Genomic DNA, 54,047 nt, shown 5'->3' with positions numbered 1-54,047 from the left:
GATCCGGGAATACAGCTTAGCGCCGTCGCAAGCGACCTCGTTGGCTTTCAATGGGAGACAAATGGGATCATGGCTGATTTCATATTGCCCGATCGACCAGAGCAACTCCTACGTGTTTCCTTTGATCTTCCCTGCATCGTCAGGATGCTCGACGAAATGGCATTGAGCACTGAGCAGGACGATGCGTCGGACGAGGGTCGGGTGGCGAACCATTTCGCTTATGAAATAACCGGGAGCCGATTTGCCCGCCTGCAATCTGAAACATGGAAAGAAGCAAGTGGACCAGTGGCGCATTATCAGTTCGTGACTGGTTGGGCCTGTCTGGACGTCTTGACGAGGGCTACGCCGCAGTTTTCCATTATCGAGCGAAATAGCTAAACGTCCGCAATCGGTCGTTTCCAGACACGCCCGGGGAGCGTGATACGACAGCAAGGGCCATGTCAGGGCGATTGTTCCTTCGTACGCTGCGTCCACAGAATGCTGGGGATTTCCCTTTTTCCGTCCTGGACGGTGAAGCGCGTAAGGTCGAAAATCCCGGTCCGCCGGTCGATCTGCGCCTCGCCGACCTGCTCCCCTTCCATCCAGCGCGTCTGTCTGACGTCGAAACCGCAACGCCATGACCGGGGCGGCTGCTCCGACTTGTCCACTTCCTCGCAAACGACATTGCTGACGGCATAACGGGTGTTGAAGCGTATCTGCCGCCCTTCGTGATCGCTGCACCCGTCGACAGTGACGGTACAATATTCCTTCCTGAGCAAAAGATACTCGATGACGCTCGCGTCGGGTGGGCCGGCCGACGCGGTGCTCAGCATCATCAGCGCCGCGATCATGACGGCCGGGTGCCTGCAAGGTCTCCGGCGCCCGCGGCCTGCTCCGCGTCCCGGCTCATCAGCGTGCGATATGGGGCGAGTATCGTCATTACGCGCGTCTCCCATTTTGACAGCGTCGATGGCATCCCGCGCCATCCGGGCGTCCGAGTCAATACCTCCCCGACACACATCACATTCGTTCAAGAAGTGCGGGGCGCTTCGCGCCTAGACCCGGCGTATGACAAGTCTCTCCTCCGCTTCGCCGCGCCCGCTTGCGGCGCTTTCCGATTTTCGCTTCCGCTTGTGGCCGATCGTTCTGGCGGCGGTGCTGATGCAGGTCATCCTCGAACTCGGCCGTATCCCGGCGCGTGAAATCTATCGCGCGGGGGCGCCGCTGTGGGATGGCTATGTGTCGGTCTTCCTGCTCCTCGCGATCGCCTTTCAGGCGTTGCTCGGGCTCGCCGCGATCCTCGTCATGCGCCGGTTGCTCCCCGCGGCCGATCCGCATCTGCGCTGGCCGCCAGGCGCGAGTTATGCGGGTGTCGCGGCGCTGATCGGTATCGGCATGGGGCTGGTGATGCTGGTCGCCGATTACTGGCCCGCGCTCGCGGCGCAGACGCCGCCCGACATGAGCTATTCGAAAGCGCCGCTCGATTCGGCGGGCTACCTGCTCGGGATGATCACGACGGGGCTGGCGGAGGAGACGATCTTTCGCGGATTGCTCGTCGGAATGCTCGTCGTGCTGGTGCCCGGACGGCTGCGGATCGGATCGCTCGACCTGCCGGTCGCCGCCTATCTGGTCGCGCTGATGTTCGGGTTGGCGCACTGGAAGTCGTTCACCGTCGATCCCTTTTACCAGGCGCTGGCGCAGCAGGTTTATGCCTTTGCGTGGGGGCTCGCCTATGTCTGGCTGATGGAGCGGTCGCGGAGCCTGCTCGCGCCGATCGTTGCGCATGGGCTCGGCAATTTCACCGAGGTCGGGATCGTGATTGCGCTCAACGCGCTGTGGGCCTGACACGAAGCATGACACGAAGCCTGACGTGACAAGGGCGGCCGTGGGGCCGCCCTTGGAATTTGTCCGGCCGGAAGATCAGGCCGCGATGGGACGGCAGCTCGCCTTGACCGCGAAATAACCGAAGAGGATCGCGGCGAGGAGGAGCGCGCCCTGTGCTGCGGCGAACGGGGGTTCGGTGCCGTTCGGGGCCAGCGCGTTGAGCGCGGGGACCTTGAGGAAGGACTGCACGACCAGCACGAAGAGGTTGAGGTAGAGCGCCGCGGTCGCGCTCACGGCGTAGACGGTGGCGGCGCGGCCGGCGAGCTTGCGGCCATAATAAGCGACGAATGCGAAGATGAGGATCAGCGTCGAGAGGATGCCCGTGCCGAGCGCCGGGGTGAAGGCGACGATCGGGAAGAGGAAGCCGGTGAGGCTGGTCAGCAAGGTGAACCACAGGAAGACCGCGTTGGTGCGGGGCAGGATGCGGCCGCGGGCGAAGGCGGGAAGGGCGATAAGACCCGCGCCGATGCCGACGAAACTGATCAGGACATGCAGCGCGGTGAATTGCGGGATGGTCAAACCGAGGATCATGACACGTCTCCTTGAAGCGAGGAGGCGCGGTCGGGGGCCCGCGCCTCTTCCTTATCAGCTGTTGATGAAATCGAGAAGGTCGGCGTTGAACCGGTCCTGATGCGTAACCGTCAGGCCGTGGTCGGCGCCTTCATAGACCTTGAGCACGGCGTGCTTGACGATCTTGACGGTCGAGAGGGCCGCGGCGCCGATCGGCACGATCTGGTCGTCGTCGCCATGGAGGACGAGCGTCGGCTTGTCGAACTTCTTCAAATCTTCGTTGAAGTCGCTTTCCGAAAAGGCGCGGATGCTGTCGAGCAGGCCCTTGAGACCGCCGTTCATGCCCTGCCGTACGAAATCGTCGCGGATCGCTTCCGAGACCACCGCACCGTCGCGGTTATAGCCGTAGAAGGGCAGCGTCAGGTCCTTGAAGAACTGCGGCCGGTTGTCGAACGTGCCCTTGCGGATGCCGTCGAAGACGTCGATCGGCAGGCCGTCCGGATTGGCTTCGGTCTTGAGCATCAGCGGGGGGACCGCGCCGATCAGCGCGACCTTGGCGACACGGCTCGTGCCGTGGCGGCCGATATAGCGGGTGACTTCGCCGCCGCCGGTCGAATGGCCGACGAGGATGACGTCCTTGAGGCCCAGCTGTTCGATCAGTTCGGCGAGGTCGTCGGCGTACTGGTCCATATTGTTATTGTCCCAGACCTGATCCGAGCGGCCATGGCTGCGACGGTCGTGGGCGATGGTGCGGAAGCCCTGATTGGCGAAGAAGACCATCTGGGCGTCCCACGCGTCGGCGCTGAGCGGCCAGCCGTGCGAGAAGATGATCGGCTGTCCGTCCTTCGGACCCCAGTCCTTGAAGAAGATGTTCGTACCGTCCTTGGTGGTGATGGTGGTCATGATGGTGTTCCTTTCGATTGGGAAGGGCGGGGTGTCCGTCCCGGTGATTGGGAGATAGGCCGGACCGCGCTTGCATGGGATTGGCGGATACGACATTATGCGGGTCGATTCCGACAAGCGTGCGATTGGGGAGCCGATATGCCCAAGCTGAACGTGCCCGACGCGGCGACCGTGCCGCTGACCGAGGTCGGGATGATGACCTATCCCGACTGCCAGATGGGCATGGTGCACGGCATCACCGACCTGTTCGATGTCGCCGGGCGCTTCGCGATCGACCATGGCCGCCGCCCGATCCGCGCCAGCCACTGGCGCTTGCAGGAGGGCGGGGGTTTTGCGCGCTGGTTCGACAGCCATCCGGGCGAGCCCGCGGGCAATTCGCCCGCGGTGCTGATCGCGCCGGGCAGCCTGCACAAGCTGCTCGAACCCGGCGAGGTCGAGCCCTATGCCCGCTGGCTGCTCGACCGCCATGCGCACGGCGCGGTGCTGGCGTCGAATTGCGGCGGCGCCTTTGCGCTCGCGGCAACGGGGTTGCTCGCGGGGCGGCCGGCGACGACGCACTGGTTTTTCGCCGAAGAGTTCAAAAACCGCTTTCCCGATGTACGGATGGAGGCCGACCGGATGGTGATCGACGACGGCGATATCGTCACGGCGGGCGGGCTGATGGCGTGGACCGACCTTGGCCTGCGCATTGTCGAGCGATTGCTGGGGCCGACGGTGATGATGGAGACCGCGCGCTTCCTGCTGATCGACCCGTCGGGTCGCGAGCAGAAAAATTATGCGAGCTTCGCGCCGAAGTTGAACCATGGCGACGAGGCGATCCTGCGCGTCCAGCATTGGTTGCAGGCGCGCGGTGCGGGTCCGGTCGCCGTCGCCGAGATGGCGGGGGAGGCGGGGATGGAAGAGCGCACCTTCCAGCGCCGATTCAAGGCGGCGACGGGGATGACCCCGGTCGAATATGTCCAGCATCTGCGCGTCGGCAAGGCACGCGAATTGCTGGAGTTCACGAAGCGCACGGTCGACCAGATCGCGTGGGCGGTGGGGTATGAGGACGCGGCGGCGTTCCGCAAATTGTTCCACCGCCTGATCGGCCTGTCGCCGAACGAATATCGGCAGCGTTTCTCGACCCCGCAGTCGCTCGCCGAGGTCGCCTGAATTTTTTTCGTACCCCGTGTCGATTTGGCGTTGGCTCGTTCGTCGTCTGGATACGAGCCGCTGTTGGCCCGATGAAAAAGGAGATGGACGATGCGTGTGATGGTTTTCGTGAAAGCGACCGAGGACAGCGAACAGGGCATGACGCCGTCGCCCGAACTCGATCAGATGTTCGTGGACATGGGCAAGTTCAACGAGGAGCTGGTCAACGCCGGCGTGCTGGTTGCCGGCGATGGTCTCAAGCCTTCGTCATTCGGCAAGCGTGTCGCGTTCGACGGCCCCAGCCGCACCGTGATCGACGGTCCTTTTGCCGAGACGCGCGAGCTGGTCGCGGGCTATTGGCTTTGGGAAGTCAAGGACATGGACGAGGCGGTGGAATGGGTGAGGCGCTGCCCCAACCCGATGTTCGGCCCGAGCGAGATCGAAATCCGCCCGCTTTATGAGATGGAGGACTTCGCCGATCTCATCCCGGCCGAAGCCGCCGCGATCCACGACGGCGTCGGCGACAAGCTCGCGAACCGCTGATCCCCTTGCCCGCCGCGCCATGCGCCACTACCCCTTGCGCATGGCGGCGGATGCAATCCATCGGGCGATCGAGGCGGTTTTCCGGATCGAACGAGCGCGGCTCATCGCGGGGCTTGCGCGGCTCACCCGCGACGTCGACCGGGCCGAGGAACTGGCGCAGGAAGTGCTGCTGATTGCGCTGACCGAATGGCCGAAAAGCGGGGTGCCGGACAATCCGGGAGCCTGGCTGATGGCCGCGGCGAAGCGGAGGGTGATCGACGGCGTCCGGCACCATGCGATGCGGGAGCGGAAACATGCCGAAATCGCCCGCGAACTCGACGAGGAGCGCGATATGAGCGCGGAAGCCGTCGAAGCGGCGCTCGACGATCCGCTGGGCGACGAACTGCTCGGCCTGATCTTTGCCGCCTGCCATCCCGTGATATCGCCCGAGGGCCGCGCCGCGCTGACGCTGCGGCTGGTCGGGGGACTGACGGTCGAAGAGATTGCGCGCGCCTTCCTGTCGAACGACGCCACGATCGCGGCGCGGATCACGCGGGCCAAGAAGGCGATTGCCAAGGCGGGGGTTCAATTCGAGGTGCCGCGCGGCGGCGAATTGACCGCGCGGCTAGGGTCCGTACTCGAGGTCGTCTACCTGATCTTCAACGAAGGCTATGCCGCGACCGCGGGGCCGTCGCTCGTCCGCCCGCCGCTCTGCGGCGAGGCGCAGCGGCTGGCGCGTATCCTAGCAGGACTGATGCCCGAACAGCCCGAGGTGCTGGGATTGCTTGCGCTGGTCGAGATCCAGGCGTCGCGGCTGGCGGCGCGTGCGGGGCCTGATGGACGCTTCGTGCCGCTGACCGAACAGAATCGCGCGCGCTGGGACCAGTTGCTGATCCGGCGCGGGCTCGACGCGCTGGACCGCGTCGAAGCGCTTGGCGGCAGCGACGGGCCCTATGCGTTGCAGGCCGCGCTGGCGGCGTGCCACGCCCGGGCGCGCTCGGCCGAGGCGACCGATTGGCAGCGCATTGCGGCGCTTTACGATCGGCTGGGACAGGTGATGCCGTCGCCGGTGGTCGAGTTGAACCGCGCTGTCGCACATAGCATGGCGTTCGGTCCCGAAGCCGGGCTGCGGCTGGTCGACGAAATGGCCGATGCGGCGATGCTCCGCAACTATGCGCCGCTGCCCGCCGCGCGCGGCGATTTCCTGTTTCGCGCCGGGCGGCGGGAGGAGGCACGGGCGGCGTTCGAGACGGCGGCGGCGTTGACGGGTAACGAGCGCGAGCGCGACTTCCTGCTGGCGCGCGCCGCAGCGTGCAGCGAATGACGGCCGTCCGTTTCGAGACGATCGGCGCGGAGGCGCAGCCGCTCGCTATCCTCGACGATTTCGCGCCCGACCCCGATGGTTTGCGAAGCTTTGCCATGGGGGCGGACTTCACCGTGGCGCTCAATCATTTTCCCGGCGTCCGCGCGGCGTTGCCCGAGGCCTATTTGCACGCACAGCTTCCCGTCATCGCTGCGGCGGCGGCCGAAGCCTTTGGGCGTGCGGGTCCGGTCACCATTGTCGATGCGAGCTTTTCGATCGTCTCGACGCCCGCCGAGGCCTTGAGCGTTGCGCAGCGCCTGCCGCACATCGACGCCTTTACCGAGGACCGCATCGCACTGGTCCATTATTTGTCGCCGGCGGGAGGCGACGGCACGGCATTCTTTCGCCACCGCGCGACCGGGTTCGAGACCGTCGACGAGGCGCGGCGCGACCTGTTCTTCCGGCACCTCGACATCGAGATGCGGCACGGCGGGGTGCCGCCCCCAGGATATGTCCGGGGCGACACGCGCCTGTTCGAATGTATCCGCACCGAGCCGGCGCGTTATAATCGGGCGCTGCTCTACCGGAGCTGGAACCTCCACAGCGGCGCGATCTCGCCCGCCAATCCCCTGTTGCCGGATCCCGGTGCAGGGCGGCTGACGGTGACCGGCTTCCTGTCGATCGGCTGACGTGCCGACCAGAAATGCCCCGTCGCGATTTTGGCACGGCTTCGCGCGCTTTTTGGTGGCTGTTCCAGAACGGGACAACGGTCCGTCGCACTTCGGTGTAAGGCGGGCGACGAACGCCCTATGGGCGCCCCCGTAATTTGCGACCCTTCCCTTTGAAATATGGACAACAACGCCGTGGCTTTCCCGACCCGCATCCTGTTCCCCGCCGTGCTCGCTGCGGCTTCGCTGACGCTGCCGGTGCTGGCGCAGAACAAGGCGATCACCGGAATCGACGCGCTGCGCGAATGGAATCTCGTCGTGCTCGGCAATCTCGACTCGTCCTCCGAGGTTGAGGGGCGGACCTTTGTCGGCGGCAACCTGACCGGCAATTCGTCGAACTATGGCATCCGCGCCACCACGTCGCCGAACGGGCAGCCGGGGCTGACCGTCGTCGGCAATGTCAATGGCGGCCACAAGAACCTCAACAACGGGTCGGGGGCGGTCGTCGGCGGCAATGTGAGGAGCGGTTTCAACCTCAACGGCCCGAACCAGACGGTGAAGGTCGGCGGGATGATCAACAATACCAACGTCAACCAGAATATAGTTCTGTCCAATCTCGATCGGAGCGATCCCGGATTTGGGCTTCGGCTTCAGCAACAGAAGGCGGAGCTCAAGAGCAGCATGGGCAGCCTGTCTTTCGACATGGGCACGCTGACCGCGAACAGCCAGCTGAGCGTGCAGGGCAATCGCGGCACCTTCAACGCCCAGCCCAATGCGCAGGGGCTCGCGGTGTTCAACATCACCGCCGCCGACCTCGACAAGATCGGCGAGATCCAGTTCAACCTGAACGGCGCCGACACCGCGATCGTCAACGTCAGCGGGCGGACGGTGAACCTCAACGACAATTTCCTCGGCGGCACGAACAACCTCGGCGAACGGGTGATCTGGAACTTCCCCGAAGCCGAGGATCTGAAGCTGACCACGGCGTGGGGCGGTTCGGTGCTCGCGCCGCTCGCCGATGCCGAAACGCGCAATTACATCCAGGGATCGGCGGTGTTCGGCAATCTCAAGCAGAATGGCGAGATGCACATCGGCACCTTCAAGGGCGGTTATGTGACCCCGCCGACGGGCGGCACGTCGACCGGCGGTGACAGCTCGACGGGCGGATCGTCGGGCGGCGGGTCGAGCGGCGGCGCCGTGCCGGTGCCCGAGCCGGGGATGTTCGGGCTGTTCGGTCTGGGGGTTGCGGGGTTGATCCTGTGGCGCCGCCGCCGGGCGAAGCGGGGCGGCGAATAACCAACGCCCGCGGTTGCCGGGCCGGGCGCACCCGGAAACATCGATGGCTCTTCCCCGGCCGGACGCAAGATGTCGGGCGATGACGCGTGAGACATCGCGCCATCGCCCCGACGAGATAGTTACATCGTCGTCGTTTGTGCGGGCGGCAGGCCGGTCGATTTGGCCTGCGCCGTCAGCTCTTCCTTGCGCGCGAGCATCTGTTCGCCAAGTGCGTCGAGGTCGACATCGGCGGCGCGCGCTTGCTGGAACATATTGTCGTGTTGCTTCTCTTCCTCTTTCACATGATGCTCGATTTCCTCCTTGAGCACGGTGACCTTGGAATCGAAAAACTCTTCGTCGGGGCTGGAGGCAACGATCTCGTTGATCAGAAGCTTTGCGCCGTCATGTTCGACATAGGCTTCCTTCAATAGGTCGTCGTCGATCTTGCCCTTGAGTGCCGGGTAGAAGACCTCTTCCTCGATCTGGGCATGGATTTTGAGCTCGGTGCAGATTTGATCGGCGATGCGGCCCTTTTCCTTGCTGCCGCTGGCCTTTTCGAAGCTGGCGAACAGAGCCTCGACCGCGCGGTGGTCCTTGGTCAGAATGTGGGTGGCGTCGGTGTCTTCGCGGTTCATTGCAGTCTCCGTTCATTGCCCCCGGCGTGAAGGAGAAACGGAGCGCGGCCGCGAAGGTTGCGCACGAGCCGGCGGTTAATATCCGCCCTGTGCGCCCGGCGGGCGGTAAAAGCGGTGACGGATGACGGCGCCGTCGATGATGTGACCGCGCAGGCGCAGGCGCATTTCCTCGGCGCCGGTGGCGGTGGTGCAGACGAGGCGGGTGCCGCCCGATGGCAGCGGCTCGATCGCACTGATGCTGACGCCTTGTGACAGGCAGATCTGCTTCACCTCGCCTTCGGGGAGCGCCAGATTCATCGCGCGGCTCATTCGAAGCCCGGATCGCGTGCCCACGCACGGATCGCATCGGCGACCTGTTCATAGCCCTCTGCGCTGGCCGTCGCCAAGGCGAGCGGGCGGCCGCCGAGTTCGGGATTTTCGGTGTTGAGAAAAGCGATGGCAGGATCACGGCCACCCATTGTCAGGAAGGCGAGCTGGCTGATGTCGCCCTGTCGCTGGGCGTCGTCGCGCGAAATGGGAGTGCGTTTCTGGCGGAAGAAGCCGTTCGACCGGAATTTGGCAGGCGGCGCGGTTTCGTCGGCCTTTGGCTGATTGTCGAGGGTCGGGGTGGCGGGGCTGGTTTCGGGAATCATGGGCGCGGCTCCTCCTTGTAAGCGGGAGCGCACACGTCTCTCAGCCGCGGCGGCCTACGAAGAACCTGTGCCGCGATAAGGTCTATATGGGGGCGCGGCGGGACATTGTAAGGCGCCGCCAGCGAATGACTCCGCGGCGGCGCTTTGGCTCAGGCGATCGCTTCGGCGAGCGGACGGACGGCTAGCGGCCGCCTGTCCGGCCCCACCGCGACGAAGATGAAGACCGCCTGCGTGACCTTGTTATCCTCGTCGGCGTGGCGGTCGCGTGCCCAGGCTTCGACCTCGACGTGCATCGAGGTGCGGCCGACTTTTACCAGTCGCCCGAACACCGATACCTCGTCGCCGACGAAGACCGGACGGTGGAAGGTCATGCCTTCCACCGAGATCGTCACCGCGCGGCCGCGCGCGTGGCGCGAGGCCACCGATGAGGCCGCAAGGTCCATCTGCGCCATCAGCCAGCCACCGAAAATATCGCCATAGACATTGGCGTTGGCGGGCATGGCGGTGACACGGACGGCGGGCTGGCCATCGGGCATGATGGCTTCAGTTTGCATCATAAGCCTCCTTGATCCGCGCTTTCGTACGCATCGCCTGCGCGGCGGCGACCATCGCGGTCAGTGCCGGGCGCACCTCGTCCCATTTGCGCGTCTTGAGCCCGCAGTCGGGGTTCACCCAGATTTGCTGCGGCGGCAGATGCTTGCCCGCCAGTGTCAGCAGGTCGGTCATCTCGCGCTCCGCGGGGATGCGCGGGCTGTGGATGTCATAGACGCCGGGGCCGACCTCGTTCGGATAGGCGTAGGTCGCGAAGGCGTCGAGCAACTCCATCTGCGACCGCGCGGTCTCGATCGAGATGACGTCGGCGTCCATCGCGCCGATTGCACGGATGATGTCGTTGAACTCCGAATAGCACATATGCGTGTGGATCTGGGTGTCGTCGCGGACGCCGCTCGCGGTGATGCGGAAGCTTTCGACCGCCCAGTCGAGGTAATGCTGCCATTCGCTGCGGCGAAGGGGGAGGCCTTCGCGCAGCGCGGCTTCGTCGATCTGGATGATCGCAGCGCCGGCGGCTTCCAAGTCCTGCACCTCGTCACGGATCGCGAGCGCGATCTGGCGGCAGCTCGTTTCGCGCGGCTGGTCGTCGCGGACGAAGGACCAGTTGAGGATGGTGACGGGGCCGGTGAGCATCCCTTTCATCGGGCGCCCGGTCTGGTCCTGCGCAAAGCGCCACCAGCCGACGGTCATCGGCGCGGGGCGCGACACGTCGCCGTAAAGGATCGGCGGGCGGACGCAGCGCGAGCCGTAGCTTTGCACCCAGCCGGCGCGGGTGAAGGCGAAGCCCGCGAGCTGCTCGCCGAAATATTGCACCATGTCGTTGCGCTCGAACTCGCCGTGGACGAGGACGTCGAGGCCGATTTCTTCCTGCCATTTGACCGCGGCGCGCGTTTCGACACGGAGATACTGGTCGTAGGCGGCGTCGTCGATCTCGCCCTTGATGTGGGCGGCGCGCGCCTTGCGGACTTCGGGGGTCTGCGGGAAGCTGCCGATCGTCGTCGTGGGATAGGCGGGGAGGGCGAGACGCTTTTGCTGCGCGTCGCGGCGCGCGGCGAAGGGCGAGGCGCGGTTGGTCGCGCTTTCGTCGAGGGCTGCAAGGCGGGATGCGACCTCTGGATTGTGGATCTTCGGCGAGGTCTGGCGTGCGACCGCGGCGATGCGCGAGGCCGAGAAGGCGGCGAAGCTGGCGTCCTCGCCTTCGTTCAGCGCCTTGGCGAGTGCCGCGAGTTCCTCGATCTTCTGCGCCGCGAAGGCGAGCCATTGGGCGATTTCGGGGTCGAGGCCGGTTTCGAGCGCGAGGTCGACGGGGACGTGGAGGAGCGAGCAGGACGGCGCGAGGATGAGGTCGCGCTTGCCCGCCAGCTCCTTGAGGCGCCAGTAGAGGTCGGGGAGGTTGGCGCGCCAGATGTTGCGCCCGTCGATCACGCCGAGCGAGAGCAGGACGTGCGGCTGGAGCTTTGCCAGCACGGGGTCGAGCTGGCCCGGCGCGCGGACGAGATCGAGATGGAGGCCGTGGACGGGGAGGTCGGCGACGAGATCGAGATTGTCACCGAGGCCGCCGAAGTAGGTGGTGAGCATCAGCTTCGGCCCGCGGGTGGCGAGGCGGGCGTAGGCGCGCTCGAAGGCGGTGCGCTGTTCGGTCGTGAGGTCGAGGACGAGGCAGGGCTCGTCAATCTGGACCCATTCGGCGCCGGCCTTGGCCAAGCGGGCGAGGATTTCGGCGTAGGTGTCGAGAAGCTGCGGCAGGAGCGCGAGCGGTTCGACCGCCTTGCCCTTTGCGAGCATGAGGTAGCTGACGGGGCCGAGGAGGACGGGGCGGGTCGTGTAGCCGAGCGCTTTCGCTTCCTCAAATTCGTCAAAGATTTTCGTCGAGGCGATCTGGAACGTCTGGCCTGCGGTGAGTTCGGGGACCATGAAATGATAATTGGTGTCGAACCATTTGGTCATTTCCTGCGCGGTGGTGTCGTGGCTGTGGCCGCAAGCCGATGGCCCCTGGGCGCCGCGCGCCATGGCGAAATAGAGGTCGGGGTCGACGCTCTCGCCGCTCCAGTCGTAGCGCGGCGGGACCGCGCCGATCAGCGTGCTGGTGTCGAGCACATGGTCGTAGAGCGAGAAGTCGTTCGATGGCAGGATGTCGGCGCCGAGCGCTTTCTGGGATGCCCAGTTGGCGACGCGGAGGCCCGCTGCGGTGGTTTGCAATTCGGCGATGCTGGACTTGCCCGCCCAATAGCTTTCGAGCGCGAATTTGAGCTCGCGGCGAAGGCCGATGCGGGGGAAGCCGAGGGTGGCGACACTGACAGTCATTTCTTCAAGCACCTTGCAAGGGGCAAGGCGCCGGACAGACGCGTACGCACGGGACTCCGCGCCCGCAAAGCAAGGGTGGGGCGCAGCCATGCATGCGGCCTGACCGGACACCCCGCCGGAGGACGTATCTGACGAGGCAGGTCTCCTGGCTCACGGATCGACGCGGCGGTCTGGCCTTCCCGGTTCCTTGCGAACCAGTGACACGTATCGACCGCCGCTCACCGCTTACAGTTGCGGGGGCAGCGCCGGTTTTTCACCGGCTTCCCGTCTTAGCTCCACTCCGTGCAAACGAAACGGAGAACCTCGACAGCTTGGAGCATAGTGCGGGCGCGGAGCCTGTCAATATAGATATAAAGAATTCTTTATATGCTATTCAGCCACAGCCGACCACGCAAGGCGGCGCGCGATGATAAGCAGCGATCGTCAAGTCGTTTGTCGATTCGATAACGCCGCTCGTCGAACGCGCGGCCGCGGAGTGGCAGGTGTATGGCAATGAAATATTATATCTTTTTTGGATTGTGCGCCGTCTATCGCGGCGCCATCCATGTCCTGCGCGGGCCAGAGTGCGGCAAGGAGACGTATCGCAAACCCCTTTCGCCCCGGCGACGGTCCTGGCTGAACACGCCATCGAAACCGTCCCCTTCGTTTCCCCCACCGAAGGCTCCCCCCAATGAAGCTCCCCCAGCCAAATCCCAGCGGCTCCAGCGACGGCGAATGCGACTGTCTGCCGCGCCCCGATGCTCCGGCCGATTCCGCTCCCTCGCTCACCACCTATGTGCTGCGATACCGCGATGCGTGGTTCGGGATGGAAAAGCGCGTGGCGTTCGAGGCTGAGGACGTCGCCGCGGCGCTCGCCTTGATGGAGCGCGAGCCGATCGGCGACTGGGCCGAGCTGACGCAAGATGGCGAAATCATCTGTCGCCGTGGTCACGAGCCGGGCGGCGCGACCGATTATTGGGTCGTCGATTAACCGCACGCGGCCGCTTTCCGGACGCTCCTGGATGTCCTGCAAGGGTTGACTAGAGGGCCTTGCCCATGCGGATCAGCGGCACCGCGACGCCGTCCGGCCCCGGCGCTTCGATCCGCTCGATCGGTTCATAGCCGCACGCGCGGTAGAGCGGCTCGCCCGACAAGGTCGCCATCATCTCGGCGCGGCGGAAGCCCGCGCCGCGCGCCGCATCCTCGCACAGCGCCATCACCAGCCGCCCGACCCCGCGGCGCGCGAATTCGGGGTGCGTGTACATCGCGCGGATGCGCGCGGCGTCGGTCGCGGGGTCGAGCGGGGCGGGATCGCGGAGATCCTTGCTATGGTCGCCGCCATAGAGCGTCGCGCGGTGCGACCAGCCGCCGCAGCCCGCGATGCGGCCGTCCTCCTCGACGATGAAATAGGTGCCGTCGGCGATCAGCTGCGTATCGAGCCCCATCACCGCGTTGCTCGCCGCGATCTGCGCGGGCGAGAGAAAGCCCTTCTGCAGCTCGGCGATCGCGCGCGCCATCACGGCGCGCAGGGCTTCGAGGTCGGCGGGGGCGGCGAGGCGGTGGGTGAACATGCGGCTGCTATAGGGGGTGGCGCAGGGCCGTCCAGCCCCGGCGAACCGCGCGACCGCATCACGGCCTGCCGGCCCCCCGGGCGGCACCGCGGTGGCGCCATTGCCGGATGCCGCCCCAGACCAGCATCAGGATGGCGGCGATGAAAAAGAGGGCGATGGCGACCATCTGCCAGTCGCGCCAGACCTGCGGCAGCGCGGATGGCGGTGCCTTGACGAACAGGACGAGCGGTGCGCCGACGGCGAAGATGAGCAGCGTCTGCCACCAGGGGATCGCGAACCCGCGGGCCAGTTTTTCGGCGCGCGAGAGCGCGCGGACGGGCGGATTGCGGTCGAGCCGCGGCCAGACGCCGGCGACGAACCGCGCGCGCGCCAGCCGCTGGACGACCGCGACGACGAACCAGCCGCAGAGCGCTGCGATCGCGAGGATGCCGAACAGCGGATTGAAGGTAGTCGCCGCGATGAGGAAGAGCGGGAAGCCGATGACGGCGACCCAGGCCGACCGCGAAAAACGGCGTGCGTGGCGATGCGACATCAGATCCAATTCGGTCAGCAGCGCCGCCGCCTCGTCCTCGCTGACCAGCCGTCCCTCGCCGCCGGGGGTGCGCGAATAGACGAGCCCCGCCGGGTCGCGGCGAAAACGCGCGAGAAAGGACGCTCTTTCCTGCTCGATCGTGTCGTTGCGGGCCGCCATGAGCGGGCATTAGCCGAGCGGCTTTAACAACTTGCCAAGACCGGTCAGCCGCTCGCGCTTTTGCGCGCCGCCTTGCCCTCGCGCGCCGGGTCGTTCGCCGGATCGGGCAGCGCGAAGAAGGCGCGGCGCGCGGCCTCGCCGGCGAGGCGCAGCGGCGCGAAGGCCTCGGTGCGGGCGTCCTCCCATGCGACTTCCTCGTCGACGTCGAGCGCGCGTTCATAGTCGGGGTCGCCGAACTGGCCGTCTTCGGTGCCCGCGAAGCCGTCGGGCGGCGGGAAGTTGGTGCGCAGCTCGCTGCTTTCGTCGTCGTACCAGACGGTCATCGAGGCCGCCGCCTGCTCGGGGGTCGGTTCGGCCTCGTCGGCGCCTTCGGCCTCGGCGTCCGAAGCGGCGGAAAACTGCGCAACTTCATTCGCGATCGCGGTGTCGTGCCAGAGGCTGGCGAGCGGGTTGGCGCGGTTGTCGTGGCCCGCGAGCCAGAGCGCGAGCGCGGCGGGCATTCCCTCGGCCGGGCCGGTTGCGGCGCCGGTATCCTGTTCGCTTTCGGGCGTTTCTGCGGTGGCTCCTTCGGCGGCAGCGGTGCGGGCGGCCCCGGCCCCGCCGCGTGCGGCTTCCGCAACGTCGAACAGCGAGAGGAAGCCCGGCCAGTCGCCGGCGACGATCTGTGCGAGCATCTCTTCGCCCGGCCATTCTCCTCTTTTGGGCGCGCGCGTTTCGACCATCTTGTCGAGCCGCGCGAGCATCGCGAGGCCGAGACGGGAATCGAGGCGGCGGCGCTTGACGAAGCTGCGATCCTCCTCGCGCATGATCGTGCTCGTCTCCTCATGCCCCCAGATCGCGCGGTCGAGCAGCTCGTCGACGAGCCGCCCGCGCGCGATGAGCAGCGCCGCGGCGCAGCCGAGCCTGAACGCCGCGCCCTCGGGCCGCTGCTTCAGCTGATAGACGGCGGCGGGCGACATGCCGACCTTCGCCGCCGAAATCTTCACCGACCCGTTGGTGGCGAAGGCTTCGAGAAACTCGCGCTGGAGTTTGGGCGTCCAGTGATAGCTGCCGGGGGCGGGGATGTACGCGGGATCGTGCGGGGAGTCGTCCATCGATTCGTCCTTTCGGTTGGTTAAAACCGACAAAATAAACCATATGGGTAAAATGTAGGAAAGGGTTTTGAGCTTCAACAGGTGGATTGACAAACCAGCGGCAGTGACGCAACCTGACGGCGCTTCTGGATAGAAGCTGAAATGAAGCCTGAGATGGTTTCGGTTATCGGTCGCTGCAAAGCGACAAAATGGTTGGTTCGCCGACATGATGGCACCTATTTCGTGCTCGATAGTCGAAATCAGTCTCTTCAATTGAAGGACTGAAAATGACTGATAAATCCAAACTAATCATCCGATTTTCTCTCGTCGCTGAACAGCCTAGTTCGCGAGATGAAGAGCGCCTTAGTTCGAATTCCAGCGAAAATTCGATCGCCGGGATTAAGCGCTATACGGGCTTCGTCCGAGGGCGCGATCTCTACGCGCTGTTTGATCATGTCTCCCTCGAAGCGAACCCTCGTGCAGCTAAGACGGGTAGCGTGACCAACGGAATCTTAGAGTCATTGGATGAAACTCCCGAACTCTTTCCGTTCAAATCCAAAGGCATCTTGATCGGTACGGCGGGTTACGAAGCTCTCCAGCGGAACCGTTTTGAATTGGTTTTCGAAAACCCAGAGTCGGAAGGCATCCTTGATGGCGGCCACAATATGTTGGCTATCGGCATTCACATGCTTTCGGCTGTCGCGGACGAACGCGAAATCAATCGCATCTCGCTTTGGGAAGACATGAAGGGGCTGTGGGAGGATCGTCGTTCGGAGTTGGAAGAGGTCAAGGAGCAGTTTGATTTTCTTGTTCCGGTCGAGTTGCTTGTACCTTCGGATCCGGAAGACGTGCGGGCGGTTCAGCAGTTCGAGATGTCGGTTTTGGACATCTGCGCGGCGCGAAACAATAACGCCCAGCTGACGCAGGAAACAAAGTCGAACAAACTAGGATTCTACACTGAGATCCGCGAGCGGTTGGATCCGGCGATTGCTTCCCGTGTTGAATGGAAGAGTAACGAATGGGAAAGCAACGAGGCTCGCCCGGTCAAAGTTCGTGACCTTTTGGCCTTGGCTTGGATTCCTCTTAACCGAGCGAACGAAGCGAAGCTTTTGCCACTGGAAATCAATGTAACGCCGCAGAATATCTACCGCAACAAAGGCGAGTGCTCCAAGCAGTTCGACAAGCTTATGTTTGATCCTGGCGTGTCGGAAGCGCGCGATGGTCCGACGCATGAACTGATCAATGATACGGTGGCAAGCTGCTTCGATATTCTTGCCGATCTTCCGAAGCTTTATGATAAGATTTATGCCGATTTTCCGGAGGCGTATAACTCTAACACTTATCGCTTCGGCGCGAACCCGATCGTCAAAATGTACAGCCCGGCTCGGCGAGAAGCAGCAAAAGACAAAAGTTCCTTTGTCCTATCACAGCCGACCACGCATTATCTCAATATTCCGGTCAACTACCGGTACCCTGACGGATTGATCATGCCGCTGGTTTATGGGTTGAAGGGCCTCATGGAAATCGACGGCGACCGCGTTGTTTGGGGCACCGACCCGGTTGAGTTCCTTGATCGTTACCTCGGGGATATTGCTGGAGCTTATCGTCTCGTGCTGGATATGGCGCGTTTCGATCCGCAAAAACTTGCAAAGAATCAGGCCAGCCACGAGTTTGCGGTTGGTGAATTTGAGAAGGCTCTGATCGTCCACCGATCCAAAACGGTGTCGATCATCTGACAACGCGAAACCGCCGATGACCGACAATCATCGGCGGTTTCTATCATTCAGATCGTGCCTGGAAATCGCGAACGAACAGCGTCAATTCCGCATTCGGATCCTCTGCTGAGGGAAAGCTAGCGCCTAGCTGAATGAAGCCGTATTCAGGTAGGATTTTCAGGATCCTGTCAGTCTTGGTTGTCGCATACATGCCATTTGGGGCTGCTGAAATCGCCGCTTGGATAAGGCTTCTTGCTAACCCTTGATCCCGATAATCCGGATGGACAACTACCCAGCCCATTTCGAGCGGAAACTGTACTTCGCGCGCGCGTTCTCCGGATTTGACGAAATAGCCTCGGCGATGGTCGGGATTTGGGTCTTTAATAGCCGCAGTCCCGATCAATCGGTCTCCGTCATATATCGTCACCAGCGCGACCGCACGGTCAACTAGGTTGCCAAGGGTGTGCTTGCTAACCTGAGCGCCTTGATGAACCATAGCTATGAACTCGTCGCGTTGGGCCGACGACAATTCATTGGGTTTAAATATAACCGGGGTCATGCCCCGTTAGCCGCCGACAAAATCGCCCGCACACTCGCCGTCGCAACGTCCGTATCCAGCCCGCAACCGAACAGGCTTTTCCCGTCCGCCGTGCGGCACTCGACATAGGCTGCGGCCTGCACATTGCTGCCCTGGCCGATCGCGTGCTCGCTATAGTCGACGATGTCCATCACCGGGCCGCCGCTTTCGCTGAGCGCGGCGATGACGCTCGACATCAGGCCGTTGCCGCGGCCGCTGACGCTGCGCGCCGTGCCGTCGATGGTAAGCTTGCCGGCGAAGATGCGGTCGGCGCCCGAATGGGTTTCGGACCAGTCGACGAGCTGGAAGCGCTTGGCTTCGGTGGCCAGATACTGACCCTCGAACGCGTGCCAGATATCCTCGGCGCCGAGTTCGCGGCTCGTCTGATCGGCGAGCGCCTGCACGATATGGCTGAAGCTCGCCTGCATCTTCTTGGGCAGTTTCAGGCCCTTGTCCTGTTCGAGCACCCATGCGACGCCGCCCTTGCCCGACTGGCTGTTGACGCGGATCACCGCTTCGTAGCTGCGGCCGAGGTCGGCGGGGTCGATGGGGAGGTAGGGGACTTCCCATTTTTCGTCATTCTGGCGCTCGCGCGCGGCGAAGCCTTTCTTGATCGCGTCCTGATGGCTGCCCGAGAAGGCGGTGTAGACGAGCTCGCCGCCATAGGGGTGGCGCGGGTGGACGGGCAGGTTGTTGCAATATTCGACCGTCTGGATGACCTCGTCGATGTTCGAGAAGTCGAGCTGCGGGTCGACGCCCTGCGTGTACATGTTGAGCGCGATGGTGACGAGGCAGGTGTTGCCGGTGCGCTCGCCATTGCCGAACAGGCAGCCCTCGACGCGGTCGGCGCCCGCGAGCAGGCCGAGCTCGGCCGCCGCGACGCCGGTGCCGCGGTCGTTGTGGGTGTGCAGGCTGATGATCGCGCGGTCGCGGTTCGGCAAATTCTTGCAGAAATATTCGATCTGGTCGGCGTAGATGTTCGCCGTCGAGGCCTCGACCGTCGCGGGGAGGTTGAGGATGATCGGCTTGTCGACCGTGGGTTGCAGGATGTCCATCACAGCTTCGCAGCAGGCGATGCTGAAATCGAGCTCGGCGGTCGAGAAGGTTTCGGGGCTGTATTCGAAGCGCCAGTCGGTGCCGGGCAGGCGCGCGGCATTGTCGCGGAGCTGCTTCGCGCCCTCGATCGCGATGCCCTTGATCTCGTCCATCTCCATGCCGAAGACGATCTTGCGCCACGCGGGGCTGACCGCGTTATAGACGTGGACGATCGCGGTTTTTGCGCCCGCGAGGCTGTCGAAGCTGGTGCGGATGAGGTCGGCGCGGCTTTGCGTCAGCACCTGCGGCGTGACGCCCTCCGGGATGCGGCCCGAACGGACGAGGTTCTGGATATAGTCGAAGTCGGTCGCGCCGCTGGCGGGGAAGCCGACCTCGATCTCCTTGAACCCGCATTTGACGAGCAGGTCGAAGAAGCGCGTCTTCTTTTCGGCATCCATGGGGTCGATCAGCGACTGGTTGCCGTCGCGCAAATCGGTCGAGAGCCAGATCGGCGCCTGTGTGGTGACGCGGGCGGGCCATTCGCGGTTCGTCAAGGGAACCTGCGGGAAGGCGGAATATTTCGCGGACGGATCGCGGAGCATGGTCATGATGGGTAAACTTCTTCCGGTGGTTGCGCTTGCTTGTCGATCGGACCCTTGAGCGGGTGGCCGCGACTAGCGCGCAGCCAGTGTCACGCCCAAGGGCGTGTAAGTCGCAGAAGAAGAAGGGCGTTGCCGCGCATGGGCGCTCTAGTGATGCAAAATGTCGTCGGATGCAAGAGGGGAATGCGAAAATTGCGTGGCTATCACTCCTTCGTCATCCCCGCGAAGGCGGGGATCCCGCTTTCCGCCGCAGAAGCGGGACCCCCGCCTTCGCGGGGGTGACGAGTGAAGAAAGGCGGGGTCAGCCCGTCACCCACTCGACCTTTGGATCGTTGAAATCGACGACGTCGGCGAGTTCGAGGACGTTGGGGTAGCCATAGCCGACGAGGTTGATGAAGGTCTGGATATTGAGCGCGAGCGGTGCCGATTTGAGCGGCACGGGGCTGCGGTGGTTCGAGAAATTATTGTTGCAATAGATGAGGATGGGGCGGCCGGGGTTCGCGCCGACGACCGCGGCGAGGCTCTCCGCGGTGAAGTCGGTGAGCGGCAGGTTGACCGCGCCCTTGATGTGGCCGCGTTGGAAGGCGTCCTTCGAGCGGGCGTCGAGGAGGAGAGTGCCGGGCTTCGCGGCCTCGGCCTTGAAGGCGTCGAAGGCGATGAGGCGCGTCGCGCGCGCGGGGGCGACGCTGGCGGTGAGCGCCTGGAAGGCGGGGTAGTCGATCTGCGGGTTGGCCTGTGCCAGCGCGGGGGTGGCGGTGAGCGCGAGTGCGAGAAGCAGGATATGGCGCATGAGGATCCTCCCTTGAATCGAGGGGAGGCTACGCCGCGGTTGCTGGCCCTGCGATGAACCGAAAATGTCGCCGGGCCGCAAGGGGTCTCGCGGCCCGGCGCAGTGCAGGGGATGTGCGCGGGACGAAGGTCAGGCGGCTTCGCTCGCGTCGTCGTCCTCGTCCCACGGTTCGTAAACCTCGTCCTCGATCAGATTGTCGACCGCGTGGACGCGCACGCCGATGACCCAATCCTCGAGCGGCCCTTCCCATGCGGCCTCGACTTCGGACAGGACTTCGGCGGCATCGCCCGAAGGACGGTCGCCGACGAGGTCGAAATCCTGCACGCCGTCGTCGGGCGGGGTGATATAGACATGCGGGTCGAGCCGGACATTCGCCCAGCCCGCGGTGGCGGCAAGCCCCTCGGCCTCGACGACCAGCAGCGGATTTTCCTCGTCGCCGTCGATCGACGCGTTCACTTCGACAATTTCGCGTACCAGTTCGCTCATCACACGGCTCCTGTACGAAAAAGGGCGGGACCAGCGCTGGTCCCGCCCCATTCATACGGTGCGCGTGTGACAGATTGGGTGCGTCTGTCTGGAAATGCGCCTGACGGCGCATTTCGCGGCACCGGCCCGCTCCCCCACCCGGCCTCCCATAGCCTACTATCGTTGGGGAGGCCCTTCGACGCCACGCGTCGTCTTCGGGCGGTGGGGGAGCGGGCCGGTGCCGCTCTTCGAGCAGACTCGCTTACTGCTTTTCGAACGCGGCGTGGATTTCGAGTTCGACGGCGTCGCTGACATAGGGGATGCCCATGTTGACGCCGAAGTCGCTGCGCTTGATCGTCGTTTCGGCCTGGAAGCCGATGGTTTCCTTCTTGTTCATGCCGACGCCCGCGCCGTGGAAATCGACGTCGAGGGTCACGGGCTTGGTCACGCCGTTGAGCGTGAGGTTGCCGGTGACCTTCGCCTCGTCGCCGTCGTCGTCGAGGACGACGCTGGTCGAGACGAATTTGGCGTCGGCGGGGTTGGCGCCGAAGAAGTCGGGCTTGCCGCCATCCTTGCCCGCGCGGAGCAGGTGGCTGGTGAGGCCGGCGCTGGCGGTGGTGACCTTCGACACGGGGATCGTGACGTCGACCTTGGCCGCGGCGAGATTCTTGGGATCGATGACGAGCGTGCCGGTCACGTCGCCGAAGATGCCGGTATATTTGCTGAAGCCGAGGTGATCGACTTCCCACACGACCATCGTGTGGCCGGCGTCGGCGGCGTAGGTGCCGGCGGTGACGCGCGATTTGTCGGGGGCGCCGGGGGCGGAGCCGCCCTGCGCGAGGACGATCGGGGTCGCCACGACGGCGACGAGGGCAAGGGCTGCATAGGGGAGGATGCGACGCATGGGACAGTCTCCTGTTGGGGAAGGCGCGAAGCTAGGCGAAGGCGAGGGACGGCGTCAACAAGCGCCGGAGAAACGCAGCGTTTCGGTTTGCCTTGCGCCGGCAACGACGCTGCAACATGCTTGTGCGGGGTCCGCTTTCATGCTGCAATGCTATAGTGAACGAAGGCTGGGGGGCCCTTGCGTGATGCTGCGTGATGGATAGCCTGTTTGCCCGCGAAATGGGCGAGGTCGAAAATGCCTTTCTGGCGGCACCGTTCGAGGCGGACGGGTGGAACGCGGCGCTGCGCCTGCTGGCGCGCCGGACGCGGTCGACGCGCGCGCAATTGCTGGGGATCGGCGCCGAAGCGACGCTGTTCAACTTCATGCCCGACATCGACCCCGCCTATCAGCGCGAATTCCTGGAGATCGAGGGCTGGCGGCCCGAGGTGAACTGGCGCGTCGCGGTGAGCGCACGGCCGCTCGAGATATTGAGCGAGGCGCATTACGACATCGCGCGCCAGCACAGCGGCACCGACGATTATGAGGAGCATATCCGCTGCTGGGACGGGGTTCACGGCTGCCAGACCGCGCTGGTCGAGGGCGAAGGGTTCCTCGTCGGACTGGCGGCGTTGCGATCCGAGGACGACGGCCGGACCGAACAGCGCGACCGCAAGCTGTTCGCCGCGGGCGCGACCTATGCGCTGGCGGCGGTGCGGATGCAGCAGGCGATCGCGCAGCGCGGCGCGGCGATGACCGTCGGCGCGTTCGATGCGATCGGCGTCGCGGCGTTCCTGATCGACCGGCATGGCGCGGTCGCGGCGCTGTCGGCAGCCGCCGAGGCGATCGTCGGGGCGGGCGGGGCGCTTTGCCTGCGCCGCGGGCGGCTGGGCGCGGCGCGGCGCGATGCCGACGCGCTGTTGCAGGCGGGCCTTGCACGCGCGCTCGATGACGTGTTGGCAGAGGGTGCGTCGGCAGAGGGGGCGATGCAGCAATATTGGATCGGATCGCCCGAGGAGCCGGAGGGCGGGCTGCTCTGCGAATTGTTCCGCCTGCCGCAGCGTGAATGGGATTTCGGTTTCGAGCCGCGGGTGCTGGTCGTCGCGCGGCGCGCCGCGGATATTCCGGCGATGCGCACCGCGCCGCTGCGCGCCGCACTGGGGCTGACCGCGGCGGAGGCCGAGATCGCGTTGCGGCTGGCGAACGGCGAGGCGCGCGAAACCATTGCCAACGGGCGCGGCACCAGCGCGCAGACGCTGGGCACGCAGATCAAGTCGATCCTGCGCAAGAGCGAGGTCGGGCGCGAGGCCGAACTGGCGGCGCTGGTGAACCGTCTGTTGCGCTAGGCGATATCGGGGAGCGGAAGATACCGGCGGCGGGTCGCGAGCCGCCGATATCCCCCCTCAGGCCGGGCGCCGTCGTTGCCATGCAACGTCGTGCCCACCATCATCCACCGGCAGGCCGAGGCAAGCCGTTGATCGGCGGCGGGTATCATCGATTTGTGAGGGGTGTCATACCCCCCGGGGGGTATATGCCGGCGACGCCTCGCGTCAGGGAGCGCGGCGCGCCTCGAACCACTGGCGCAGCGCCGCGGCGGCGCAGCCGGTGAAACCATAGGAGCCGACGGGCGAGCAGCTGTTCGGGCGGCTCGCCGCCGCGGCGCCATTGGTGTAGCCGTCGACGGCCGAGGCCCAGCTGCCGCCGCCAGCCACCTCGTCCTCCTTCAACTCCTCGCGGAGTTCCTTGGGGACGCGGTAGCGTTCGGATTCGGGCTGCTGCGCGCAGACGACGATTTCGTCGCCCTTCGGTTCGGGGCAGGGCTCGTCGCCATAGGTGTAGAGGACCGAGGTGCGCTCCGGCGGATGGCCCGACTGCGCAAGCGAGCCGTCATCCTGCGCATGGCCCGGCGCGGCGAAGGCGAGCGCCGCGAACAGGGGGAGGAGGAGGACGGCTTTTGTCTGCATGATCGATTTATTCCCGGACCCCATATCCCCTGCGCCGCAGATTGGGCGGCGTAGATGAACCTAAGCCGAACTGCGGGCCCGATCGACGGTGCTTTCGGTGCGCGCGGCATGGGGTCGATGCTGACCAGATGGGGACTCGAACGCCGAAAACCAGACCCTGCCGATAGTTTGATCGGCGTGTCGGTTGCGCGTTGCTCCGGAAGAAAAGGGAGCGCATGAAAGGTGAGACGGACCGATCATGGAATCGGCCCCGGATGCTGCTGTTTTCAGGAGGGGGCCAAAACAGGATGCTTTCCCGTCTCGCGATCGTCGCCGGTGTTTTTGTCGCCTTTGCTGCGCAGCCGGCCCTCGCGTGGCAGCCCTGTCCGAAGGGGGTCGAGATCAAGGCGGGTGCGATCCGGACGGTCGCCGAGGTCGTGCGCATCAAGCGGCTTTATCCGGAGCAGCAGGTCAATTTCGACGGGCTCGTCTTGCCGCACGCCGATTTTTCGGGGCAGGATATTTCGAACCTGTGCTTCAGCAATGCGAAGCTGGTGCATTCGAAATGGACGCGCGCGCGCGGGACGAACAGCCGCTTCGTCCGTGCCGAGCTGAACGCGTCGGACTGGCGGGGGTTCGAGGGGCGTGGGCTGGAGTTCGGCTCGTCGACGCTCGACCGGGCGAATCTGAGCCATGCGACCTTCCGGCGGACGCGGTTTCAGTGGACGACGATGGAGCAGGTCGACGCATCGCATGCGAATCTGTCGGGCAGTTCGTTCGAGGGCGGCGCGCTTCAGTCGATCAGGGGCGCGAGCTTCCGGTCGGCGAATATGACGGGCTTTGAATTCCGGTGCGGGTTGGGGCAGGACGACAATTGCGGGCAGGACAGTTCGGACGTGTCGCTCGCCGGCGCGGATCTCACGGGCGCGGCGTTGCTGATGGCGTCGAAGTCCGACTGGGACCTGACCGGCGCGACGATCGCGAACACGCGGCTGCACATGATCCAGCTCGACTGGCTTCGCCGCAGCCGGATCGCTGGGCCGGTACTGGTCGAGGCGACAAGCTGGACGCCCGCGCGATACGACTGGGTCGGCGCCAAGCCGGAAACGGGCCGGGTCGCGCTGTCGCGGCGCGAGCTGGGGCAGGTGTGGGCCGCGCTCGACCGGCCCGAAACGCCCGCGTTCGATTGCGGCCGTGCGCGTTCGGTCACCGAACATTACCTCTGCCGCGAGCGGTCGGGCGATGAGGCCGACGCGCCTTCGGCCTTCGCCGACGTGGATCGCGAACTGAACGAAGCCTATGTCCTCGCCTGGCGAAACGACCGGTCGGTCGTGGCGACGCAGCGGCAATGGCTGCGCGAGCGCGATACGTGCATGGCGATGATCGAGAAATGGGATCGGATCGGCTGCTTCCGCACGGCTTATCACAAGCGGACCGAGGCGCTGTGGCGGATGGCGGAAGAGCAACCCGACTTCGCGTCGGGCGCCACCCAAATCTATGCGGATCAGGGGACGGCGGGCTTCCTTTCGGCGGTCGACGATCCGGCGCTGCGCCGCAAGCTGGCGCGCGCGGCGTTCTGGAACAGCTGGCAGCTGGTGATGATCGAATCCGAGGGACGGGGGCGGCTGTACGCGCGGGGCGAAGCCATGGGCCCCAATTATCATCTCGGCTCGCTGAACTCTCCCGAAGACGGGATGGTTTACGACCCGATTTCAGGATTTTATGGCGCGCGCGAGAAGTGCCTCGCGGGGTATCGCGTGTGCCCCCTCGTCCGCTTTCGCGGGCGCTATCTGGAGGTTGGACCCGAGCGCGGCGTCGATCCGGCGACCGGCGACCACGGCATCAACGAATATGTGATGACCGGTGCGCGCGCGCAATTCGACCGGCTGGTTCGCGTACCGCTGGATCGCGGCGATGTCGTGCGGCTGGCGATCAGGCCGGATCCCGAGCCGCGCCGAGGGATGCGCTGATCGCGTCCCAGACCTGCGCCAGCTCGGCCGCGGTGATGCAATAGGGCGGCATGACGTAGAGCGTGTTGCCGAGCGGACGGAGGAGGACGCCGCGGTCCCGGTAAAAGGCGATCAGGCGCGGGGCGAGGTTCGAGAGATAGCCTGAGTCCGCCACGACGATATCGAGCGCGGCGATCGTGCCGAGGCAGCGCGGGTTTTGGGCGCGCGGATCGTGCGAGAGGAGCGAGAGATGTGCGGCCTGCGCGTCGGCGAGCGCGTCGATGCGTTGCTGGACGGGCTCGTCGCGCCAGATTTCGAGATTGGCGTTCGCGGCGGCGCAGGCGATCGGGTTCGCCGTGTAGCTCGACGAATGATAGAAGGTCTTCGCGCGGTCGGCCGAATAATGCGCTTCGTAGATCGGCTCGATGCAGAGCGTGACCGCGAGCGGCAGGCTGCCGCCGGTGAGCCCTTTCGAGAGGCAGACGATGTCGGGGATGACGCCCGCCTGATCGCACGCGAAGCGCGTGCCGGTGCGGCCCCAGCCGGTCATCACCTCGTCGGCGATGAAGAGGACGCCGTGGCGCGCGCAGATCGCGCGCATTTCGGCGAGCACCCAGGCGGGATAGATGAGCATGCCGCCCGCGCCGAGGATGAGTGGTTCGACGATGAAGGCCGCAGGCTTTTGAACGCAGGCAGCTTCGAGCGCGTCGAGCGTGGCCTGTTCGCGGCCTTCGTAAGGGAAGGGGATGGTGTCGACGTCGAACAGCAGCGGCTGCCAGGCGCGGTTGTAGACGCCGCGCTCGCCGACCGACATCGTGCCGATCGTGTCGCCATGATAGCTGTGTTCGAGCACGAGGATGCGGTTGCGCGCCTCGCCGATATTATACCAGTAGCCGAGCGCCATCTTGAGCGCGACCTCGACGCTGGTCGAGCCCGAGTCCGAGAAGAAGACGCGGGTGAGCGGGGCCGGGGTGATGCGGACCAGCTCGGCGGCGAGGCTCTCGGCGGGTTCGTGCGTCCAGCCGGCGAAGATGAGCTGGTCGAGCTTTTCGGTCTGGGCGCGTACCGCTGCCATGATGCGCGGGTGTGTGTGGCCGTGCGTCGTGACCCACCAAGAGGAGATGCCGTCGATCCAGCTCTGGCCGTCGGCGGCGTAGAGTTTGGCGTCTTTGGCGTGCGAAATCAGCGGGATGGGGTCGCCGAGGCCGTGCTGGGTGAAGGGGTGCCAGACGGGGGAGATCATGCAAAATCCGCGAGGTCGAAGTTCGCGTTGAACGCCGCTGCGAGCGTTTCGCCGTTCAGCGGGTCGATGATCGGCAGGCGGCCGAGGCGGCGGACGCCGCTGATTTCGGATATGATCGCCTCGCTGTCCTCGACCGCGTCGCCGAGGAAGGCGAGGCCGTGGATCGGGACGCCGCGCGACTTCAGCGCCTCGATCGTGAGCAGGCTGTGGTTGATCGTGCCGAGCGCGGTGCGCGCGCAGACGATCACCGGGACCTGCCATTTCGCGAAGAGGTCGGCGTAGAGCGTCTGCCGCGTCACCGGAACGAGGGCGCCGCCGGCGCCCTCGACGACCAGGTTGCCGGGCGGCGGGGTCAGCGTTTCGACGCCAATGTTAACGCCGTCAATTTCGGCGGCGATATGCGGCGAGGCTGGGGTGACGAGACGGTACGCTTCGGGGCGGATCGGCACGCCCGCGAGCCGCGCGACGATCTCGCTGTCGGTTTCCTCTTCGAGGCCGGACTGGATCGGTTTCCAGTAGGGCGCGCCGGTGGCCAGCGCCAAGCCCGCAGAAAAGATGGTTTTTCCGATGCCGGTGTCGGTGCCGGTGACGACGAAGCGCGTCATGCGGCGGCCATCGCCGCAGCAAGCGCGTCGGCCATGTCGTCGATGTTGTCTTCGTCAACATTGAGCGTGATCGCGATGCGGAGGCGCGCGGTTCCCTGCGCCACGGTCGGCGGGCGGATACCGCGAATATCGAACCCCGCGTCGCGGAGGCTGCCCGCGATACGCATCGTGCGGTCGTTGTCGCCGATGATCACGGGCAGGATCTGGGTGCCGCTGGCGGGGATCCCGAGCGGGACGAGCCGCTCGGCGGCGTGGCGGACGAGGCTGTGGAGGCGCTCCTGCCGCTCGGGCTCGTTCGCGACGATCTCGATCGCCTGACGGACGAGGTACGCCGTCAAGGGCGACGGTGCGGTGGAGAAGATGAAGGGGCGGCCGCGATTGACGAGGAAGTCGCAGGCGATCGCGGGGGCGCAGACCAAAGCGCCCTCGGCGCCGAGCGCCTTGCCGCAGGTGTGGAGGGTGACGAGGTTGTCGCGGCGCGGAAGGCCGTGCGCGAGGCCGGCGCCGCCCGGGCCGAAAACGCCGGTCGCGTGCGCTTCGTCGACCACGAGCACGGCGTCGTGGCGGTCGGCGATCGCGGCGAGATCGGCGAGCGGCGCGCGGTCGCCGTCCATCGAATAGAGGCTCTCGACCGCAATCCACGGCGTGCCCGCGCCGCCGCCCGCACGCCAGCGCCCGATGATGTCGGCGAAGGCCTGCGCGTCATTGTGCCTTGCCGCGATCGCCCCGGCGCGGCCGAGCTTCATGCCGTCGTGCGCGCTCGCGTGGATCAGTTCGTCGTGGACGACGAGGTCGCCGCGCTGGGGGAGCGCCGCGAACAGCGCGGCGTTGGCGGCGAAACCGGTCGGGAAGAAGAGCGCGGCCTCGCTGCCATAATGGCGCGCGGCATGCGCTTCGAGCGCCTCATGTTCGGCGTGATTGCCGCGGAGCAGGCGCGAGCCGCCCGAGCCCGCGGGCAGGCCGCGTTCGATCCCCGCGGCGAGCGCGGTGCGGAGGGCTTCGGAATCGGCGAGGCCGAGATAGTCGTTCGACGCGAAATCGCGCCCCGCGCGCGGCGCGAGGGTGCGGCGGCGGCTGTCGCGCGCGAGTGCGGCGAGGTCGGCGCGGTGCGCGGTGAAGGGAGAGAGGCCCGGCATCGGGGCCCCCCTTAGGCCATCGGATCGAAATGACAAACCCGTGCGTACCGGCTCAGCGGCGGCGGAGCGCAAGCATTTCTTCGTCGGTCAATCGATGAGGTTTGGCGATGGGTTCGAGGGTCTTTGCGTCGAACAGGGGGCAGCGCCGGCGATCGCCCGACAGCAGGTCCTTGATCATGCGCGGGAAGAAGCGGCGCATCAGCCGGCCCATGCTCATTGCGGGCAGCGCGCTCGTGTCGCCGATACCGTCCTGCGTGAAAAGATGGCCGCGCGGCGGGCCGACCAGCGCGTCGCGCTTCGCCGGATCGCAGGCGGCGAGCTGGGTCGTGATGTAAGGAAGCTTGCCGTTCGCATAGGTGTTGAAGAGCGGCATGCCGCAGCAGGACGCGTACCAGCGCAGCGTCGGCTTGTCGGTCAGATGGACGCAGGCGAGCCGCTCGCGGCCGGTGTCGATGCGCAGACGCGCGCAGCGCGACTGGTAGAGCGCGCTTCCGCCATGCGCGTCGAGCACGTGTTCCGCGTGCCCCAGATGACGCGTCAGATCCTGACAGTTGGTGCAATGGCAGACGACATGGTCGCCCTGACCGGGACCGACGTCGAGCAGGGTGCCGGAGATGGCGCCGCAGGCGCAGGCGAAGGAGAGGTCGGAGGACATGCTCCGATCCTAACCCTTCGCCCGCGACCGAGAAAGCGATCAGTTCTTCGATTTATCGACGAGCTGGTTCTTTGCGATCCACGGCATCATGGCACGCAGTTCGGCGCCGGTCTTTTCGAGCTGGTGCGCGGCGGCCGCCTTGCGGCTCGCCTTCAGTTCGGGCTGGCCGGCCTGGTTGTCGAGCACGAAGTCCTTGACGAAGCGGCCCGACTGGATGTCGGCGAGGACGCGCTTCATTTCCTTCTTCGTTTCGTCGGTGATGATGCGCGGGCCGGTCTTGATGTCGCCATATTCGGCGGTGTTCGAGATCGAGTAGCGCATGTTCGCGATGCCGCCTTCATAGAGGAGGTCGACGATCAGCTTGGTTTCGTGGAGGCACTCGAAATAGGCCATTTCGGGGGCGTAGCCCGCCTCGACCAGCGTTTCGAAACCCGCCTGGATCAGGTGGGTGATGCCGCCGCAGAGCACGGCCTGTTCGCCGAAGAGGTCGGTTTCGCACTCTTCCTTGAAGGTCGTCTCGATGATGCCGCTGCGCCCGCCGCCGACAGCCGAGGCGTAGCTGAGGGCGAGCGCCTTGGCGAAGCCGTTACCCGACGCGCCCGCGCCCTGCGCTTCCTGCGCGACCGCGATCAGGCAGGGGACGCCGCCGCCCTTCTGATATTCGCTGCGCACCGTGTGGCCGGGGCCCTTGGGCGCGACCATGAAGACGTCGATGTCGGGGCGCGCGTCGATGAGGCCGAAGTGGATGTTGAGGCCGTGGGCAAAGGCGAGCGCGGCGCCGGGCTTCATGTTCGGGCCGATGTCGTCGGCGTAGATTTTCGCCTGATGCTCGTCGGGGGCGGCGATCATGATCACGTCGGCCCATTCGGCGGCTTCCTTGTTCGACATGACCTTGAAGCCTGCGGCTTCGGCCTTCTTCGCGGTCGCCGAACCGGGGCGGAGCGCGATCGCGACCTCCTTGACGCCGCTGTCGCGCATATTCTGCGCGTGCGCGTGGCCCTGGCTGCCATAGCCGACGACGGCGACCTTCTTGCCCTTGATCAGATCCTGGTCGGCGTCGCGATCGTAATAAACCTGCATTGGAAAACCCTTCTAGTCCTGTGGCCCCGCGAGGGGGGGATTTGATGTGGAGAGTGAGGCCGAAGCCCGATGTTAACGGTGTTTACAGCGCCTCCGACCCGCGGGCGATGGCGACGACGCCGGTGCGGCCGACCTCGACCAGCCCGCATTCGCGCATCAGCGCGATGAAGCGGTCGACCTTGTCGCTCGTCCCGGTGATTTCGAAGATGAAGCTGGTGAGCGTCGTATCGACGACCTTGGCGCGGAAGACGTCGGCCATGCGCAGCGCCTCGATCCGCTTGTCGCCGGTGCCTGCGACTTTTACGAGCGCGATCTCGCGCTCGACATGCGCTTCGCCCGCGTCGTTGAGGTCGATGACCTTGTGGACGGGGACGAGCCGGTCGAGCTGCGCGATAATCTGGTCGATGATCGGCGGCGGGCCCGAGGTGACGATCGTGATGCGCGAGAGTGCGTGGTCGGCGGTGATGTCGGCCACGGTCAGGCTTTCGATATTATAGCCGCGCGCGGTGAACAGCCCGGTGATCTTGGCGAGCACCCCGGCCTCGTTATCGACGGTGATGGCGAGCACATGGCGCTCGCCGGCTTCGGTTTTGATTTTCATAGGATTTACACCAGTGCCTTGGCTTCGTCGTCCATCGTGCCGGTCACGTCGCTCGGCTGGAGGAGCATTTCGGTGTGCGCGGCGCCCGAGGGGATCATCGGGAAGCAGTTCGCGAGCTGCGCGACGCGGCAGTCGACGATGACCGGACCCGGAGTCTCGATCATCTTTTTGATGCCGTCCTCGAGCTGGCCCAGATTGTCGATGCGCAGCCCCGTCCAGCCATAGGCATCGGCGAGCTTCACGAAATCGGGCAGGCTGTCCGAATAGCTGTTCGAGTAACGGCTCTCGTACGTCAGTTCCTGCCACTGGCGGACCATCCCCATCCATTCATTGTTGAGGATGAAGATCTTCACCGGCAGGCGGTACTGGCTGACCGTGCCCATTTCCTGGATGTTCATCTGCAGGCTGGCTTCGCCCGCGATACAGATGACGAGGCGGTCGGGGTGCGCGATCTGCGCGCCGACCGCGGCGGGGAAGCCGTAGCCCATCGTGCCGAGCCCGCCGCTGGTGAGCCAGCGGTTGGGGGCAGAGAAGCCGAAATGCTGCGCCGCCCACATCTGGTGCTGGCCAACCTCGGTCGTGATGATCGGGTCGCGCCCACGCGTCGCGTCGAACAGCGCCTTGACCGCGCGTTGCGGCATGATGTCGGCGCCCGCTTCCTTCTTTTCGGGGAAGTCGAGGCAGCGCGTCGCGCGCCAGCCGTCGACGCGGCGCCACCATTCGCCGAGGTCGCGCGCCTTGTGGCCCGCGTCCTGCCAGCCCGCGATGATCGCATCGAGCGCGCGGCCGGCATCGCCGACGATCGCGAGGTCGACGGGGACGATCTTGTTGATCGAGCTGCGGTCGATATCGATATGGATCTTTTTCGAGTCCGGCGAGAAAGCGTCGAGACGCCCGGTCACGCGGTCGTCGAAGCGCGCGCCGACCGCGATGATCAGGTCGGCGCGGTTCATCGCCATATTCGCTTCATAGGTGCCGTGCATGCCGAGCATGCCGAGCCATTTGTCGTCGTCCGACGGGAAGGCGCCGAGGCCCATCAAGGTCGAGGTGATCGGCGCGCCGGTGAGCGCGACGAGCTGGCGCAGCGCCGCGCTCGCATCGGGGCCGGCGTTGATCACGCCGCCGCCGGTGTAGAATACCGGGCGCTCGGCCGCGGCGATCATCGCGACGGCCTGTGCGATCGCGTCGGCGTCGGGTTCGACCTGCGGGCGATAGCTTTTGTGCAGGATCTTTTCGGGCACGACATATTCGCCGGTCGCGACCTGCACATTTTTCGGGATGTCGATCACGACGGGGCCGGGGCGACCGTGCGTCGCGATGTGGAAAGCCTCGTGCAGGATCGGGCCGAGGCGATCGGGGTCCATCACCAGATAATTATGCTTGGTGCAGTGGCGCGTGATGCCGACCGTGTCGCATTCCTGGAACGCGTCGGTGCCGATCAGCGCGGTCGAGACCTGTCCGGTGAGCACGACCATCGGGATGGAATCGAGCAGCGCGTCGGTGATGCCGGTGACGGCATTGGTCGCGCCGGGACCCGAAGTGACGAGCACGACGCCGGGCTTGCCGGTCGAACGCGCATAGCCTTCGGCCGCGTGCGTCGCCGCCTGTTCGTGGCGGACGAGAATGTGCTTGATCGTCGGGTGATTGAAGAGCGCGTCATAGATGGGAAGGACCGCGCCGCCCGGATAGCCGAACACCGTATCGACCCCGAGGTCGACCAGCGCCTGAACCACCATGTCGGCACCACTCATTTCCGTCACGACGAAACTCCTTCCAGCACAAAAACGCAGCGCTTGTGCGCTGCAACAGGGTTGCGGGCAATAGGTGTATGATTCTATCCTGTCAACAGTCTATCACGTAATATTATTACTAAATTTTTGATCGAATCGATGTTTAATGATTCCTCATGGCGCGGCCAATCGGGCGGGGGCTGGTGTCGGAACCACGTAAATTGGCGCTTTGCATATTGGCGGGTGGCGGCTTGCGCGGCTTCGAGCGCTTCGTCGCGGTCGATCTCGCCGCGCAGATGGCTGGCGATTTGCGGGACACCGATCGCGCGCATTGCGGGGAGGTCGGGGTCGAGATGGCGCGCGAGCAACGCCTCGGTTTCTGCGATCGCGCCCGCGTCGAACATCTGGACGAGGCGCCGGTCGCAGCGGGCGCGGAGCCAGTCGCGCGGGGGCAAAAGGATCAGCGGGGTGAGGGAGACGGTGCCGGCGATGCCGCCTTCACGCGCCTCCTGCCACTCGCCAAGCGTGCGGCCGGTCGAGCGGACGACCTCGAGCGCGCGCGCGACGCGGGTGGTGTCGGCGGGGTTGAGGCGTGCGGCGGCGGCGGGGTCGACGGACGCCAGCGCGGCGTGCGCATCGGCGACGGGGAGTGCGCGGACGGCGGCCCGGATATCGGGGTCGATTTCGGGGACGGGCGCGATGCCGTCGAGGAGGGTGCGGAAATAGAGGCCGGTGCCGCCGACGAGGATCGGGACGTCGCCCGCGGCGTGCGCGGCGGCGATGACGGCGCGCGCTTCATCGGCCCAGCGCGCGGCGTTATGCGCCTCCGCGGCGTCGACATGACCGAAGAGACGGTGCGGCATACCGTCCATCTCGTCATCGGACGGGCGCGCCGACAGGATGGCAAGGTCGGCATAGACCTGGCTCGCGTCGGCGTTGACGACTGTTCCGTTTCCGAGCGCTTTTGCGAGCGCGATCGCCAATGCGCTCTTGCCGCTGGCGGTGGGGCCAGCAATAAGTGCGAGAGGCGGCGCGTCGCCGGAGAATGAAGAAGGAGCAGCCATGTTCGTAGCCACGCTGATAGCAGCCGGAAAGCTGACCGACGAGGTGGTTCGCGAAGGGATAGACCGGCTGGCGGCGACGGGGCACGATGTCGGCGCCCCGCACTGGCTTGACGAGCATGACGCGGCGGATATCGTCTTTCACGGCAGCCTCGTCAGCGCGCGCAAGGAACTGGCGCATATGGACCATGGCGCGCTCGACATCGTCGTCCAACCGCTGGGCGACCGTACCAAGAAGCTGATCATCGCCGACATGGATTCGACGATGATCACGGTCGAGTGCATCGACGAGCTCGCCGACTATGCAGGGCTGAAGCCGCAGATCGCGGCGATCACCGAACGCGCGATGAAGGGTGAACTCGATTTCCGCGCCGCGCTGATCGAGCGCGTCGGGCTGCTCGCGGGGATGCCCGAATCGACGTTGGTCGAATGCCGGATGGAGCGGGTCAAGCTGACGCGCGGCGCGCGTACGCTGGTGCAGACGATGAAGGCGCATGGCGCGCATTCGGTGCTGATTTCGGGCGGCTTCACCGCCTTTGCCGGCCCGGTGGGCGAGGCGATCGGATTCGACAAGATCGTCGCGAACGAGCTGGAGATCGCCGGCGGCAAGCTGACCGGCAAGGTGGTGGAGCCGATCGTCGACAGTTCGACGAAGCTCGAGACGCTGAAGGCCGAGGCGGCGAAGCACGGCCTGCCGCTCGCCGAGACGCTGGCGGTCGGCGACGGCGCGAACGACATTCCGATGATCACGAGCGCGGGGCTGGGCATCGGCTATTACCCGCACCCCGCCGCAGGCGAGGCGGCGGCGGCGGTGATCCGCCATCATGACCTGACCGCGCTGCTCTGGGCGCAGGGCTATTCGCGGCGGCAGTGGGTGATGGGGTGAGAGAGCCGCGATAGATTGGAACCGGAGATGTCCCTTTGATGTTGGGAATTGTCACGGCGTTGATGCTGGCGGGCCAGCCTGCCGTATCGCGAGACGATTTTCGCCCCGGTCAAACGGCGTCGATCTTTTCGACCATCGGTGGGTCCGAATGGTGCCCGGCGGGTCATGTGCAAATCGACCTGATCACGGGGACATATTCGTTGACGCCGGTGGCTTTGCGGGAGCGTTGCGAAGATCCCGATCTGGAACGAACGGTCAAGAAGGGTCAGCTTGGCAAGGCGAATCTCGCAACGCTTCGCGCGGCCTTCCAGCGCGCTAGCGGCGACGGCTTGAACCGCTGCCCGCCAGGGACTCGCCCCGAAGGAATCATTGTGGGCAATGGAGGCCCAGCCATCCTCTTGCTGGTTACGGGTGCGCGGTCCGCGGCTGCGCCCGACGATATGTCGTGCTGGAGCGAGGCGGCTGTTCTGCTGAGCCGGACATTGGAAACAATGTTCGAATCCTGACGCCAGTCCTTATGGGAATGCGTAGAAAGAGAGACCCCCATGACCAAACACCGCATCTATTCAATGAGCGTCGCGAGCGTGTATCCGCATTATATCGCCAAGGCGGAGAAGAAGGGGCGCACCAAGGCCGAGGTCGACGAGATTTTTCGCTGGCTGACCGGATATGACCAGAAGGCGTTCGAGGGCGAGCTGGCGAAGGGCACGAATTTCGAGGATTTCTTTGCGCACGCGCCCGCGCTCAACCCGGCGCGCGAGCTGATCACGGGCGTGGTGTGCGGCGTCCGCGTCGAAAATATCGAAGATCCGCTGATGCGCGAGGTTCGCTATCTCGACAAGTTGATCGACGAGCTTGCCAGGGGCAAGGCGATGGAGAAGATCCTGCGCGGCTAGCGCAGCGTCAGGGCTTCGGCTTGACCGTGACCCAGACATTCACCGTCGCGGCGAATTTGCCGGGCGCGGGTTTCTCGACATCGATCCGCTCGGCGGTGACGAGCTCGCCCGTCGCGAGGTTGAAGCTGGCCCATGGTTTCGGCATCCGCCCGAAGCTCATCTTCTGGATCGGCTGGCCGGTGGCGGTGTTCATGATCGTTGCGTTGATACCCATGCGGGCGCGGGTAGCGATGGGGATTCGATTCTGTCCAGCGCGAAACCGCGCGAGCGTTAGTTTCCGTTCGCCGGCGCGGGCAGGCGCGCGAGGAGCGCGACGAGCTGCGCCTGGCTGGTCGCGCCGGTCTTGCGGAAAATGCCCTTGAGGAGGAAGCGCACGGCGTTGAGGCTGACGGCCCTTAGCGCGGCGTAATCGCGGAGCGTGTCGCCGCGCGCGAGCGCGACGGCGAGGCGCGCTTCGGCGGGGGTCAGCCCGAACCATTGCGCGACGCGGTCGATTTCGACCACCGGGGTTTCGCCCGGCGCGCTGCCGAGCGTGACGATCAGCGAGGCGCCGAGGCGGACGCCGCCGAGCTGATGCGCCGACTGGCGCGTGACGCGCGCGACGAGCACGGGGCATTCGGCGCCCGCGGCATCGACTGTATGGAAGGCGAGCCCCGCCGGATCGGGGCTTTTGACGAGGTCGAGCAGTCTTTTCTGGCTGGCGGGATGGGTGAAGGCGAAGCGGTCCTGCACGGTACGGACGAAGCCTGCCTGTTCGTAACGCGGCGCGCGGTTGTTCGCGGCGAGGATATTGAGCTGGTCGTCGAGGCTGAAGATCGCGAAGGGCGCGGCGTCGGCGGCGGCGCGCGCAGCGCCCGCGGCGAGGTCGAGCGAGGCGATGCGGTCGCTGATCCGCATCGCGCGCTGCATATGCGGCGCGAGGACGCGCAGCCCGCGCTTCAGCCGCTCGACGTCGCGGTCGCCCGGGCCGGGGAGCATCAGTCCGAGCCGGTCGCCGTCGCGGCGGTCGAGAAGGACGCCGACGAGCCGGTCGATGCCATAGGGTTTCAGGAAGTTGCGGAAGAATTCGCTCTCGTAAAATTCCTCGCGCGTCATGATGTCATAGCTGTCGACGACGCTGCCGTTCCCATAGCGCTGGAACTTGCGCGACCAGGGATGGCTGCCGGCATAGACCGCAGTGTAGATTTCCTGGATGCCCGCGGCGAGGCCGGTGGCGGCGACGAAACGCGCGCTCGGCGGATTGCTGCTTTCCCAGAGGATGAAGGCGGCTTCCCAGCTGAGCGGACAGAGGGTGCCGGTGATGCGGGCGAGGGTTTCGTTCCAGCTTTCGGGATGGAGCACCGAATCGTAGATCTCACCGATCAGCGCGTTGAGCACTTCCCATTCGGCCGGCGCGTTATGATCGGTCGGAAAGGTCGGAACCGGCTCACTCTGCATGCACTTCCCCCCAGAAGACCCGCAGCACCGCCATTGGAGAGGAGTGGAGGGGCGATGGCAAGTGCAATGCGACAAAATGAAAATATTCTGTCTCCTACCCACGTGGGTAGCGAAACAATCCGCCGAATCGGCCAATGAAGGGATGCGACCCGAGGAGGGTGGTCCCAAGGCCATCTTGCTCTCTTGAAGTCCGTCGGCTTGCCGGCGGACTTCATTTTTATGCGCCGGGCGTGCGCAGGCGATGGTCAGAAGCGGAAGAAATAGGGCATGCTCTCGAGCGTCTCGACGACCTTGCATTTGGCGCCCGCGCTCTTGCAGCTGTCCATCACCGAGCGTTTCGCGCCGCCGGGCGTGCCCGCAAAGCCCGCATAATATTGGCCTTCCTTATCGCGCGCGATCGCGAAATGGCCGTTGCCGCCCCACAGGCCGACGACGCAGCCTTGGCCGCCCGCCTCGCGGCACGCCGTCATCGCATAGCCTTCGGCCTGTTCGCGGCTGTCGCCGCGCAGCGCGCCATAGCTATAGCCGGGCTGCCCCGATGCCGAGCGCCAGAAGGCGATCGCGGCGAAGCTGTTGACCATATAGCCGCCGACATAATCCTGCTTTTCTTGCTGGAACGGGATGACCTGACCCGGCGGGGCGACGTCGCCGCCGCCATACATCTGTTGCAGCACCTGCGGCGGCGGGGCGTTGCAGGGGAGGCCCTGCGCGCAGGGGATGCCCTGAACCGGCTGCATCTGCGCGGCGGCGGCAGGGGCGAGCAGGGCGGCGGTGAGGAGAGTTGGAAGGGCAAGACGGCGCATCGGGTCAACCTCGCTGGTTATCGATCCCCCGTTCAAGAGCTATCGAATTAAATCAGCGAGATAAAGCCCGTATCAGCGGATGCGCTGGCCGCCCTTCCACATCATCGTCGCGCGGCCCTGCACCGGCATGCCGTCGAACGGCGTGTTGCCCGCCCAGGCGGCCATCTTTTTGGCATCGACCTGCCAGGGCGTGGCGTCGTTGACGAGGATCAGGTCGGCTTCCTTGCCGACGGCAAGGCTGCCCGCGTCGACGCCGAGCAGGCAGGCGGGGGTGGCCGCGAGCAATTCGAACAGGCGGCCCGGCGAGATATGTCCGTCGCGGACGAGGTTCAGGCCGAGCGCGAGCAGGGTTTCGGCGCCCGCCATGCCGGGCAAAGCCTCGGCGAAGGGGAGGCGTTTGTCCTCGGGGCCGCGCGGGTCGTGGCCCGACGCGAGGATGTCGATCGTGCCGTCGGCGATTGCGGCGAGGCACGCGTGGCGGTCGTCCTCGCTGCGCAGCGGCGGCGACAGGCGCGCGAAGGTCCGGAAATCGCCGATCGCGGTGTCGGAGAGCAGCAGGTGCGCGGGGGTGATCCCGCAGAGGACGGGCAGCCCTTTCGCCTTCGCCGCGCGGATCAGGTCGAGCCCGCGCGCGGTCGTGACCTGCCGGAAATGGACGGGCGCGCCGGTTTCCTCGACGAGCGCAAGGTCGCGCGCGATCGCGATCGCCTCGGCGATGGCGGGGGCCGAGGCGAGGCCGAGGCGGGTTGCCATCTCGCCGTCGGTCGCGACCGCGCCGGCGGTGAGGCCCTCATCCTCGGCATGGATGATCGTGACGAGGCCGAGCGATGCGGCGTAGGAAAGCACGCGGCGCATCACGCCGCTGTCGGCGATGCGGCTGCGGCCGGTGGCGATGGCGCGCGCGCCCGCCTGTTTCATCAGGCCGATCTCGGCGAGTTCCCGGCCTTCGAGGCCTTTTGTCGCGGCGGCGAGCGGATGGACCCAGAGGTCGGGCTTGCCGCCCTTGGCGGCGCGCTCGACGAGGCCGGCGCCGTCGAGCGGGCCGTTGTCGGGCATCAGTGCGGCGCGCGTGATACCGCCGAAGTGGAAGGCGGGCTTGTCGGTCGCGAAGACGCCAAGGTCGATGATGCCGGGAGCGAGCCACTGGCCCTTCGCATCGACGGTTTCGGCACCGTCGGGGACTTCGGTCGGATCGAGCGCTGCGATGCGGCCGTCCACGACGAGCAGGCTGCCCGCGCGCGGCGTGTCGCCGTCGACCAGCAAGGCGTTCGCGATGTGGAGCGGCTTCAGTTCCATCCGACGACTCCCCGCTTGCGGCGGGTCAATATGTCGAGGCACGCCATGCGGACGGCGACCCCCATTTCGACCTGTTCGGTGATCGTCGAGCGGACGGGATCGTCGGCGACATTGCTGTCGATTTCGACCCCGCGGTTCATCGGGCCGGGGTGCATGACGATCGCATCGGGTTTGGCTTTCTCGAGGCGTTTTTCGGTGAGTCCGTAGAGCGCGTGATATTCGCGCGCGCTGGGCAGGTAGGCGCCGTCCATGCGCTCGTTCTGGAGGCGGAGCATCATCACGACGTCGGCGTCCTTGATACCTTCGTCCATGTCGGTGAAGGTCGTCGCATGCATCCGCTCCATCGCCGGCGGGGTCAGCGTCGGCGGCGCGACGATGCGCACTTCGTTGCCGAGCAGGGTGAGCGCGAGGATGTTCGAGCGCGCGACGCGGCTGTGGAGGACGTCACCGCAGATCGCGATGGTGAGGCCCTCGACCTTCCCTTTGCGCCGGCGGATGGTGAGCGCGTCGAGCAGCGCCTGCGTCGGATGTTCGTGGCGGCCGTCGCCGGCGTTGAGCACGGGGCAGTCGACCTTGTCGGCGATGAGCTGGACCGCGCCCGAACTGCCGTGACGGATCACCATCGCGTCGGCGCGCATCGCGTTCAATGTCATCGCGGTGTCGATCAGCGTCTCGCCCTTTTTCACGCTCGACTGCGCGGCGTGCATGTTGACGACATCGGCGCCGAGGCGCTTGCCCGCGATTTCGAACGAGAGAAGCGTGCGCGTCGAATTTTCGAAAAAGGCGTTGATGATCGTGAGTCCCGCGAGCCGGTCGTCATGCTTGGCTGCGCCGCTGCGGTTCAGTTCGACCCACTCTTCGGCGGCGTCGAGGACGTAGGAAATCTCCCACGGAGTGAGCTGGGCGATGCCGATCAGGTGGCGATGGCGAAAGGCATCGCCGCCGGGCGGATAGTCGCTGGCGGGTCGGGTTTTTGCGCTTGTCATTAAAGCCGAGCCTCTACGCAGGAGTTGCGAAAATCGCAAGTCGTTGCTTGCGATTTTCGCGCCTCGATCTCGTTCTTGTATCCTTGCGAAAGCGGGGATCCATCTTTGCCGGCTCAAACTGGCACTGACCGGAGATGGGCCCCTGCCTTCGCAGGGGCACGGCTAGATTTCGGCTGAAACCCGATCCAGTAATCCGGTCGCCCAGAGGACGAGCAGGACGATCTGGAGCCAGAGCCAGACCATCATCCACGTCGCGAAGGGTTGCTTGTGCGTCTTGTGGCGGATGATGCGCGATGCGGCGAAGGTGCCGAAGCCGCCGCCGAAAAAGGCCCAGCGCAGGAGCGTGTGTTCGGGGATACGCGGCGCGCGCGCTTCGGCGCGTCGCTTGTCCACGACCATCAGGGTGAAGGCGACGATATTGGCGGCAAGCAGCCAGAGGAAGAGGTAGGGGGCCATGCGGGTCTCTATTGACGGATCAGGGCGTCGATTGCGCCTTGCAGGATGAAGGCGGCGGCGGCGCTGTCGACGCGTTCGGCGCGTTTGGCGCGGCTGACGTCGGCGGCGATCATCGCGCGCTCGACTGCGGCGGTCGACCAGCGTTCGTCCCAGAGGAGGAGAGGGAGGTCGAGCGGGGCGAGGTTGCGCGCGAAGGCGCGGGTGCTTTGCGTGCGCGGGCTGTCGGTGCCGTCCATGTTGAGCGGCAGGCCGACCACGAGACCGACGATATCATGCTCTGCGATCAAGGCTTTCAGCGCTTCGAGATCGACCGAGAATTTCTTGCGGATGATCGTCTTGTCGGGGGTCGCGAAGCTCCAGTTCACATCGCAGAAGGCGACGCCGATGGTTTTCGTGCCAACGTCGAGGCCCATGAGGCGGCCGCCGTTCGGGAAAAGGGCGGCGAAGTCGGGGGCGGCGGTGGTGATCATGTCGACATGCCTCTAATTCCAAAATCTCGTCATTGCGAGCGGAGCGAAGCAATCCGGTGCCGGCTTATGCCGCCGCTGGATTGCCGCGTCGCGTCGCTCCTCGCAATGACGGTTCAGGATTTGGGAGCAGGAGTGGGAGCAGGTGCGGCCGGAGGCGGCGTCGGCGCCGCGGCGGGCGGTACCGGCGAGGGCTTGCCTTCGTAGGTCGCGAGGCGGCGAAGCGCGTCGGCGCGGGCGTTCGCCCAGAAGAGGGTGATGTCGTAGACGTGGTAATTGTTGCCGGGGAGTACATAGCCCGCGACGACGTAGTTTTTCGCGACGTCGGCATCGCCGATCATCAGGAAGCCGCGCGTGGCGTCGCATTTCGCGCCGATCTTGCCCGCGATCAGCGAGCCCGATTTGAAGCCCTCGGTGGGTTTCAGCGTGCCGATATTGGCCTCTGCCGGTGCTTCGGTGTCGGGGATGCCGGTGAGCGGGTTGGTGCACAGCATTCGCGTCTCGGCGCGCGGGCGGCCGTCGAAGCCGATCGTGCCGTCATAGGCCGCGGTGACCATCGCGGGATCGGCGGGATCGGCGAAACTCGCCCAGCCGAGGATGCAGCCCTTCTGTTCGGGGGTCTGGCACGCAGGCAGGCCGAGCCCGGCGATGTCGGTGTCGAGGCTGACCGGCCAGCCGATGACATAGGCCGCGACGATGCGTTTCGCGAGCGGGGTGCCCGCGATCTTGGTGCGGAGCAATGTCGTTAGGTGGAGCGCCCCCTGGCTGTGGCCTGCGAGGATGATCGGCTTGTCCTTCGGCTGCGCGGCGAGGAAGGCGTCGAACGCTTCCTCGACGTCGCGATACGCCGAATCGATCGCCTTGCCCGCGGTCACGCGATCTTCGGCGAGGAAGGCGCCGAGCGTCGCCTGACGGTAGCGTGGTGCCCAGATTTCGCCAGCGTCGGCAAAGGCGCTCGCCATGCCCTGTACGAAGAGATTGGCGCGGTGGTCCGAATCGCGGTCATCGAGCGGGGCGTTCCAGCTCGAACGGCTGTAGTAGCTGGTCGGATGGACGAAGAAGACTGCGGCGTCGCCCCTGGCGAAGGGGGCTTCGGTCGCCGCCTCGGCCGCCTTTGCGGGCGGGATCAGCGGGGCGCCGGATTTTTCGCCGGGAAGTTCGGTGCCGGGGGTTTCGCTGCCGTCGGCGGCGGGGCGCCATGCCGAGGGGTCTTTTTCCATGCCCGGCCGCGCGAACCACATTTTGGGGTCGTCATAGGCGTTGGGCGCGACCGCGGCCTGCGGTTTGAATTCGGTGCTGGGGACGAAGGCGGTGCGCGCGAGCCAGCCGGGGAAGAGCTGGTACACGACCCCGGCAGCAAGGATGAGGATGATGATCGCGGCAATGAAATAGAGGAATTTGCGGGCCAATGAGGATTCCATATGGTCGGGAGAGATGGATTTCGGGTTTCTCTAGCGGCTTGCGTGCCTGCCTACAAATAACTCGTCATCCTGAACTTGTTTCAGCATCCATGGCCCGAACTCGCGGCCTGCGACGATGGATCCCCGGATCGGGTCCGGGGCAGGCTCTGAAACAAGTTCAGCATGACGAAGTTACGGGATAGGCTGAGGCGCATGACCGAAGCAACCGCACCCGCCGCCCCCGATTCGGCCCGCGTTTCGGCGCGCCTCGACGATAACGACCCGCCCTGGCCGCTGCGCCCGTGGATCATGGCGGCGATCTGCGCCCTCGCGGGGCTTGCGATCCACCTGGTCGTCGACCGCAAATATGTTGCAGAACCCGCGCCGCTGCTCGACGCGCTCGCGGCGTTCGTCGCCATCGGGACCACCGTCTTCGTACTGGGCGTCGAGCTGCGCCGCTGGCGCTGGGCGCTGGGGTTCGCGCTGCTGTGGGGCGCGGTGATGGGGCTGATCACCTGGCATTCGGCGGGCTATAATTTCGGCGGATCGCCGATCGAATGGCCCTTCTGGTCGGGAATCCTCGCGGTGCTCGTCGCGACGCCGCTGTTCCAGACGCGCCGCGACGTCGCGCCCGACTGGCGCTTCTGGAAATTGTGGCAGATGCCGTATGCGCGGCTGCACAGCCATGCGTGGACCGATGCGGTGATCGGCGCGGCGAGCCTCGCGTTCGTCGGCATCACCTTCCTGCTCGTTGTGCTGATCGGGCAAATGTTCAAGCTGATCGGGATCAACCTGATCTTCGACCTGCTGAACGACGAATGGTTCGGATGGATGCTCGCGGGCGCGGCGTTCGGCGGCGCGGTCGGGCTGCTGCGCGAGCGCGACCGGCTGGTGTCGACCTTGCAGCGGCTGGTGATGATCGTGCTCGCGGTGCTTGCGCCGGTGCTCGCGGTGGCGCTGGTTCTCTTCCTGCTCTCGCTGATCGGGACGGGGCTGCAGAAGCTCTGGGATTCGGGGTTCTCGACCGCCGCGGTGATGATGGGCGCGGCGGCGTTCGCGGTGCTGCTAGCCAATGCGGTGATCGGCAACGGCAGCGACGACCGCGCGACGAACCCGGTGCTGCGCTGGGCGGCGCCGGTGCTGGCGGTCGCGGTGCTGCCGCTCGCCGGGATCGCGTTCTATTCGATGCATTTGCGGGTGATCCAGTACGGCTGGACCCCCCGAGCGTATCTGGGGCGTCATCGCGGCGATGATCGCGCTGGCTTATGGCATCGCCGGGCTTTGGGCGGTGGTGAAGGGGCGGCGCAGCTTCGACGACCTGCTGCGGCCCTTGCAGCAGAAGCTCGCGATCGGGCTTGCGCTGCTCGCGCTGTTCCTCGCGCTGCCGATCCTCGATTTCGGGGCGATCTCGACGCGCGATCAACTCGCGCGGCTGAAATCGGGGGCGACGCCGGTCGAAAAGTTCGACTGGGCGGCGCTGGCGTTCGATTTCGGGCCCGAAGGGCGCGCGGCGCTGGCGGACATGGCGAAGTCGGTCGACAAGACGAAAGCAGGCCTCGCGCAATGGGCGCTGAAGAGCCGGGACCGGTGGACGCTCGACCGCGACAGCGATGAGATGACGCCGCGCGAGGCCGCCTTCGGTGCGCGAAGGATCGAGGAGAAGGTGCGTGTGTTCCCGGCGACGCGGCCGCTTCCCCCCGAGCTCTATGCGCTGATCGATGAGCGGAGCCTGTGCCGCACGGCGCCCTGTATCGTGCAATGGGTCGGCGACAGCCGTGTCGCGGTCGTTTCGAATAGCGGCATGTTGTCGCACTTCGCCATCGATCCCGCGACGAAGACGTGGAACGATTATTACGGGGGAAGCGACCCGGCCGAACAGAAGCGCCGCGAACTGAGCGTCGACGACGTCGAAAAGGGCGCGGTCGAGGTGCGGACGGTGACGCGCCGCCAGATTTTCGTGAACGGCAAGCCGGTGGGCGGCGATTTCGAATGAGTTGCTCCTCCCTGCCGCGGAGCGGGTGGGGAGGGGGACCGTCGGCGGTGCCGATGGTGGAGGGGCTGCGTCATCGCCCCTCCGTCAGCGCTTCGCGCTGCCACCTCCCCATGGCTTCGCCACAGGGAGGATCATGGTTGAAGCGATCCGGCGGGGATGCTAGCGGCGCGGCTTCGTTAAAGTTAGGGCGATCATGTCAATCGATCAGGCAACAGTAAGGAAAATCGCGTCGCTGGCGCGCATTGCGATCAGCGATGCCGAAGCCGCCGCGATGGAAGGCGAACTCAACGGGATCCTCGGTTGGGTCGAGCAACTCGGCGAGGTCGATGTGACCGGGGTCGAGCCGATGACCGCGGTGATCCCGAACCATCTGCGGCTGCGCGACGATGTCGTCGACGCCGACCCGCTGACCGGCGGCAATCGCCGCGATGATATTCTCGCGAACGCCCCTGCGCCGCAGCACGGCTTTTTCGGCGTTCCCAAGGTGATCGAATAATGACCGAGCTTACGAACCTGACCGTCGCCGGAATCCGCGACGGGCACCGCGCGGGCGATTTTTCCGCCGTCGAGGTCGCCGAGGCGTTCAACGCCAATGTCGCGGGCGCGAAGGCGCTCAACGCGTTTATCGTCGAGACGCCCGAACATGCGATCGCCGCGGCGAAGGCGGCCGACGCCGACCGCGCGGCGGGGACGCTGAAGCCGCTTTCGGGCGTGCCGATCGGGATGAAGGACCTGTTCGCGACGAATGGCGTCCAGACGACCGCCGCGAGCCATATGCTCGAAGGGTTCGTGCCGCGGTATGAATCGACCGTCTCGCAGAAATTGTGGGACGCGGGTTGCGGCATGCTCGGCAAGCTCAACCTCGACCAGTTCGCGATGGGATCGTCGAACGAGACCTCCTACTTTGGCAACGTCATCAGCCCGTGGAAGCGCAATGATGGCGGCAATGCTGCGCTCGCGCCGGGCGGGTCGTCGGGCGGTTCGTCGTCGGCGATCGCGGCGCGGCTGTGCCCCGCCGCGACGGGGACCGACACCGGCGGCTCGATCCGCCAGCCTGCGGCGTTCGTGGGCATTTCGGGGATCAAGCCGACCTATGGCCGCTGCTCGCGCTGGGGCATTGTCGCGTTTGCGAGTTCGCTCGACCAGGCGGGGCCGATGGCACGCGACGTACGCGACTGTGCGATCATGCTCGAAAATATGGCGGGCTTCGATCCCAAGGATGCGACGAGCCTGGACATGGCGGTGCCCAATTGGGAAGCGGCTTTGTCGAGCGATCTCAAGGGCAAGACGGTCGGGATTCCCAAGGAATATCGCCTCGAAGGCATCGATCCCGAAATCGACGCGATGTGGGATGCCGGGATCGCGATGCTGAAGGATGCGGGGGCCGAGGTCGTCGACGTCAGCTTGCCGCACACGAAGTACGCGCTGCCGACTTACTATATCATCGCACCCGCCGAGGCGTCGTCGAACCTCGCGCGCTATGACGGCGTGCGTTACGGGCTGCGCGACCTGCCGCAGGGCGCCGGTTTGCAGGACATGTACGCCGCGACGCGCGCCGACGGTTTCGGACCCGAGGTCAAGCGCCGCATCATGATCGGCACCTATGTGCTGTCGGCGGGCTTTTACGACGCGTACTACACGCAGGCGCAGAAGGTGCGGACGCTGATCGCGCGCGATTTCGAGCAGGCGTTCGGGGTGTGCGACGTGATCCTTGCGCCGACTGCGCCGTCGGCGGCGTTCGGGCTGGGCGAAAAGACCGCCGATCCGCTGTCGATGTATCTGAACGACGTGTTTGCGGTGCCCGCGAGCCTTGCGGGGCTGCCCGCAATGTCGGTCCCCGCGGCGCTGAACCGCGAAGGGCTGCCGCTGGGGCTGCAGATCATCGGCAAGGCGTTCGACGAGCAGGGCGTGCTGAACGCCGGGCTGGCGATCGAAGAGCGGGCGGGCTTTACTGCGCGCGCCGAGAAATGGTGGTAATGCCGCGAAGCTGACCAACAGTTCTGGAGGACGAATATTGGATTTTTCTCGGGCAGCGGGCCACTGTCTGGATTACGTCGATACTGTGAACAGGGACGGAAACATAAATGGCAACGCGAGAAAAACTGATAAGAATGGCGGATTACACCGTAATGCCGCTGGCTTTGCTGACGGCGCCATTGCTGCGCTTCATGGGACGCTACCAGCATCAGCTGACCTCGACGCGCCGGATCGCCGATCGTTTCGGTTTTGCGGTGCGCTCGACCCATTATTACCAGCCGACCTATGCCGACCGCGACCTTCCCGCCGACGTGACGCAGGAGCGATACCTGCCGGGTCTCGATTTCAACGAGGCAGGCCAGTTGGCCATGCTTGGCAATTTTACCTATCGCGACGAACTGGCGCGCGTGTCCGAGGGGAAGCCGGGCAAGAATGAATATGCGCATGGCAATCCCGCTTATGCCTTTGCCGATGCCGAAAGCCTCTATTCGATGGTGCGGCACCTCAAGCCCCGGCGGCTTTTCGAAATCGGATCGGGTTTTTCGACGCTGATGGCCCAGCGTGCGATCGCGCAAAACCGCGAAGAGGATGGCGCGTATCGCTGCGAGCATGTGTGCGTCGAGCCCTATGAAATGCCGTGGCTTTCGGAAGTCGGCGTCAAGGTCGTGCGCGAACGCGTGCAGGATCTGCCGCGCACCTTCTTTGGCGAGCTCGAGGCCGGCGACATCCTGTTCATCGACAGCTCGCACGTGATCCGTCCCTATGGCGACGTCCTCCACGAATTCCTCGTGCTCGTTCCCGACCTGCCCGAGGGCGTCTATGTCCATGTGCATGACATTTTCACGCCGCGCGATTATCCCGATGAATGGCTTCGCAAGGAGCGTCGGCTGTGGAACGAACAATATCTGCTGGAAGCCCTGTTGAGCGCGACCGACCGCTATGAGGTCGTGCTGATGCTCAACTGGCTCAAGCATAATCATTTTGCTTCGATCGCCGCCGTGTTCCCGCACGCCGGAAAACATCCGGAGCACGAACCCGGAGCCTTCTGGTTCCGTATCGCCTCAAAACATTGAACCAGCCAGACGAGTGAAAGACGAAATGTCCGATTATCGCATCAAGGGAGAAACCGGCGAGTGGGAGGTCGTGATCGGCCTCGAGGTCCATGCGCAGGTCACCTCCAACGCCAAGCTGTTCTCGGGCGCCGCGACGGCGTTCGGGGCCGAGCCGAACACGCAGGTGAGCCTCGTCGACGCCGCGATGCCGGGGATGCTGCCGGTGCCGAACCGCGAGTGCATCCGCCAGGCGGTGCGCACGGGTATGGCGATCGAGGCCGAGATCAACAAATGGTCGCGGTTCGACCGCAAGAATTATTTCTATGCCGATCTGCCGCAGGGCTACCAGATTTCGCAGCTTTATCATCCGCTTGTCGGCGAAGGGTCGCTGACGATCGAGGCCGATGAAAAGGCGGGATTGCCTGAGGCGAAGCGCATCGGGATCGAGCGTATCCATGTCGAACAGGACGCCGGCAAGCTGATGCACGACCAGCATCCGACGATGTCCTATGTCGACCTCAACCGTAGCGGCGTTGCGTTGATGGAGATCGTCTCGCGCCCCGACATGCGTTCGCCCGCCGAAGCGGGGGCCTATGTGCGCAAGCTGCGCTCGATCCTGCGCTATGTCGGGTCGTGCGACGGCAATATGGAAGAAGGCTCGATGCGCGCCGACGTCAACGTGTCGGTCCGCAAGCCGGGCGATGAGTTCGGGACGCGCACCGAGACGAAGAACGTCAATTCGGTGCGCTTCGTGATGGCGGTGATCGAGGGCGAGGCGAAGCGCCAGGTCGAGCTGATCGAAAGCGGCGGCACGGTGGTGCAGGAAACGCGGCTGTACGATCCCGACCGCAACGAGACGCGCTCGATGCGGTCGAAGGAAGATGCGCATGATTACCGCTACTTCCCCGATCCCGATTTGCTGCCGCTCGAACTCGACGATGCATTCCTGGCGGAATGCCGCGCGAGCCTGCCCGAATTGCCCGACGCCAAGCGCGCGCGCTATCTGGCGGCCGGAATCTCGGCGTATAACGCCGATGTGCTGACCGCCGAGGTCGAGAGCGCGCTGTGGTTCGATACGCTGCTCGAAACCGGCGCGAAGCCGGCGGCGGCGGCGAACTGGGTATCGAGCGAGCTGTTCGGGGCGCTCAACCGCCTCGGCAAGAGCTTCGAGGATTGCCCGGTCACGCCGGCGCAGGCGGGCGAACTGCTCGGTCTGGTCGCCGATGGCACGATTTCGGGGACGATCGCCAAGCAGGTGTTCGAAAAGATGCTCGAAAGCAGCGATGCCGCGGGGGTGATCGTCGAGCGCGACGGGCTGAAGCAGACGAGCGACACCGGCGCGATCGAGGCCGAGATCGCCAAGATCCTGACCGCCAATGCCGACAAGGTCGAGCAGTATAAGGGTGGCAAGGAAGCGTTGTTCGGTTTCTTCGTCGGGCAGACGATGAAGGCGATGCAGGGCAAGGCGAACCCGCAGGTCGTCAACGAGCTGTTGAAGAAGGCGCTGGGCTGAGGATGCGCGCGGCCCTTCGCGCGCTCCTGACCCTCTGGCTGCTGATCGCCGGCGCGAGCTTCGCGCGGGCCGAGACGGTCGTCTTCACCGACGTCAACGTCGTGCCGATGGACCGCGAGCGCGTGATCGCGCGCACGACGGTCATCGTCACCGACGGCGTGATCGCGAGCATCGGCCGGATGGCGAAGCTGCCCGCGGGCACGCGGGTGATCGACGGCAAGGGGGCGTGGCTGGTGCCGGGCCTTGCCGACATGCACAATCATGTGACGAGCCCCGACGATCTGTCGCTGCTGCTCGCGAACGGCGTCACGACGATGCTCAACCTGGGCGAGGCGACCAGCGCCTTTGCCGGGCGGACGCGGATCGCGGTGAACCGGGGCGAGGTGCCGGGGCCGCAGATCTTCACCGCCTTCGTCGTCGACGGCGACCCGCAATATGGCCATTTCGTTGTCCGGACGGCGGACGAGGCGCGCGCGATCGTCGGGCTCGCCAAGACCAACGGCTATAGCTTTATCAAAGTCTATACCAATTTGTCGGCGGAGGCGTTCGCGGCGGTCGCCGAGGAGGCCAAGGCGCAGGGCGTCGGTGTTGTCGGGCATAATGTCGCCGCGGTCGGGCTCGCGAGGCAACTCGCGGCCGGGCAGGCGATGGTCGCGCATGTCGAGGAATTCTTCACCGGTTTCTTCCCCGCGCCGCCGGCGGACGATCAGCAGGCGCCGCCCGACGATGCGCGGATCGGCGAGGCGATCGCGCTGGTGAAGGCGCATGGCGCGTTCGTCGTCTCCGACCTCTTTACCTACAAGACCATTGCGGCGCAGTTCGGCAAGCCGGAGGTGGTGAAAGCCTATCTCGCGGCGCCCGAGGCGCGCTATGTTTCGCCCGCCGACCGGATCGACTGGGCGCGGTCGGGTTATCAGAAGAAAGCGGTCGACCTGTCGCGAAGGGTCGCGTTCGAGGCGCGTTTCGTGAAGGCGATGGCCGATGCCGACGTGCCGCTGATCGCGGGGGGCGACGCGCCGACGATCCCCGGGCTGGTGCCGGGATTCGCACTGCATGACGAGATCGATGCGATGCTGGCGGCAGGGCTGACGCCCTGGCAGGCGCTGTCGGCGGCGACGCGCACGCCGGGCGCGTTCATCACGGAGACGGTGCCGGGATCGGCGAAGTTCGGCGTCGTGGCGCGGGGATACCGCGCCGACCTGTTGCTCGTCGCCGACAATCCGCTGGAAAAGCCCGCCACCTTGCGCGCACCGCTCGGCGTCATGGCGAACGGGCGCTGGTTCGACGCGCCGGCGCTGGAGACGATGCTGGGCGAGGTCGCGGCGACGCGCCGCGCGCGTTAAAAGCGCCTTTGCCCGGCCGCCCAGTCGCCGCTGTCGCACTGGCCCGAAAAGTTGGTCATCCCCTGGATCGTGATCCGGCCCGAGCGCCGGTCGATCGTCAATCTGGGCTTGTTCAGGCCGTTGATCCGATAGCTGGCGGTGATGCGGTCGGGGGTGACCACCAGATTGTCGAGGTCCCACCAGCCGTGATCATCGCCGCTGTGGATCGGCGCGACCAGCTTGGGGCCCAGATGGATGCGACCCTGGTCGCCATAGAGTTCGAGCTGGACGTCGCTGGTGAAGCCCTGCGCGCTGTTGCCGACCTCGTTGGCCCATTCCCATTTATGGTCCCAGGGGTTCCATTTATAGGTCGGCTTGACGTCGACGGTCGGGCGCGTGCCCGCGCCATAGCAGACGAGAACGAGCGAGCCGGGGTCGCGGTACCCGGACTCGCTGGTCGGGGCATAATGATCGGCGGGCGGCGCATATTCGGTGTCCACGTCGCGTCCGCTGTCGCAGTTCGCGGCGGGGACGGCGGTGATCGCCGAATAGCGTCCGTCCATCGTCGCGACCGAGATGCAGCGGCCGGTGCGTTCGTTCCACCAGAAGACGAAGCGCGTGTCGCGCACGACATTCCCGCCGCGGCTTTCGTAACCGCGCGCGAGCAATTGGGTTTCGCCGCTGGAGCCGCGGGCGCCGACAAGGTCCGCGACGTCGGGCGCCGACTGGGCGGCGGCGCTCAACGGCAGGGCGGCGGCGGCGAGGGCGAGAAGGGCGGCGGTCGAACGCATGGCGGGGCTCCTGTGGCCGGGGAGAGAGTGTCCGGATTAGCAGCGAAGCGCGGCGGCCGGAAGCGCGTTGGCACGCGATCCCCCTTGCGGCGCGCGCGGTGCTGTATCATGCACGGCAACGGGGGCGGGGAATCATTGGGCCCCCGTAAACAGGGGGGAACGAATGGAGTCCGTTAAGATGGGCGGCCTGTTGCTGGCCGCCGTCGCCGCCATGCTGGCGAGCCCGGTTGCGGCGCAAGAGGCCGCAACAAGCACCGATGTCACGAAAATCATACCCGATCCCGCAACGGTGGTGATGCCCAAGCTGGACTTCACCGAGACCGACGCCGACCGGGCCGATTACGACAAATATTTCTATTTCCATCGCGCCGATACGGGGTTCGAGGAAGCGCTCGCCGACCTGCGTGAATGCGACGAGATGGCGCAGGGACTGCAGAGCGGCTTGCAGTACCAGCAGGTCCCTTATCCCTATGCCGGGACGATGGCGGGCGCCGCGGGCGGCCTGCTGGGCAGCCTGATCGCCGAGGCGGTGGTCGGATCGGCCAACAAGCGCAGCCTGCGCCGCACCAATATGCGTCGCTGCATGGGGTATAAGGGCTATGCGCGCTATGGCCTGCAAAAGGTTTTGTGGCAGGAATTCCACTTCGAGGAAGGATTTTCGAGCGAAGAGGAAAGCAAGCGCCAGGCGATGCTGGCGCAGCAGGCGAAGGTGGCTTCGGGAACGAAGCCCGTGACGGGGGGAGCTGGGAATATGATCGCGCGTTGCCTGATGATCGGCGCCGCGGCGCTGCTGTTGCCGTCGATGTCCGCAGCGGCCGCCGAAAAGCCCGCAAAGAAAGAAAAGAAGGAGAAATGGGCGACAAAGGCGATCACCGACAAACCGCAGCCGGTGACGCTCGACCCCACCAAAGCCTATATCCTGGTGCGCTCGCCGGGCCAGATTGCACCGGTGTTGATGCGCCTTCCGAGCGACGAGGCCGCCGCAGCGCATGAAGCCGATCGGGCGGAGGCGTTTGCCCGTGCGCATCTGTCGTGGCGAAAGCGCGTCGCGTCGATCGAACTCGAGGCGAAAGTGGGCGGGAACGACCCAAGCAAGCGCCGGAAGCCGACCGAGCCGACCTTGGAGAACTTCGGTTATCCGAGCTATGAGCAGAAGCACACGATGTACCTCGGCCCGCAAAACCGCTTCAGCAAGGTCGACGGGTCGGTGTACCTTCAGGAAGCGCCGCCGGGGGCCTATATTTTCTATGCGGTCGGCGCCACCTGTGCCTGCCTTGGGACGGTTTCGTTCGACGCGCCGGCGGGCAAGGTCGTCGCGCTCGACCTTTTGCCGGTGAACAACCCCGATGGAACGACACCCTTCCAGCTCGGCGGCGCGACCTTTGCCGACGCGCGGCTCCCTGCGGAGAGCGTGCTTCCGGCGGCGCTCAAACCCGCGGGGCCGCGGGGCAACTGGTTCGGCATCACGGTCGACCGGGTGATGCCGGTCGCGGGCGTTTTTACCTATGTGCGCGGCAAGCAGGTGGCCGAAGTGGAGGCTGCTGCTGTTGCAGCGCCCGACACGCCGGCCGGCGATCCGGCCGCGGGCCAGCCCTGATGCGGGGGCGGCCCGCGCCGGACCGGGCTAGGACGATCGCATTCAGCCCTGACGGCCTGCAAACGACGGCCTTCCGCGCTTCCGGTGCTCACGTGCCATTTGCACGCTGCGCTCCGGTTCACGGAAAACCGCCATTTTCGGCTCGTAATCTTCTGAATGTCGATCGGTCCTAGCGCCCGGCTTTCCAGACGGGCCGCCCTTCCTTCACCGTTTCGAGCACCTTGATGTCCTTGATCGCGCCTACGGGCGTCGTCAGCGGGTTCTTGTCGAGGATCACGAAATCGGCGAGCAGGCCGGGCTTGATGCGGCCCTTGCGATCTTCTTCGAAGACCTGCCAGGCGGGACCGGTGGTGAGCGCCTGCAACGCCGCATAGGCGTCGATCCGCTCGTCCGCACCGCTGACGACGCCGGTCGGCGAGACGCGCGCCATCGACGTCCAGAGCATGAAGCGCGTGTCGAGCGGGGTGACGCTGTAGTCGCTGTGGTTCGACGGGATCAGCCCCGCGGCGCGCGCCGAGCGGAACGGGCTGATGAAATCGACCACCTCGGCGGGGAAGTTGGTGCGATGGACGTCGCCCCAATACCATGTGTGGTTCGAGAAATAGGCGGGGCCGACGCCGATGCGCGCATATTGGGGCAGTTGGTCGCGGCGCTGGAATTGCGAGTGGATGACGATCGGGCGGCGATTGTCGGCCGCCTTGATGCCGAGCGCGTCGAAGCAGCGGATCGCGATGTCGATCGCGGCGTCGCCGTTGGCGTGCGCGAAAATCTGCCAGCCGCGGCCGTGAACCTTGCGGGCCTGCGCACAGAATTCCGCTTCGGACAATACGGGCTGGCCGTGCCACGGGTGCGTGCCTTCGGGGCTGCCGCGCGCATAGTCGCGGGTGAAATAGCCGGTCCGCGCCTGCACCGATCCGTCGAGGACGAATTTGATCCCCTGCAGCTTCACATGATCCCGATAGCTGCCGAATTTGAGGTCGGGTTGCGCGAGCAGCGCGTCGAGGCCGGGGGAGAAGGGCAGGAGCGCGAGGTCGATCTTCAGCCGCTCGCGCGCGGCGGGCGAGGTCAGGAAGGCGATGTCGGCGGGCTGCGTCGCGCCGTCCTGCGCGTGCGTATAGCCTTCCGCGAAATAGGCGTCCTGCGCGGCGTCGAGCGCCGCGAGCTTCTGCTCTGCCGTCGGCTGAGGCATTTTGGCGACGAGCAGGAACATCGCCTTTTCGAGGAGGACGCCGTTGAGCTTGCCGGCTTCGTCGCGGAGCATCATCCCGCCGGGCGGGACGGGGGTGCTTTCGTCGAGGCCGGCGGCGGCCAGCGCCGCGCTGTTCGCGACGGCACCGTGGAGCGAGACGTGCAGCACGACGATCGGCCGGCCGGCGGCGACCGCGTCGAGTTCGGCGCAGGTGATGTGCCGCTTTTCGGCGAGGCGTTCATGGTCATATTGCCACACGACGATCCAGCGGCCGGCCGGAACCGACTGCGCATAGTCGCGAATCGCG

The 54,047-nt window shown here is 65.6% G+C and carries 56 protein-coding genes, 1 pseudogene and 1 riboswitch (1 of these 58 cut by a window edge); of the genes and pseudogenes, 22 read left to right on the top strand and 35 right to left on the bottom strand.

What is annotated here, in order from left to right:
- The first annotated feature begins 69 nt into the window (after positions 1 to 69).
- Entirely contained in the window at positions 70 to 378 is a 309-nt protein-coding gene (locus ACIPPQ_RS08755) for a hypothetical protein (protein ID WP_446543734.1), read from the top strand.
- A 62-nt stretch (positions 379 to 440) separates the two neighbouring features.
- On the opposite strand, the gene ACIPPQ_RS08750 is transcribed toward ACIPPQ_RS08755, so the two are convergent.
- A complete protein-coding gene (locus ACIPPQ_RS08750; protein WP_446543733.1) occupies positions 441 to 830 on the bottom strand; it encodes a hypothetical protein in 390 nt (129 codons plus the stop codon).
- A 217-nt stretch (positions 831 to 1,047) separates the two neighbouring features.
- On the opposite strand from ACIPPQ_RS08750, the gene ACIPPQ_RS08745 reads away from it, so the two are divergent.
- On the top strand, positions 1,048 to 1,824 hold the full coding sequence (locus ACIPPQ_RS08745) for a CPBP family intramembrane glutamic endopeptidase (RefSeq protein WP_446543732.1): 777 nt from the start codon (positions 1,048 to 1,050) through the stop codon (positions 1,822 to 1,824).
- Between the two features lie 75 nt (positions 1,825 to 1,899).
- Here the strand turns inward: ACIPPQ_RS08745 and ACIPPQ_RS08740 are convergent, their stop codons facing one another.
- On the bottom strand, positions 1,900 to 2,394 hold the full coding sequence (locus ACIPPQ_RS08740) for a hypothetical protein (RefSeq protein WP_446543731.1): 495 nt from the start codon (positions 2,392 to 2,394) through the stop codon (positions 1,900 to 1,902).
- 54 nt (positions 2,395 to 2,448) lie between these two features.
- Positions 2,449 to 3,276, bottom strand: a complete 828-nt coding sequence (locus tag ACIPPQ_RS08735; RefSeq protein WP_446543730.1) for an alpha/beta fold hydrolase — start codon at positions 3,274 to 3,276, stop codon at positions 2,449 to 2,451.
- A gap of 138 nt (positions 3,277 to 3,414) precedes the next feature.
- Between ACIPPQ_RS08735 and ACIPPQ_RS08730 the strand changes: the two genes are divergently transcribed.
- The 5 genes and pseudogenes from ACIPPQ_RS08730 to ACIPPQ_RS08710 all read left to right on the top strand — a co-directional run bounded on the left by ACIPPQ_RS08730 (position 3,415) and on the right by ACIPPQ_RS08710 (position 8,196).
- Entirely contained in the window at positions 3,415 to 4,428 is a 1,014-nt protein-coding gene (locus ACIPPQ_RS08730; protein WP_446543729.1) for a GlxA family transcriptional regulator, read from the top strand.
- 90 nt (positions 4,429 to 4,518) lie between these two features.
- A pseudogene (locus tag ACIPPQ_RS08725) lies at positions 4,519 to 4,878 on the top strand (YciI family protein); the annotation flags it as partial.
- Positions 4,879 to 4,990: 112 nt separating this feature from the next.
- On the top strand, positions 4,991 to 6,253 hold the full coding sequence (locus ACIPPQ_RS08720; RefSeq protein WP_446543728.1) for an RNA polymerase sigma factor: 1,263 nt from the start codon (positions 4,991 to 4,993) through the stop codon (positions 6,251 to 6,253).
- On the top strand, positions 6,250 to 6,921 hold the full coding sequence (locus tag ACIPPQ_RS08715; protein ID WP_446543727.1) for a DUF6445 family protein: 672 nt from the start codon (positions 6,250 to 6,252) through the stop codon (positions 6,919 to 6,921). The genes ACIPPQ_RS08720 and ACIPPQ_RS08715 overlap by 4 nt, the downstream gene beginning before the upstream one ends.
- A gap of 174 nt (positions 6,922 to 7,095) precedes the next feature.
- Complete coding sequence (locus tag ACIPPQ_RS08710) at positions 7,096 to 8,196, top strand: choice-of-anchor A family protein (RefSeq protein ID WP_446543726.1); 1,101 nt, start codon at positions 7,096 to 7,098, stop codon at positions 8,194 to 8,196.
- Between the two features lie 119 nt (positions 8,197 to 8,315).
- Here the strand turns inward: ACIPPQ_RS08710 and ACIPPQ_RS08705 are convergent, their stop codons facing one another.
- The 5 genes from ACIPPQ_RS08705 to metE all read right to left on the bottom strand — a co-directional run bounded on the left by ACIPPQ_RS08705 (position 8,316) and on the right by metE (position 12,298).
- The gene (locus tag ACIPPQ_RS08705) at positions 8,316 to 8,810 is read right to left on the bottom strand and encodes a hemerythrin domain-containing protein (RefSeq protein WP_446543725.1); all 495 of its coding nucleotides are present in this window, start codon (positions 8,808 to 8,810) and stop codon (positions 8,316 to 8,318) included.
- 75 nt (positions 8,811 to 8,885) lie between these two features.
- Complete coding sequence (locus ACIPPQ_RS08700) at positions 8,886 to 9,107, bottom strand: hypothetical protein (RefSeq protein ID WP_446543724.1); 222 nt, start codon at positions 9,105 to 9,107, stop codon at positions 8,886 to 8,888.
- Positions 9,108 to 9,115: 8 nt separating this feature from the next.
- Positions 9,116 to 9,442 (bottom strand): antitoxin Xre/MbcA/ParS toxin-binding domain-containing protein, encoded by a 327-nt coding sequence (locus ACIPPQ_RS08695; protein ID WP_446543723.1) that lies wholly within the window; start codon positions 9,440 to 9,442, stop codon positions 9,116 to 9,118.
- A gap of 149 nt (positions 9,443 to 9,591) precedes the next feature.
- Complete coding sequence (locus ACIPPQ_RS08690; RefSeq protein WP_446543722.1) at positions 9,592 to 9,999, bottom strand: acyl-CoA thioesterase; 408 nt, start codon at positions 9,997 to 9,999, stop codon at positions 9,592 to 9,594.
- On the bottom strand, positions 9,986 to 12,298 hold the full coding sequence (gene metE / locus ACIPPQ_RS08685; protein WP_446543721.1) for a 5-methyltetrahydropteroyltriglutamate--homocysteine S-methyltransferase: 2,313 nt from the start codon (positions 12,296 to 12,298) through the stop codon (positions 9,986 to 9,988). Before metE ends, ACIPPQ_RS08690 begins: the two co-directional genes overlap by 14 nt.
- Positions 12,299 to 12,416: 118 nt before the next feature.
- A riboswitch (cobalamin riboswitch) is annotated at positions 12,417 to 12,619 on the bottom strand.
- Between the two features lie 349 nt (positions 12,620 to 12,968).
- On the opposite strand from metE, the gene ACIPPQ_RS08680 reads away from it, so the two are divergent.
- Entirely contained in the window at positions 12,969 to 13,268 is a 300-nt protein-coding gene (locus ACIPPQ_RS08680; protein ID WP_446543720.1) for a hypothetical protein, read from the top strand.
- A 49-nt stretch (positions 13,269 to 13,317) separates the two neighbouring features.
- On the opposite strand, the gene ACIPPQ_RS08675 is transcribed toward ACIPPQ_RS08680, so the two are convergent.
- From ACIPPQ_RS08675 to ACIPPQ_RS08665, 3 genes are read right to left on the bottom strand one after another with little or no spacing between them, the layout of a single operon-like run.
- On the bottom strand, positions 13,318 to 13,848 hold the full coding sequence (locus ACIPPQ_RS08675; protein WP_446543719.1) for a GNAT family N-acetyltransferase: 531 nt from the start codon (positions 13,846 to 13,848) through the stop codon (positions 13,318 to 13,320).
- A 58-nt stretch (positions 13,849 to 13,906) separates the two neighbouring features.
- Positions 13,907 to 14,539 (bottom strand): hypothetical protein, encoded by a 633-nt coding sequence (locus tag ACIPPQ_RS08670; protein ID WP_446543718.1) that lies wholly within the window; start codon positions 14,537 to 14,539, stop codon positions 13,907 to 13,909.
- Between the two features lie 44 nt (positions 14,540 to 14,583).
- On the bottom strand, positions 14,584 to 15,633 hold the full coding sequence (locus ACIPPQ_RS08665) for a hypothetical protein (protein WP_446543717.1): 1,050 nt from the start codon (positions 15,631 to 15,633) through the stop codon (positions 14,584 to 14,586).
- 266 nt (positions 15,634 to 15,899) lie between these two features.
- Between ACIPPQ_RS08665 and ACIPPQ_RS08660 the strand changes: the two genes are divergently transcribed.
- Positions 15,900 to 17,348, top strand: a complete 1,449-nt coding sequence (locus ACIPPQ_RS08660; protein WP_446543716.1) for a hypothetical protein — start codon at positions 15,900 to 15,902, stop codon at positions 17,346 to 17,348.
- Positions 17,349 to 17,391: 43 nt separating this feature from the next.
- On the opposite strand, the gene ACIPPQ_RS08655 is transcribed toward ACIPPQ_RS08660, so the two are convergent.
- The 5 genes from ACIPPQ_RS08655 to ACIPPQ_RS08635 all read right to left on the bottom strand — a co-directional run bounded on the left by ACIPPQ_RS08655 (position 17,392) and on the right by ACIPPQ_RS08635 (position 21,700).
- Positions 17,392 to 17,886: a GNAT family N-acetyltransferase gene (locus ACIPPQ_RS08655; RefSeq protein WP_446543715.1), complete on the bottom strand. Its 495-nt coding sequence runs from the start codon at positions 17,884 to 17,886 to the stop codon at positions 17,392 to 17,394.
- Positions 17,883 to 19,547 (bottom strand): 2-isopropylmalate synthase, encoded by a 1,665-nt coding sequence (gene leuA / locus ACIPPQ_RS08650; RefSeq protein WP_446543714.1) that lies wholly within the window; start codon positions 19,545 to 19,547, stop codon positions 17,883 to 17,885. Before leuA ends, ACIPPQ_RS08655 begins: the two co-directional genes overlap by 4 nt.
- 295 nt (positions 19,548 to 19,842) lie before the next feature.
- Positions 19,843 to 20,331, bottom strand: a complete 489-nt coding sequence (locus ACIPPQ_RS08645) for a rhodanese-like domain-containing protein (RefSeq protein WP_446543713.1) — start codon at positions 20,329 to 20,331, stop codon at positions 19,843 to 19,845.
- 129 nt (positions 20,332 to 20,460) lie between these two features.
- Positions 20,461 to 20,817 carry a hypothetical protein gene (locus tag ACIPPQ_RS08640; protein ID WP_446543712.1) on the bottom strand — a complete coding sequence of 119 codons (357 nt, stop codon included), beginning with the start codon at positions 20,815 to 20,817 and terminating at the stop codon, positions 20,461 to 20,463.
- Between the two features lie 241 nt (positions 20,818 to 21,058).
- Positions 21,059 to 21,700, bottom strand: coding sequence for a YceI family protein (locus tag ACIPPQ_RS08635; protein WP_446543711.1), 642 nt, complete (start codon positions 21,698 to 21,700; stop codon positions 21,059 to 21,061).
- Positions 21,701 to 21,894: 194 nt separating this feature from the next.
- Between ACIPPQ_RS08635 and ACIPPQ_RS08630 the strand changes: the two genes are divergently transcribed.
- The gene (locus tag ACIPPQ_RS08630) at positions 21,895 to 23,022 is read left to right on the top strand and encodes a helix-turn-helix transcriptional regulator (RefSeq protein ID WP_446543710.1); all 1,128 of its coding nucleotides are present in this window, start codon (positions 21,895 to 21,897) and stop codon (positions 23,020 to 23,022) included.
- A 204-nt stretch (positions 23,023 to 23,226) separates the two neighbouring features.
- Here ACIPPQ_RS08630 and ACIPPQ_RS08625 read toward each other — a convergent pair whose 3' ends face one another.
- On the bottom strand, positions 23,227 to 23,640 hold the full coding sequence (locus ACIPPQ_RS08625; protein WP_327457070.1) for a hypothetical protein: 414 nt from the start codon (positions 23,638 to 23,640) through the stop codon (positions 23,227 to 23,229).
- Between the two features lie 287 nt (positions 23,641 to 23,927).
- Between ACIPPQ_RS08625 and ACIPPQ_RS08620 the strand changes: the two genes are divergently transcribed.
- The gene (locus ACIPPQ_RS08620) at positions 23,928 to 25,589 is read left to right on the top strand and encodes a pentapeptide repeat-containing protein (protein ID WP_446543709.1); all 1,662 of its coding nucleotides are present in this window, start codon (positions 23,928 to 23,930) and stop codon (positions 25,587 to 25,589) included.
- On the opposite strand, the gene ACIPPQ_RS08615 is transcribed toward ACIPPQ_RS08620, so the two are convergent.
- The 8 genes from ACIPPQ_RS08615 to miaA all read right to left on the bottom strand — a co-directional run bounded on the left by ACIPPQ_RS08615 (position 25,552) and on the right by miaA (position 33,682).
- Entirely contained in the window at positions 25,552 to 26,811 is a 1,260-nt protein-coding gene (locus ACIPPQ_RS08615) for an adenosylmethionine--8-amino-7-oxononanoate transaminase (protein WP_446543708.1), read from the bottom strand. The two genes, ACIPPQ_RS08620 and ACIPPQ_RS08615, sit on opposite strands and share 38 nt — an antisense overlap.
- On the bottom strand, positions 26,808 to 27,416 hold the full coding sequence (gene bioD, locus ACIPPQ_RS08610) for a dethiobiotin synthase (protein WP_446543707.1): 609 nt from the start codon (positions 27,414 to 27,416) through the stop codon (positions 26,808 to 26,810). The genes ACIPPQ_RS08615 and bioD overlap by 4 nt, the downstream gene beginning before the upstream one ends.
- The gene (locus ACIPPQ_RS08605; RefSeq protein ID WP_446543706.1) at positions 27,413 to 28,552 is read right to left on the bottom strand and encodes an 8-amino-7-oxononanoate synthase; all 1,140 of its coding nucleotides are present in this window, start codon (positions 28,550 to 28,552) and stop codon (positions 27,413 to 27,415) included. The genes bioD and ACIPPQ_RS08605 overlap by 4 nt, the downstream gene beginning before the upstream one ends.
- Before the next feature lie 52 nt (positions 28,553 to 28,604).
- Positions 28,605 to 29,207, bottom strand: coding sequence for a DUF6151 family protein (locus ACIPPQ_RS08600; protein WP_446543705.1), 603 nt, complete (start codon positions 29,205 to 29,207; stop codon positions 28,605 to 28,607).
- A gap of 39 nt (positions 29,208 to 29,246) precedes the next feature.
- Complete coding sequence (gene ilvC, locus ACIPPQ_RS08595; protein ID WP_327457058.1) at positions 29,247 to 30,287, bottom strand: ketol-acid reductoisomerase; 1,041 nt, start codon at positions 30,285 to 30,287, stop codon at positions 29,247 to 29,249.
- Positions 30,288 to 30,369: 82 nt separating this feature from the next.
- The gene (gene ilvN, locus ACIPPQ_RS08590; protein ID WP_037518885.1) at positions 30,370 to 30,888 is read right to left on the bottom strand and encodes an acetolactate synthase small subunit; all 519 of its coding nucleotides are present in this window, start codon (positions 30,886 to 30,888) and stop codon (positions 30,370 to 30,372) included.
- A 5-nt stretch (positions 30,889 to 30,893) separates the two neighbouring features.
- Positions 30,894 to 32,648 (bottom strand): acetolactate synthase 3 large subunit, encoded by a 1,755-nt coding sequence (locus tag ACIPPQ_RS08585; RefSeq protein ID WP_446543704.1) that lies wholly within the window; start codon positions 32,646 to 32,648, stop codon positions 30,894 to 30,896.
- 74 nt (positions 32,649 to 32,722) lie between these two features.
- Positions 32,723 to 33,682, bottom strand: coding sequence for a tRNA (adenosine(37)-N6)-dimethylallyltransferase MiaA (gene miaA, locus ACIPPQ_RS08580; protein ID WP_446543703.1), 960 nt, complete (start codon positions 33,680 to 33,682; stop codon positions 32,723 to 32,725).
- Here miaA and serB point away from each other — a divergent pair.
- The 3 genes from serB to ACIPPQ_RS08565 are packed head-to-tail and all read left to right on the top strand — an operon-like array spanning position 33,681 to position 35,461.
- The gene (gene serB, locus ACIPPQ_RS08575; protein ID WP_446543702.1) at positions 33,681 to 34,565 is read left to right on the top strand and encodes a phosphoserine phosphatase SerB; all 885 of its coding nucleotides are present in this window, start codon (positions 33,681 to 33,683) and stop codon (positions 34,563 to 34,565) included. The two genes, miaA and serB, sit on opposite strands and share 2 nt — an antisense overlap.
- Before the next feature lie 38 nt (positions 34,566 to 34,603).
- Positions 34,604 to 35,071 carry a hypothetical protein gene (locus ACIPPQ_RS08570; protein ID WP_446543701.1) on the top strand — a complete coding sequence of 156 codons (468 nt, stop codon included), beginning with the start codon at positions 34,604 to 34,606 and terminating at the stop codon, positions 35,069 to 35,071.
- A gap of 39 nt (positions 35,072 to 35,110) precedes the next feature.
- Entirely contained in the window at positions 35,111 to 35,461 is a 351-nt protein-coding gene (locus ACIPPQ_RS08565) for a DUF2200 domain-containing protein (RefSeq protein ID WP_446543700.1), read from the top strand.
- A 7-nt stretch (positions 35,462 to 35,468) separates the two neighbouring features.
- Here ACIPPQ_RS08565 and ACIPPQ_RS08560 read toward each other — a convergent pair whose 3' ends face one another.
- From ACIPPQ_RS08560 to ACIPPQ_RS08525, 8 genes are all read right to left on the bottom strand, one after another.
- Positions 35,469 to 35,675, bottom strand: coding sequence for a hypothetical protein (locus tag ACIPPQ_RS08560; RefSeq protein ID WP_446543699.1), 207 nt, complete (start codon positions 35,673 to 35,675; stop codon positions 35,469 to 35,471).
- Positions 35,676 to 35,731: 56 nt separating this feature from the next.
- On the bottom strand, positions 35,732 to 36,898 hold the full coding sequence (locus ACIPPQ_RS08555; protein WP_446543698.1) for a helix-turn-helix transcriptional regulator: 1,167 nt from the start codon (positions 36,896 to 36,898) through the stop codon (positions 35,732 to 35,734).
- Positions 36,899 to 37,143: 245 nt separating this feature from the next.
- On the bottom strand, positions 37,144 to 37,701 hold the full coding sequence (locus tag ACIPPQ_RS08550; protein ID WP_446543697.1) for a DUF4189 domain-containing protein: 558 nt from the start codon (positions 37,699 to 37,701) through the stop codon (positions 37,144 to 37,146).
- A 72-nt stretch (positions 37,702 to 37,773) separates the two neighbouring features.
- The gene (locus tag ACIPPQ_RS08545; protein ID WP_446543696.1) at positions 37,774 to 38,997 is read right to left on the bottom strand and encodes a dihydroorotase; all 1,224 of its coding nucleotides are present in this window, start codon (positions 38,995 to 38,997) and stop codon (positions 37,774 to 37,776) included.
- Positions 38,988 to 39,983, bottom strand: a complete 996-nt coding sequence (locus ACIPPQ_RS08540) for an aspartate carbamoyltransferase catalytic subunit (RefSeq protein WP_446543695.1) — start codon at positions 39,981 to 39,983, stop codon at positions 38,988 to 38,990. The genes ACIPPQ_RS08545 and ACIPPQ_RS08540 overlap by 10 nt, the downstream gene beginning before the upstream one ends.
- A gap of 162 nt (positions 39,984 to 40,145) precedes the next feature.
- Positions 40,146 to 40,439, bottom strand: a complete 294-nt coding sequence (locus tag ACIPPQ_RS08535) for a DUF1294 domain-containing protein (RefSeq protein WP_446543694.1) — start codon at positions 40,437 to 40,439, stop codon at positions 40,146 to 40,148.
- Positions 40,440 to 40,447: 8 nt separating this feature from the next.
- Entirely contained in the window at positions 40,448 to 40,909 is a 462-nt protein-coding gene (gene ruvX, locus ACIPPQ_RS08530; RefSeq protein ID WP_446543693.1) for a Holliday junction resolvase RuvX, read from the bottom strand.
- Positions 40,910 to 41,022: 113 nt separating this feature from the next.
- Complete coding sequence (locus ACIPPQ_RS08525; RefSeq protein ID WP_446543692.1) at positions 41,023 to 42,315, bottom strand: DUF3089 domain-containing protein; 1,293 nt, start codon at positions 42,313 to 42,315, stop codon at positions 41,023 to 41,025.
- A 204-nt stretch (positions 42,316 to 42,519) separates the two neighbouring features.
- Between ACIPPQ_RS08525 and ACIPPQ_RS08520 the strand changes: the two genes are divergently transcribed.
- The 7 genes from ACIPPQ_RS08520 (at position 42,520) to ACIPPQ_RS08490 (ending at position 50,184) form a co-directional block, all read left to right on the top strand.
- The gene (locus ACIPPQ_RS08520) at positions 42,520 to 43,920 is read left to right on the top strand and encodes a hypothetical protein (protein ID WP_446543691.1); all 1,401 of its coding nucleotides are present in this window, start codon (positions 42,520 to 42,522) and stop codon (positions 43,918 to 43,920) included.
- A 49-nt stretch (positions 43,921 to 43,969) separates the two neighbouring features.
- Positions 43,970 to 44,299: a hypothetical protein gene (locus ACIPPQ_RS08515; RefSeq protein ID WP_446543690.1), complete on the top strand. Its 330-nt coding sequence runs from the start codon at positions 43,970 to 43,972 to the stop codon at positions 44,297 to 44,299.
- Between the two features lie 193 nt (positions 44,300 to 44,492).
- Positions 44,493 to 44,795 (top strand): Asp-tRNA(Asn)/Glu-tRNA(Gln) amidotransferase subunit GatC, encoded by a 303-nt coding sequence (gene gatC, locus ACIPPQ_RS08510; protein WP_327450081.1) that lies wholly within the window; start codon positions 44,493 to 44,495, stop codon positions 44,793 to 44,795.
- On the top strand, positions 44,795 to 46,276 hold the full coding sequence (gatA, locus tag ACIPPQ_RS08505; RefSeq protein ID WP_446543689.1) for an Asp-tRNA(Asn)/Glu-tRNA(Gln) amidotransferase subunit GatA: 1,482 nt from the start codon (positions 44,795 to 44,797) through the stop codon (positions 46,274 to 46,276). The genes gatC and gatA overlap by 1 nt, the downstream gene beginning before the upstream one ends.
- A gap of 107 nt (positions 46,277 to 46,383) precedes the next feature.
- Positions 46,384 to 47,349, top strand: coding sequence for a class I SAM-dependent methyltransferase (locus tag ACIPPQ_RS08500; RefSeq protein ID WP_446543688.1), 966 nt, complete (start codon positions 46,384 to 46,386; stop codon positions 47,347 to 47,349).
- Positions 47,350 to 47,374: 25 nt separating this feature from the next.
- The gene (gene gatB / locus ACIPPQ_RS08495) at positions 47,375 to 48,841 is read left to right on the top strand and encodes an Asp-tRNA(Asn)/Glu-tRNA(Gln) amidotransferase subunit GatB (protein ID WP_446543687.1); all 1,467 of its coding nucleotides are present in this window, start codon (positions 47,375 to 47,377) and stop codon (positions 48,839 to 48,841) included.
- Between the two features lie 2 nt (positions 48,842 to 48,843).
- Positions 48,844 to 50,184, top strand: coding sequence for an amidohydrolase family protein (locus ACIPPQ_RS08490; RefSeq protein ID WP_446543686.1), 1,341 nt, complete (start codon positions 48,844 to 48,846; stop codon positions 50,182 to 50,184).
- Here ACIPPQ_RS08490 and ACIPPQ_RS08485 read toward each other — a convergent pair.
- Positions 50,181 to 50,954 carry a hypothetical protein gene (locus ACIPPQ_RS08485; protein ID WP_446543685.1) on the bottom strand — a complete coding sequence of 258 codons (774 nt, stop codon included), beginning with the start codon at positions 50,952 to 50,954 and terminating at the stop codon, positions 50,181 to 50,183. The genes ACIPPQ_RS08490 and ACIPPQ_RS08485 overlap by 4 nt on opposite strands.
- A 163-nt stretch (positions 50,955 to 51,117) precedes the next feature.
- Between ACIPPQ_RS08485 and ACIPPQ_RS08480 the strand changes: the two genes are divergently transcribed.
- On the top strand, positions 51,118 to 52,551 hold the full coding sequence (locus tag ACIPPQ_RS08480) for a hypothetical protein (RefSeq protein ID WP_446543684.1): 1,434 nt from the start codon (positions 51,118 to 51,120) through the stop codon (positions 52,549 to 52,551).
- A 169-nt stretch (positions 52,552 to 52,720) separates the two neighbouring features.
- Here ACIPPQ_RS08480 and ACIPPQ_RS08475 read toward each other — a convergent pair whose 3' ends face one another.
- Positions 52,721 to 54,047, bottom strand: the 3' portion of a protein-coding gene (locus ACIPPQ_RS08475) for an amidohydrolase (RefSeq protein WP_446543683.1). 353 nt of this gene lie beyond the right edge of the window; 1,327 of the gene's 1,680 nt are visible here — the last part of the coding sequence; the start codon falls outside the window, past its right edge; its stop codon occupies positions 52,721 to 52,723.

It is taken from the genome of Sphingopyxis sp. LARHCG72 (assembly GCF_052871675.1).
Note: the sequence above shows the minus strand (reverse complement) of the source record. Positions and strands in the feature narration are given on the sequence as shown.

Coding starts and splice junctions, on each gene's coding strand:
- ACIPPQ_RS08640 (WP_446543712.1), bottom strand. CDS start 20,817: ATGAGCGAACTGGTACGCGAAATTGTCGAAGTGAACGCGTCGATCGAC.
- ACIPPQ_RS08630 (WP_446543710.1), top strand. CDS start 21,895: ATGGATAGCCTGTTTGCCCGCGAAATGGGCGAGGTCGAAAATGCCTTT.
- ACIPPQ_RS08540 (WP_446543695.1), bottom strand. CDS start 39,983: ATGACAAGCGCAAAAACCCGACCCGCCAGCGACTATCCGCCCGGCGGC.
- ACIPPQ_RS08675 (WP_446543719.1), bottom strand. CDS start 13,848: ATGTTCACCCACCGCCTCGCCGCCCCCGCCGACCTCGAAGCCCTGCGC.
- ACIPPQ_RS08605 (WP_446543706.1), bottom strand. CDS start 28,552: ATGCCGGGCCTCTCTCCCTTCACCGCGCACCGCGCCGACCTCGCCGCA.
- ACIPPQ_RS08550 (WP_446543697.1), bottom strand. CDS start 37,701: ATGCGCCGTCTTGCCCTTCCAACTCTCCTCACCGCCGCCCTGCTCGCC.
- ilvN (WP_037518885.1), bottom strand. CDS start 30,888: ATGAAAATCAAAACCGAAGCCGGCGAGCGCCATGTGCTCGCCATCACC.
- ACIPPQ_RS08670 (WP_446543718.1), bottom strand. CDS start 14,539: ATGGCGGCCCGCAACGACACGATCGAGCAGGAAAGAGCGTCCTTTCTC.
- miaA (WP_446543703.1), bottom strand. CDS start 33,682: ATGGCTGCTCCTTCTTCATTCTCCGGCGACGCGCCGCCTCTCGCACTT.
- ACIPPQ_RS08750 (WP_446543733.1), bottom strand. CDS start 830: ATGATCGCGGCGCTGATGATGCTGAGCACCGCGTCGGCCGGCCCACCC.
- ACIPPQ_RS08755 (WP_446543734.1), top strand. CDS start 70: ATGGCTGATTTCATATTGCCCGATCGACCAGAGCAACTCCTACGTGTT.
- ACIPPQ_RS08520 (WP_446543691.1), top strand. CDS start 42,520: ATGACCGAAGCAACCGCACCCGCCGCCCCCGATTCGGCCCGCGTTTCG.
- ACIPPQ_RS08600 (WP_446543705.1), bottom strand. CDS start 29,207: ATGTCCTCCGACCTCTCCTTCGCCTGCGCCTGCGGCGCCATCTCCGGC.
- ACIPPQ_RS08545 (WP_446543696.1), bottom strand. CDS start 38,997: ATGGAACTGAAGCCGCTCCACATCGCGAACGCCTTGCTGGTCGACGGC.
- ACIPPQ_RS08485 (WP_446543685.1), bottom strand. CDS start 50,954: ATGCGTTCGACCGCCGCCCTTCTCGCCCTCGCCGCCGCCGCCCTGCCG.
- ACIPPQ_RS08690 (WP_446543722.1), bottom strand. CDS start 9,999: ATGATGCAAACTGAAGCCATCATGCCCGATGGCCAGCCCGCCGTCCGT.
- gatC (WP_327450081.1), top strand. CDS start 44,493: ATGTCAATCGATCAGGCAACAGTAAGGAAAATCGCGTCGCTGGCGCGC.
- ACIPPQ_RS08720 (WP_446543728.1), top strand. CDS start 4,991: ATGGCGGCGGATGCAATCCATCGGGCGATCGAGGCGGTTTTCCGGATC.
- ACIPPQ_RS08490 (WP_446543686.1), top strand. CDS start 48,844: ATGCGCGCGGCCCTTCGCGCGCTCCTGACCCTCTGGCTGCTGATCGCC.
- leuA (WP_446543714.1), bottom strand. CDS start 19,547: ATGACCATGCTCCGCGATCCGTCCGCGAAATATTCCGCCTTCCCGCAG.
- ACIPPQ_RS08740 (WP_446543731.1), bottom strand. CDS start 2,394: ATGATCCTCGGTTTGACCATCCCGCAATTCACCGCGCTGCATGTCCTG.
- ACIPPQ_RS08565 (WP_446543700.1), top strand. CDS start 35,111: ATGACCAAACACCGCATCTATTCAATGAGCGTCGCGAGCGTGTATCCG.
- ACIPPQ_RS08645 (WP_446543713.1), bottom strand. CDS start 20,331: ATGCGCCATATCCTGCTTCTCGCACTCGCGCTCACCGCCACCCCCGCG.
- ACIPPQ_RS08705 (WP_446543725.1), bottom strand. CDS start 8,810: ATGAACCGCGAAGACACCGACGCCACCCACATTCTGACCAAGGACCAC.
- ACIPPQ_RS08695 (WP_446543723.1), bottom strand. CDS start 9,442: ATGATTCCCGAAACCAGCCCCGCCACCCCGACCCTCGACAATCAGCCA.
- ACIPPQ_RS08660 (WP_446543716.1), top strand. CDS start 15,900: ATGACTGATAAATCCAAACTAATCATCCGATTTTCTCTCGTCGCTGAA.
- ilvC (WP_327457058.1), bottom strand. CDS start 30,287: ATGCAGGTTTATTACGATCGCGACGCCGACCAGGATCTGATCAAGGGC.
- ACIPPQ_RS08555 (WP_446543698.1), bottom strand. CDS start 36,898: ATGCAGAGTGAGCCGGTTCCGACCTTTCCGACCGATCATAACGCGCCG.
- ACIPPQ_RS08535 (WP_446543694.1), bottom strand. CDS start 40,439: ATGGCCCCCTACCTCTTCCTCTGGCTGCTTGCCGCCAATATCGTCGCC.
- ACIPPQ_RS08480 (WP_446543684.1), top strand. CDS start 51,118: ATGGAGTCCGTTAAGATGGGCGGCCTGTTGCTGGCCGCCGTCGCCGCC.
- ACIPPQ_RS08625 (WP_327457070.1), bottom strand. CDS start 23,640: ATGCAGACAAAAGCCGTCCTCCTCCTCCCCCTGTTCGCGGCGCTCGCC.
- ACIPPQ_RS08615 (WP_446543708.1), bottom strand. CDS start 26,811: ATGATCTCCCCCGTCTGGCACCCCTTCACCCAGCACGGCCTCGGCGAC.
- ACIPPQ_RS08655 (WP_446543715.1), bottom strand. CDS start 17,886: ATGACCCCGGTTATATTTAAACCCAATGAATTGTCGTCGGCCCAACGC.
- ACIPPQ_RS08735 (WP_446543730.1), bottom strand. CDS start 3,276: ATGACCACCATCACCACCAAGGACGGTACGAACATCTTCTTCAAGGAC.
- ACIPPQ_RS08730 (WP_446543729.1), top strand. CDS start 3,415: ATGCCCAAGCTGAACGTGCCCGACGCGGCGACCGTGCCGCTGACCGAG.
- serB (WP_446543702.1), top strand. CDS start 33,681: ATGTTCGTAGCCACGCTGATAGCAGCCGGAAAGCTGACCGACGAGGTG.
- ACIPPQ_RS08560 (WP_446543699.1), bottom strand. CDS start 35,675: ATGGGTATCAACGCAACGATCATGAACACCGCCACCGGCCAGCCGATC.
- gatA (WP_446543689.1), top strand. CDS start 44,795: ATGACCGAGCTTACGAACCTGACCGTCGCCGGAATCCGCGACGGGCAC.
- ACIPPQ_RS08665 (WP_446543717.1), bottom strand. CDS start 15,633: ATGGACGACTCCCCGCACGATCCCGCGTACATCCCCGCCCCCGGCAGC.
- metE (WP_446543721.1), bottom strand. CDS start 12,298: ATGACTGTCAGTGTCGCCACCCTCGGCTTCCCCCGCATCGGCCTTCGC.
- ACIPPQ_RS08570 (WP_446543701.1), top strand. CDS start 34,604: ATGTTGGGAATTGTCACGGCGTTGATGCTGGCGGGCCAGCCTGCCGTA.
- ACIPPQ_RS08715 (WP_446543727.1), top strand. CDS start 6,250: ATGACGGCCGTCCGTTTCGAGACGATCGGCGCGGAGGCGCAGCCGCTC.
- bioD (WP_446543707.1), bottom strand. CDS start 27,416: ATGACGCGCTTCGTCGTCACCGGCACCGACACCGGCATCGGAAAAACC.
- ACIPPQ_RS08745 (WP_446543732.1), top strand. CDS start 1,048: ATGACAAGTCTCTCCTCCGCTTCGCCGCGCCCGCTTGCGGCGCTTTCC.
- ACIPPQ_RS08620 (WP_446543709.1), top strand. CDS start 23,928: ATGCTTTCCCGTCTCGCGATCGTCGCCGGTGTTTTTGTCGCCTTTGCT.
- ACIPPQ_RS08700 (WP_446543724.1), bottom strand. CDS start 9,107: ATGAATCTGGCGCTCCCCGAAGGCGAGGTGAAGCAGATCTGCCTGTCA.
- gatB (WP_446543687.1), top strand. CDS start 47,375: ATGTCCGATTATCGCATCAAGGGAGAAACCGGCGAGTGGGAGGTCGTG.
- ruvX (WP_446543693.1), bottom strand. CDS start 40,909: ATGATCACCACCGCCGCCCCCGACTTCGCCGCCCTTTTCCCGAACGGC.
- ACIPPQ_RS08500 (WP_446543688.1), top strand. CDS start 46,384: ATGGCAACGCGAGAAAAACTGATAAGAATGGCGGATTACACCGTAATG.
- ACIPPQ_RS08635 (WP_446543711.1), bottom strand. CDS start 21,700: ATGCGTCGCATCCTCCCCTATGCAGCCCTTGCCCTCGTCGCCGTCGTG.
- ACIPPQ_RS08680 (WP_446543720.1), top strand. CDS start 12,969: ATGAAGCTCCCCCAGCCAAATCCCAGCGGCTCCAGCGACGGCGAATGC.